The 57671-nt window shown below is 62.0% G+C and carries 51 protein-coding genes (2 of these 51 running past the window's edge); 26 read left to right on the top strand and 25 right to left on the bottom strand.

Features of this window, described 5'->3' with window-relative positions:
* The 11 genes from HA46_RS01100 to HA46_RS01050 form a co-directional block, all read left to right on the top strand.
* A protein-coding gene (locus HA46_RS01100) for an acetaldehyde dehydrogenase (acetylating) (RefSeq protein ID WP_084881929.1) crosses the window boundary here: on the top strand, positions 1–757 show its 3' portion. 848 nt of this gene lie to the left of the window's left edge; the window shows 757 of its 1605 coding nt (coding positions 849–1605); its start codon lies beyond the left edge, outside the window; the stop codon is at positions 755–757.
* 26 nt (positions 758–783) lie between these two features.
* Positions 784–1041, top strand: a complete 258-nt coding sequence (locus HA46_RS01095; protein WP_084881928.1) for a EutN/CcmL family microcompartment protein — start codon at positions 784–786, stop codon at positions 1039–1041.
* 15 nt (positions 1042–1056) lie between these two features.
* Positions 1057–2211, top strand: coding sequence for a 1-propanol dehydrogenase PduQ (locus HA46_RS01090; RefSeq protein ID WP_084881927.1), 1155 nt, complete (start codon positions 1057–1059; stop codon positions 2209–2211).
* A 25-nt stretch (positions 2212–2236) separates the two neighbouring features.
* Positions 2237–5611: a choline trimethylamine-lyase gene (gene cutC, locus HA46_RS01085; protein ID WP_084881926.1), complete on the top strand. Its 3375-nt coding sequence runs from the start codon at positions 2237–2239 to the stop codon at positions 5609–5611.
* A gap of 56 nt (positions 5612–5667) precedes the next feature.
* Positions 5668–6615 (top strand): choline TMA-lyase-activating enzyme, encoded by a 948-nt coding sequence (gene cutD, locus HA46_RS01080; RefSeq protein WP_084881925.1) that lies wholly within the window; start codon positions 5668–5670, stop codon positions 6613–6615.
* A 12-nt stretch (positions 6616–6627) separates the two neighbouring features.
* The gene (locus HA46_RS01075) at positions 6628–7056 is read left to right on the top strand and encodes a BMC domain-containing protein (protein WP_084881924.1); all 429 of its coding nucleotides are present in this window, start codon (positions 6628–6630) and stop codon (positions 7054–7056) included.
* Positions 7053–7673, top strand: a complete 621-nt coding sequence (locus tag HA46_RS01070; RefSeq protein ID WP_084881923.1) for a phosphate propanoyltransferase — start codon at positions 7053–7055, stop codon at positions 7671–7673. The genes HA46_RS01075 and HA46_RS01070 overlap by 4 nt, the downstream gene beginning before the upstream one ends.
* Before the next feature lie 12 nt (positions 7674–7685).
* Positions 7686–8387 carry a hypothetical protein gene (locus HA46_RS01065; RefSeq protein WP_084881922.1) on the top strand — a complete coding sequence of 234 codons (702 nt, stop codon included), beginning with the start codon at positions 7686–7688 and terminating at the stop codon, positions 8385–8387.
* Positions 8388–8390: 3 nt separating this feature from the next.
* Positions 8391–8804, top strand: coding sequence for a DMT family transporter (locus tag HA46_RS01060; protein WP_084881921.1), 414 nt, complete (start codon positions 8391–8393; stop codon positions 8802–8804).
* Positions 8805–8821: 17 nt separating this feature from the next.
* Entirely contained in the window at positions 8822–9151 is a 330-nt protein-coding gene (locus HA46_RS01055; RefSeq protein WP_004108688.1) for a DMT family transporter, read from the top strand.
* A gap of 285 nt (positions 9152–9436) precedes the next feature.
* On the top strand, positions 9437–9826 hold the full coding sequence (locus HA46_RS01050) for a DUF6515 family protein (RefSeq protein WP_084881920.1): 390 nt from the start codon (positions 9437–9439) through the stop codon (positions 9824–9826).
* A gap of 66 nt (positions 9827–9892) precedes the next feature.
* Here the strand turns inward: HA46_RS01050 and osmE are convergent, their stop codons facing one another.
* Positions 9893–10228, bottom strand: coding sequence for an osmotically-inducible lipoprotein OsmE (osmE, locus tag HA46_RS01045; protein WP_033789780.1), 336 nt, complete (start codon positions 10226–10228; stop codon positions 9893–9895).
* Positions 10229–10419: 191 nt separating this feature from the next.
* Between osmE and HA46_RS01040 the strand changes: the two genes are divergently transcribed.
* The 4 genes from HA46_RS01040 (at position 10420) to cho (ending at position 14136) form a co-directional block, all read left to right on the top strand.
* Positions 10420–11007: a TetR/AcrR family transcriptional regulator gene (locus HA46_RS01040; protein ID WP_084881919.1), complete on the top strand. Its 588-nt coding sequence runs from the start codon at positions 10420–10422 to the stop codon at positions 11005–11007.
* Positions 11004–12197, top strand: coding sequence for a multidrug effflux MFS transporter (locus HA46_RS01035; RefSeq protein WP_084881918.1), 1194 nt, complete (start codon positions 11004–11006; stop codon positions 12195–12197). Before HA46_RS01040 ends, HA46_RS01035 begins: the two co-directional genes overlap by 4 nt.
* A 126-nt stretch (positions 12198–12323) precedes the next feature.
* Entirely contained in the window at positions 12324–13148 is an 825-nt protein-coding gene (nadE, locus tag HA46_RS01030) for an ammonia-dependent NAD(+) synthetase (RefSeq protein WP_033789776.1), read from the top strand.
* A gap of 127 nt (positions 13149–13275) precedes the next feature.
* Positions 13276–14136 (top strand): excinuclease Cho, encoded by an 861-nt coding sequence (cho, locus tag HA46_RS01025; protein WP_033789775.1) that lies wholly within the window; start codon positions 13276–13278, stop codon positions 14134–14136.
* Between the two features lie 75 nt (positions 14137–14211).
* On the opposite strand, the gene spy is transcribed toward cho, so the two are convergent.
* The 6 genes from spy to HA46_RS00995 all read right to left on the bottom strand — a co-directional run bounded on the left by spy (position 14212) and on the right by HA46_RS00995 (position 21045).
* On the bottom strand, positions 14212–14697 hold the full coding sequence (gene spy, locus HA46_RS01020) for an ATP-independent periplasmic protein-refolding chaperone Spy (protein ID WP_048786027.1): 486 nt from the start codon (positions 14695–14697) through the stop codon (positions 14212–14214).
* A 277-nt stretch (positions 14698–14974) separates the two neighbouring features.
* Positions 14975–15973 carry a succinylglutamate desuccinylase gene (gene astE / locus HA46_RS01015; protein WP_084881917.1) on the bottom strand — a complete coding sequence of 333 codons (999 nt, stop codon included), beginning with the start codon at positions 15971–15973 and terminating at the stop codon, positions 14975–14977.
* Between the two features lie 35 nt (positions 15974–16008).
* On the bottom strand, positions 16009–17334 hold the full coding sequence (astB, locus tag HA46_RS01010) for an N-succinylarginine dihydrolase (RefSeq protein ID WP_084881916.1): 1326 nt from the start codon (positions 17332–17334) through the stop codon (positions 16009–16011).
* Complete coding sequence (gene astD / locus HA46_RS01005; protein ID WP_084881915.1) at positions 17331–18800, bottom strand: succinylglutamate-semialdehyde dehydrogenase; 1470 nt, start codon at positions 18798–18800, stop codon at positions 17331–17333. The genes astB and astD overlap by 4 nt, the downstream gene beginning before the upstream one ends.
* A complete protein-coding gene (astA, locus tag HA46_RS01000) occupies positions 18797–19828 on the bottom strand; it encodes an arginine N-succinyltransferase (RefSeq protein WP_033789767.1) in 1032 nt (343 codons plus the stop codon). The genes astD and astA overlap by 4 nt, the downstream gene beginning before the upstream one ends.
* On the bottom strand, positions 19825–21045 hold the full coding sequence (locus HA46_RS00995; RefSeq protein ID WP_084881914.1) for an aspartate aminotransferase family protein: 1221 nt from the start codon (positions 21043–21045) through the stop codon (positions 19825–19827). The genes astA and HA46_RS00995 overlap by 4 nt, the downstream gene beginning before the upstream one ends.
* A gap of 919 nt (positions 21046–21964) precedes the next feature.
* Here HA46_RS00995 and HA46_RS00990 point away from each other — a divergent pair.
* Positions 21965–23038, top strand: a complete 1074-nt coding sequence (locus HA46_RS00990) for a porin (RefSeq protein WP_084881913.1) — start codon at positions 21965–21967, stop codon at positions 23036–23038.
* Between the two features lie 99 nt (positions 23039–23137).
* On the opposite strand, the gene HA46_RS00985 is transcribed toward HA46_RS00990, so the two are convergent.
* The 8 genes from HA46_RS00985 to HA46_RS00950 all read right to left on the bottom strand — a co-directional run bounded on the left by HA46_RS00985 (position 23138) and on the right by HA46_RS00950 (position 31674).
* Positions 23138–24046, bottom strand: coding sequence for a bestrophin family protein (locus tag HA46_RS00985; protein WP_084881912.1), 909 nt, complete (start codon positions 24044–24046; stop codon positions 23138–23140).
* A 110-nt stretch (positions 24047–24156) separates the two neighbouring features.
* A complete protein-coding gene (locus HA46_RS00980) occupies positions 24157–25599 on the bottom strand; it encodes a YchO/YchP family invasin (protein WP_051563561.1) in 1443 nt (480 codons plus the stop codon).
* A 163-nt stretch (positions 25600–25762) separates the two neighbouring features.
* The gene (locus HA46_RS00975) at positions 25763–26560 is read right to left on the bottom strand and encodes a glucose 1-dehydrogenase (protein WP_084881911.1); all 798 of its coding nucleotides are present in this window, start codon (positions 26558–26560) and stop codon (positions 25763–25765) included.
* A 12-nt stretch (positions 26561–26572) separates the two neighbouring features.
* Positions 26573–27640: an ABC transporter permease gene (locus tag HA46_RS00970; RefSeq protein ID WP_033789757.1), complete on the bottom strand. Its 1068-nt coding sequence runs from the start codon at positions 27638–27640 to the stop codon at positions 26573–26575.
* 53 nt (positions 27641–27693) lie between these two features.
* A complete protein-coding gene (locus HA46_RS00965; protein WP_084881910.1) occupies positions 27694–29220 on the bottom strand; it encodes a sugar ABC transporter ATP-binding protein in 1527 nt (508 codons plus the stop codon).
* A 9-nt stretch (positions 29221–29229) separates the two neighbouring features.
* Complete coding sequence (locus HA46_RS00960) at positions 29230–29841, bottom strand: DUF2291 family protein (protein WP_084881909.1); 612 nt, start codon at positions 29839–29841, stop codon at positions 29230–29232.
* 46 nt (positions 29842–29887) lie between these two features.
* The gene (locus tag HA46_RS00955; protein ID WP_084881908.1) at positions 29888–30823 is read right to left on the bottom strand and encodes a D-ribose ABC transporter substrate-binding protein; all 936 of its coding nucleotides are present in this window, start codon (positions 30821–30823) and stop codon (positions 29888–29890) included.
* Between the two features lie 53 nt (positions 30824–30876).
* Positions 30877–31674: a GolD/DthD family dehydrogenase gene (locus tag HA46_RS00950; protein ID WP_033789749.1), complete on the bottom strand. Its 798-nt coding sequence runs from the start codon at positions 31672–31674 to the stop codon at positions 30877–30879.
* A gap of 379 nt (positions 31675–32053) precedes the next feature.
* On the opposite strand from HA46_RS00950, the gene HA46_RS00945 reads away from it, so the two are divergent.
* On the top strand, positions 32054–32872 hold the full coding sequence (locus HA46_RS00945) for a DeoR/GlpR family DNA-binding transcription regulator (protein WP_033747611.1): 819 nt from the start codon (positions 32054–32056) through the stop codon (positions 32870–32872).
* Here HA46_RS00945 and cobA read toward each other — a convergent pair.
* The 7 genes from cobA to HA46_RS00910 form a co-directional block, all read right to left on the bottom strand.
* Positions 32869–33666 (bottom strand): uroporphyrinogen-III C-methyltransferase, encoded by a 798-nt coding sequence (gene cobA, locus HA46_RS00940; protein WP_084881907.1) that lies wholly within the window; start codon positions 33664–33666, stop codon positions 32869–32871. The genes HA46_RS00945 and cobA overlap by 4 nt on opposite strands.
* Before the next feature lie 11 nt (positions 33667–33677).
* On the bottom strand, positions 33678–36278 hold the full coding sequence (locus tag HA46_RS00935) for a nitrate reductase (protein WP_084881906.1): 2601 nt from the start codon (positions 36276–36278) through the stop codon (positions 33678–33680).
* Entirely contained in the window at positions 36275–40351 is a 4077-nt protein-coding gene (gene nirB, locus HA46_RS00930) for a nitrite reductase large subunit NirB (protein ID WP_084881905.1), read from the bottom strand. The genes HA46_RS00935 and nirB overlap by 4 nt, the downstream gene beginning before the upstream one ends.
* A 10-nt stretch (positions 40352–40361) precedes the next feature.
* On the bottom strand, positions 40362–41147 hold the full coding sequence (locus tag HA46_RS00925; protein WP_033789745.1) for an ABC transporter ATP-binding protein: 786 nt from the start codon (positions 41145–41147) through the stop codon (positions 40362–40364).
* A 9-nt stretch (positions 41148–41156) separates the two neighbouring features.
* Positions 41157–42023, bottom strand: coding sequence for a nitrate ABC transporter permease (gene ntrB, locus HA46_RS00920; RefSeq protein WP_033789744.1), 867 nt, complete (start codon positions 42021–42023; stop codon positions 41157–41159).
* An 11-nt stretch (positions 42024–42034) separates the two neighbouring features.
* On the bottom strand, positions 42035–43285 hold the full coding sequence (locus HA46_RS00915; protein WP_084881904.1) for a CmpA/NrtA family ABC transporter substrate-binding protein: 1251 nt from the start codon (positions 43283–43285) through the stop codon (positions 42035–42037).
* A gap of 270 nt (positions 43286–43555) precedes the next feature.
* Positions 43556–44785, bottom strand: a complete 1230-nt coding sequence (locus tag HA46_RS00910; RefSeq protein ID WP_084881903.1) for a nitrate regulatory protein — start codon at positions 44783–44785, stop codon at positions 43556–43558.
* A 498-nt stretch (positions 44786–45283) separates the two neighbouring features.
* Between HA46_RS00910 and HA46_RS00905 the strand changes: the two genes are divergently transcribed.
* The 8 genes from HA46_RS00905 (at position 45284) to HA46_RS00870 (ending at position 54305) form a co-directional block, all read left to right on the top strand.
* Positions 45284–45778 carry an SH3 domain-containing protein gene (locus HA46_RS00905; RefSeq protein ID WP_179944743.1) on the top strand — a complete coding sequence of 165 codons (495 nt, stop codon included), beginning with the start codon at positions 45284–45286 and terminating at the stop codon, positions 45776–45778.
* An 85-nt stretch (positions 45779–45863) separates the two neighbouring features.
* Positions 45864–47081, top strand: a complete 1218-nt coding sequence (icmH, locus tag HA46_RS00900; protein WP_033789739.1) for a type IVB secretion system protein IcmH/DotU — start codon at positions 45864–45866, stop codon at positions 47079–47081.
* On the top strand, positions 47081–49195 hold the full coding sequence (gene tssM, locus HA46_RS00895) for a type VI secretion system membrane subunit TssM (protein ID WP_084881902.1): 2115 nt from the start codon (positions 47081–47083) through the stop codon (positions 49193–49195). Before icmH ends, tssM begins: the two co-directional genes overlap by 1 nt.
* 13 nt (positions 49196–49208) lie before the next feature.
* Positions 49209–49907, top strand: a complete 699-nt coding sequence (gene tagF, locus HA46_RS00890; protein WP_084881901.1) for a type VI secretion system-associated protein TagF — start codon at positions 49209–49211, stop codon at positions 49905–49907.
* Between the two features lie 36 nt (positions 49908–49943).
* The gene (gene tagH / locus HA46_RS00885; RefSeq protein ID WP_084881900.1) at positions 49944–51071 is read left to right on the top strand and encodes a type VI secretion system-associated FHA domain protein TagH; all 1128 of its coding nucleotides are present in this window, start codon (positions 49944–49946) and stop codon (positions 51069–51071) included.
* Positions 51068–51844 (top strand): PP2C family protein-serine/threonine phosphatase, encoded by a 777-nt coding sequence (locus HA46_RS00880; protein WP_084881899.1) that lies wholly within the window; start codon positions 51068–51070, stop codon positions 51842–51844. The genes tagH and HA46_RS00880 overlap by 4 nt, the downstream gene beginning before the upstream one ends.
* Before the next feature lie 14 nt (positions 51845–51858).
* A complete protein-coding gene (locus tag HA46_RS00875) occupies positions 51859–52812 on the top strand; it encodes a hypothetical protein (RefSeq protein ID WP_033789732.1) in 954 nt (317 codons plus the stop codon).
* Positions 52813–52856: 44 nt separating this feature from the next.
* The gene (locus HA46_RS00870; RefSeq protein ID WP_084881898.1) at positions 52857–54305 is read left to right on the top strand and encodes a serine/threonine protein kinase; all 1449 of its coding nucleotides are present in this window, start codon (positions 52857–52859) and stop codon (positions 54303–54305) included.
* A 43-nt stretch (positions 54306–54348) separates the two neighbouring features.
* On the opposite strand, the gene HA46_RS00865 is transcribed toward HA46_RS00870, so the two are convergent.
* Positions 54349–55026, bottom strand: a complete 678-nt coding sequence (locus tag HA46_RS00865) for a gamma-glutamylcyclotransferase (protein WP_033789730.1) — start codon at positions 55024–55026, stop codon at positions 54349–54351.
* Positions 55027–55212: 186 nt separating this feature from the next.
* Positions 55213–55443, bottom strand: a complete 231-nt coding sequence (gene chaB, locus HA46_RS00860; protein ID WP_033747642.1) for a putative cation transport regulator ChaB — start codon at positions 55441–55443, stop codon at positions 55213–55215.
* A 370-nt stretch (positions 55444–55813) separates the two neighbouring features.
* On the opposite strand from chaB, the gene chaA reads away from it, so the two are divergent.
* Positions 55814–56905, top strand: a complete 1092-nt coding sequence (gene chaA, locus HA46_RS00855) for a sodium-potassium/proton antiporter ChaA (protein WP_033789729.1) — start codon at positions 55814–55816, stop codon at positions 56903–56905.
* A gap of 178 nt (positions 56906–57083) precedes the next feature.
* Here chaA and kdsA read toward each other — a convergent pair whose 3' ends face one another.
* Positions 57084–57671, bottom strand: the 3' portion of a protein-coding gene (gene kdsA / locus HA46_RS00850) for a 3-deoxy-8-phosphooctulonate synthase (RefSeq protein WP_084881897.1). The gene runs 267 nt beyond the window's last position; the window shows 588 of its 855 coding nt (coding positions 268–855); its start codon lies beyond the right edge, outside the window; the stop codon is at positions 57084–57086.

Genomic DNA, 57671 nt, shown 5'->3' with positions numbered 1-57671 from the left:
AGCGGCAAAAATGGCGGCCCTGTTGCTGCGTCCCAACGGCACCATCAACCCTAAAGTGGTGGGTAAAACCGCGCTCTATCTGAGCCAAATGGCCGGCTTCTGCATTCCAGCCAGCACCCGGTTGCTGATTGCCGAGCAGACCACGGTATCGCATACCAACCCTTACTCGCGGGAAAAACTGTGCCCGGTACTCGGCCTGTACGTGGAAGAGGACTGGAAAGCCGCCTGCCACCGCGTCGTGGAGCTGCTGACCAACGAAGGTCTCGGTCACACGCTGGTGATCCACACCCGCAACCAGGACGTTATCCGCCAGTTCAGCCTGGAAAAACCGGTTAACCGTATTTTGATCAACACCCCGGCGGCGCTGGGCGGCATCGGTGCGACCACCAATATTACCCCGGCCCTGACGCTCGGCTGCGGCGCAGTCGGCGGCGGCTCCAGCTCAGATAACGTCGGACCGATGAACCTGCTCAACATCCGCAAAGTGGGCTACGGCGTTCGCTCCATCGATGAGCTGCGCGCATCGGACAGCTGCCCGGAACCGCAGCCGACCATCGTCAGCCCGGCGTCCGGCCCGAACCGCAGCATCTTCGACGATGAACGTTTTAACGCACCGGCGACCGCAGCCACCGCAGGCCATCCGGCCTGCACCGACGATCGCTTTGCGACTGCCGCCGCCGTCGGCGCGAAAAGCGAGATTAATGAGCAAAACGTGGAACGCGTCATCCGCCAGGTGATGGAAAGACTTGGCAACTAAAACATTGATATAAGGCGATAAAAACAATGATTCTCGCAAAGGTAGTCGGACACGTGGTTGCCACGCAGAAGTACGATGAGCTACGGGGAAGCAACCTGCTGCTGATCGTCAAACTGGATGATGACCTGCAGCCGATGAAAGACCAGACCTGGGTTGCCGTTGATAGCGTCGGCGCCGGTATGCGCGACATCGTGCTGGCCGAAGAGTATTTGGCGCTCAACAAAGAACGCTACAAGGCCATGTCGGTGGTCGCCATTGTCGAGAACGTGTTTCGGGACGCTTAAGGAGTCAATAACTCAATGAGTGAATTTTTGCTGAAACCCCGGATTCGCTTTGGTCCGGATGCGCTTGCCATCCTGAACGAGCTGCCCGCTCGCAACGTGATGCTGGTCACCGATCAGGCGATGGTTAAGTTTGGCCTCGCCGATCGCGTCACGCAAATCCTCCATGCGCGCGGCATCGCTTTCCAGGTCTGGGACGACGTGGTGGCCGACCCGAATATCGCCACTGTGGTGCGCGGTATGAAGCGGATGGATAGCAGCTCTCCGGATCTGGTTATCGCGCTGGGCGGCGGTTCGGTGATTGATGCGGCCAAAGCGGTCATTTTCGCCCTTGCACAAATCCGGCCGGACACACGTCGCGAACCGCCTTGCTTTGTAGCGATTCCGACCACCAGCGGCACCGGCTCTGAGGTCACCGCCTTTTCAGTGATAAAAGCCCACGCCGAGAAGCTGGTGCTGGTGGACCCGTTGCTGCTGCCGGATATCGCTATTCTTGATCCGGCGCTGGTGGCATCGGTGCCGCCGGCCATCACCGCCGATACCGGGATGGACGTGCTGTGTCACGCGCTGGAAGCCTATGTCTCCCTCGCCGCCAGCGACTTTTCCGATGCGCTGGCGGAGAAAGTGGTGCAGCAGGTATTTCGCTTTCTGCCGACCTGCTGGCGCAACGGTGGCGACCTGCTGGCGCGGGAAAAGATGCACAACGCCTCCTGCATGGCGGGCATGGCCTTTACCAACGTCTCGCTGGGCATCACCCACAGCCTTGCCCACGCGCTCGGCGGCGTGTTTCGCGTCCCCCACGGCCGCGCTAATGCCCTGCTAATGGCGGACGTGGTGGCCTGGAACGCCGATTATCACGGGCAGTGCGATACCAATGCCGCCCGCAAATATGCCCGATTAGCCCATCTGCTTGATCTGCCTGCGGCCACTACCCGCCAGGGCGTTGCCAGCCTGCTGGTCGCCATTCAGGCACTTAAAGACGAAATGGGCATGCCGGCCGGCATCCGCGATACCGGCGTCCTTGTAGACGAGTTTGAACAACGGCTGGCGGAGATGGTCGGTCAGGCGCTACGCGACAACTGTACCCCGACGAACCCACGCGCGCCGGATGCTCACGCACTGATCGAAATCTATCGCCGGGCATGGACCGGCAACGCCGTTCAGAACCACTGATAACAAGATTTGGAGAACCTTACCCATGGCACACTACAGCTTAACGCCGCGCGTCAAAGTGTTGGCAGAACGTTTACTCTCACAAAAAAGCACTTTGTGCACCGAGCATGCCACCACGCTCAACGCCCTTAATGGCGATATTGCCGGAGTTCCCGCCGCCGTCAAACCGGCGCGCCGCTTCTATGAACTGATATGCCAGCTGCCGTTAAGCATCAACGCCGACGAGCTGATCGTCGGCAACCAGAGCCGCAAACCGCACGGGGCGATTTTCCACGACGAGCACGCTGCCCGTCGCCCGTCCGTGTTCCGGTTTCTTAATCTAAACCGCGACTTCGACTCCCCGGACTATAAGCTGGTGATCGAAAAAGGCGTAATGGCGATAAAACATCAGCTGGAAGAGAAAACCCGCGCGCTGGGCAGCACAGTCAGCCGCAGCGGCATGGACGAAGTCAACGGCTGCCGCGCGGCCATCTACGCCTGCGATGCCCTGCTGGCGCTGGCGCAAAACTTTGCAAACAGCGCGGAACAGCTGGCCGCCGCGGAAACCAACGCTTACCGCCGGGCTGAACTACTGGACAGCGCCGCCATTCTGCACCAGGTTCCGGCGCATCCGGCACGCAGCTTCAAAGAGGCGTGCCAGGCCTTTTATCTGTTCCAGCTGGCGCTTCAGCTGGATAACGGCAGCTACGCCGTTAATCCGGAAGGCGTCGATAAAGCCCTGTTGCCTTACTACCAGCAGGATATCAATAACGGCGCACTGTCTCGTGAAGAGGCGTATGAGATTGTCGAATCGCTGTGGTTCAAACTGGCGGAACTGTGCGAAGTACGTGCAGCCTGCGCGATCGACGGTTATCCGATGTTTGACGCCATGCTGCACGGCGAAAGCCTTGTGAATGCGCGTATCAACGAACTCTCCGACATGTTCCTTAGCGCGCAGCAAAACCTGAGCGCCCTGCATCTGCCGGTGCGTCTGTTCAAGGGTGTGCAACACGTTTCCGTCGCCGACGGCGATACGCCGGCAGCGGAGGGGCTGACTCCGCGCATGCAGCGCCTGCGCAACCACTACCTGACCGTGCGCCCAAGCATCTCTATCTATCGCGCGCTGGCCTTTACCGAAGTGGTCAAAGCCAATCCCGGCATGCCGACAATTCTGCTGCGCGCCAAAGCCTTCCGCCACGCCTGCGAAACCGCGCCAATTCTGATTCAGGACGATGAGCTGATCGTCGGTCATCCATGCGGCAGGCCGCGCGCAGGAGCCTTCTCGCCGGATATCGCCTGGCGCTGGGTGCGCGATGAACTCGATACCATGAGCACCCGCCCGCAGGATCCGTTTGAGATCAGCGAAGCAGATAAGAAAATCATCCGCGAAAAAATCGTACCGTTCTGGGAAGGCCGCTCGCTTGACGAAATCTGCGAAGCCCAGTACCGCGAAGCGGGCGTATGGGCGTTCAGCGGCGAAACCTTCGTCAGCGACCTCTCCTACCACCAGATCAACGGCGGCGGCGACACCTGCCCGGGCTACGACGTGCTGCTATTTACTAAAGGGATGAACGGCATTAAAGCCGACGCCGAGGCGCATCTCGCCAGCCTGAGCATGGAAAACCCGGAAGATATCGACCGCATTTACTACTACCAGGCGGCCATTGAAACCTGCGAAGGAGTGATCAACTACGCGCACCGCATCGCCGCCCGCGCTCGCGAACTGGCCGCCGTTGAACAGAACGTCCAGCGTCGCGCCGAGCTGCTAACCATCGCCGAGGTGAACCAGAACGTGCCGGCGAATCCGCCGAAAACACTGCAGGAGGCGCTACAGAGCATCTGGACCGTGGAATCGCTGTTTGAAATTGAAGAAAACCAGACCGGGCTGTCTCTGGGGCGCGTAGACCAGTACTGCTACCCGATGTTTGAAGCCGATATCCGCGAAGGGCGCCTGACTCAGGATACCGCGCTGGAGCTGCTGCAGGCGTTTATCATCAAATGTGCCGAGCTGATGTGGATGTCCAGCGAGCTGGGGGCGAAATATTTCGCCGGCTATCAGCCGTTTATCAATCTGACCGTCGGCGGTCAGAAGCGCTCCGGCGGCGATGCCTGTAATGACCTGACTTATCTGATCATGGACGCCGTGCGCTTCGTGAAGGTTTACCAGCCGTCGCTGGCCTGCCGTATACACAACCAGTCGCCGCAGAAGTATATGGAAAAAATCGTCGACGTCGTAAAAGCGGGGATGGGCTTCCCAGCCTGCCACTTCGACGACTCCCATATCAAGATGATGCTGCGAAAAGGGTTCGATTTCGAAGACGCCCGCGATTACTGCCTGATGGGCTGCGTTGAGCCGCAAAAATCCGGCCGCATCTATCAGTGGACCTCCACCGGCTACACCCAGTGGCCTATCGCCATTGAGTTTGTCTTAAACCGAGGCCGGATGGTGCTGTTCGACAGCTATCAGGGGCTGGATACCGGCGACCTGCGTGACCTGCGCACCTTTGAAGCGTTCGACGCGGCGGTGAAAAAACAGATTGCCCATATCGTACGCCTCTCGGCGATCGGTACGGTCATCAGCCAGCGCGTGCACCGCGACGTGGCGCCGAAGCCGCTGATGTCGCTGCTGGTGGAAGGCTGTATGGAAAAAGGAAAAGACGTGGCCGCTGGCGGCGCGATGATCAACCACGGCCCGGGGCTGATCTTCTCCGGTCTGGCAACCTACGTCGATTTCATGGCCGCGATTCGTAAGCTGGTGTTTGAAGATAAGAAATACACCCTTGAGCAGATGCGCGACGCGCTGCTGGCGAACTTCGAAGGTTTTGAAGGCCTGCGTCGCGACTGTCTCAACGCGCCGAAATACGGCAACGATGATAACTACGTTGACCAGTATGCACTGGATATCACCGAGTGGACCGAGCGCGAGTGCCGTAAGTACAAGATGCTCTACTCCACCCTGAGCCACGGAACCCTGTCCATCTCCAATAACACGCCGATCGGCGAGCTGACCAACGCCACGCCGAACGGTCGCCTGGCGTGGATGCCGCTCTCCGACGGCATCAGCCCAACCCAGGGCGCGGATAAGCAGGGTCCGACGGCGATAATCAAGTCGGTGAGCAAGATGAATGTCGAAACCATGAATATCGGCATGGTGCACAACTTTAAGTTCCTTAAAGGGCTGCTGGATACCCCGGAAGGTCGTCACGGCCTGATCACCCTGCTGCGCACCGCGTCGATTCTCGGCAATGGCCAGATGCAGTTCAGCTATGTCGATAACGAAGTGCTGAAAAAAGCCCAGCAGGAGCCGGAAAAATACCGCGATCTGATCGTCCGCGTCGCGGGCTACAGCGCCTACTTCGTTGAGCTGTGCAAAGAGGTTCAGGACGAGATTATCAGCCGTACGGTAGTTGAGAAGTTCTGATAAAAACATGGAGGTTTTTGGACACGGATGTCCCGATCGCATTTCTGGAGGTAAATGTGAGCACAAAACAAGAATTAACCGGGCGAATATTCAATATTCAGAAATATTCGATCTATGACGGCGATGGGATCCGCACACTGGTTTTTTTCAAAGGCTGCAATATTCGCTGCCAGTGGTGCGCTAACCCTGAAGGGCTGAATAGCCAGTTTCAGGTGATGTTCTCACAGGATAAATGCATTAACTGCGGCGACTGCGTCAGCGTCTGCCCGGCGGGAATTCATTATCGGGCGGAAGAAAACGGCGAAATGAAGCACTTCGTCAACCGTAATAAAGACTGTATCGGCTGCCGCAAGTGCGAAGAGATCTGCACTCAGAACGCGCTGGATATTATAGGCAAAGATGTCACCGTCAGCGAGCTGATGGACATCATCATGCAGGACTACAACTTTTATATTTTCTCCGGCGGCGGCGTTACCATCGGCGGCGGTGAAATGAGCCTGCAGACCGATTTTGCTGTCGCGCTATTTAGCGAATGCAAAAAGATGATGCTCAATACCGCCGTGGAAACGCAGGGCACTACTCCGCTGGCTAATTATCAAAAGCTGGCGCCGGTGACCGATACCTTTTTATTCGATATTAAGCAAATTAATAGCGAACATCATAAAGCGCTATTTGGCATTGGCAACGAAGGCATTCGCCGCAACCTGGAGTGGCTGGTGGACTCCGGCGCTAACGTCATTATCCGCATGCCGCTGGTTCGCGGCTATAACGACTCGTTCGATGCCATTACCGGGGCGATTGATTATGTAAAAAAGCTGGCGAAGCGCGGAAATATCCGTCGCATTGATATGCTGCCGTACCACCAGCTCGGGCGCAAAAAATATGAGCGCCTCGATATGCCATACCCCATCGCCCGGGACCCGACTTATTCCGCCGAAGAGTTAGACCGGCTGGAAACGTTCTTCACGCAGTTTGATTTTGATATTCGCTTAATCCGCCATTAACAGGAGTCGACAATGAAAAGTTTAGGCGTAATTGAAACGCGAGGGTTAGTTGCCGCCGTTCAGGCCGTGGATGCCGCCTGTAAAAGCGCAGGAGTGACCTGCTTTGGCTACCGCAAAGTCGGATCGGGGCTGATTAGCGTCTGCTTTGAGGGGAAGATCAGCGCAATTCACACCGCCATCGAACGCGGCGTAGCCGTCGCTGAGCTTATCGACTCGCAGGTTAAATCCCTGACGATCGCTCGTCCGGAACGCAGCGTCGTGGAAGCCCTCAGCACCCTTAAAGGCCATCCGCCGCGTGCGGAAGTTTCCGCTGTAGTCCCGCTTGAGGCTGAAACCGTTGCGCCCGCCGCTGTGGAAACAAATAAACCTACCGGACCCGCCGCGGCGCTCGCAGTGGCGGAAGATAAAAACGCGGCGATGAGGAAAGGGAAGAAGGCATGATCGACACCCTGCTCCATGAAAAAATCGCCGCCGGCCTGAGCCACGTTGCTCCGGTTATTCCGGTCGGTATCTCTAACCGCCACGTCCATCTGGCGCAGCAGGACGTCGAAGCGTTGTTTGGCAAGGGCTATATCCTGACGCCGTTTAAGCCACTGCGTCAGCCGGGACAGTTCGCCGCCCAGGAGTGCGTCACCGTGGTCGGTCCAAAGGGGTGGCTCACCCACGTGCGCGTCCTCGGCCCAACCCGCCCGGTATCGCAGCTGGAAATCTCCCGCGCCGACAGCTTTACCCTCGGCATCAAAGCGCCGGTTCGCGAATCCGGCCAGCTTGAGAAAACGGGCAACGCGCTGCTAATCGGCCCGGCAGGCCACGTTGAACTGCGATCTCAGGTGATCTGCGCCTGGCGGCATATTCATATGTCGCCGCAGGACGCCCGCCAGCTGAACGTCACCCACGGTCAGAAGGTTAGGGTCCGCAGCAACGGCGAACGCCAGCTGACCTTCGATGAAGTGGTCGTGCGGGTACGCGAAGACTTCACGCTGGAGTTTCATATTGATACCGAAGAGGCCAACGCTGCCGGTTTGAAAAACGGCGCGCAGGTCGCGCTCATCGGCTAACGGAGGCTTGCCATGACCAACCAACAGATGGAAGACCTGGTTGAACGCGTTATCCAGCGTCTGCGGCCGCCGGTACTGGTGATGGTGACCGCAGCGGCGGGCTACCGGCACGCTATTCGCCAGCGGCTGGCCGGATGTGGAGAGAACCTGCACCTGGCGCTGGATGGTGGGATTGACGACGGCGAGCAGTGGCAGGGCATCGGCAAAACGCTACCGGCGGCTGACTGGCAATATGGGCTGCCTGCCGCTGCGTATAAAGCGCTGCTACTGCCGTTTCTCGACTACCCGCTGGCGGCGGGGCTGGTGCATGGTTCTCTGCACAGTCCACTTGCTCGCCGCGTGCACGATGCTCTGCTGAGCGGTCTGCCGGTGCTGGCGCTGCGCTATCACTGCGATCCCGCCAGCGAGCTTAACCAGCTGCAGGGCGCGCAGCCTGATACCGCTTACGCCGGACATGTGCAGGCCACGCTTGCTCGCCTGGCCAAATGCGGCGTCAGGCTGTGCACCATGAACGAGTTGCTGGATAAGCTGGCGTCGGGTCGCGAAGCAACGGTGGTGCCGGCAAGCGGTCCGCGTCGTTATCTCACCGTCGCAGACGTGGTGACTAATCCGTCGCTGGCGGGTGCGCCTGAAGCGCAGTTAACTGATGCCGCTATCGATTTTTTAAAAAACCGAAAAAAGAACCTTACCTTAAATAGTAAATCCGGAGTTTAGATCATGTCTTCAAAAACAAAATGTTGGCTATGGATGCTGCTGGTTATCATTTCCGAAACCTCAGCCACCTCTACCCTAAAAATGTTCGGCAACAGTGAAGGTGTGACCAAAATGCTGCTTCTCGGACTGCTGGTGGTGCTGTACTGCACTTGCTACTACTCGCTGTCCCGCGCGGTCAGGGATATTCCCGTCGGTCTGGCCTACGCCACCTGGTCCGGTACCGGCATCCTCGTGGTATCGACGCTGGGAATGGCGTTTTACGGCCAGCACCCGGACACCGCAGCCATTATCGGTATGGCGGTTATCGCCAGCGGAATTGTGATCATGAACCTCTTTTCCAACATGGGTAGCGAAGAGAGCGAGAAAGCCCCCGCGCAGCCGGCCGCTGCCTCTCTGGATAAAAAAGTCGCCAACTAACAGAAAAGGAATCGCATATGTTTAACCTCGGATTTTTATGGCTGGCGCTGTCTATCGGCTCCGAAATCACCGGCACGTCGATGATCAAAAAGACCAACGGCTTCAGCAAACTGGCGCCGTCGGTGCTGGTAGTCTGCGCCTACGGCCTGTGCTACTTCGCCCTCACCCGCGCGATGAGCACCATTCCGGTTGGCGTCGCCTACTCGCTGTGGTGCGGCTTTGGTATCGTCGGCGTCACGATTTGCTCAATGATCCTCTATAAGCAAAAGCCGGATATCCCGGCCATACTCGCCATGGTGCTGATCATCTCCGGCGGCATCATTATGAACGTCTTCTCCAGCATGTAATGAAATTTGGGCTGCTTTGAGCCAACAGGCAAAAAGCGGTCCGAAACGTATTTAACGCCGTCAAATATCAGTTAACGCTTCGGAAATCCTTCTTATGACAGATCGCTTCAGAGCGCGGCGACAACAGCCCCTCTACGCTGCCCGCGCTTCAAAATCCTGCCCCTTTATGGCGACGCCGTTAAGAAAGCGTTAAGCGTGGTAAAGAGAGGAAAAAGTCGCGCCTCTGCGCTTGTTTTCGCAACGGAAAGAGAGAATGCTTCAGGCAGTTATCGCAGGAGAAAACCCATGAAAAAAGTTATCGCCTCGCTGCTGGCGTTAACGCTGTTGTCGCCAGCGCTTGTCTCTGCTCACCCCGGCGGCTGGGGCCCCGGCCCGGGTCCGGGTCCGCACTGGGGCGGCCACGGTCGCGGCTGGGGCGGTCCAGGCCCGCTGCGCTTTTTGCCGGAAGCGGCGACCGCGGTGCTGATAGGCGGCCTGACCTACTACATGCTTAACGGCGCTTACTATCAGCGTCAGGGCGAAAATTACGTGGTGGTGCAGCCGCCAGCCGAGCCGGATGGCGCGCTGCGCGTGCTCGACTTTAACGGGCGTCGTTTTTACGTGCAGGAAGGCCACTATTATGAGCGCGATATCAGCGGCAACTATATCGAGGTGCCGCGTCCCGCAGGACTCTAAGCAGCCATAACGAAAAACGGCCCGTCACTGACGGGCCGTTTGCTTTCTGTTCTGTCGGTTCGCGGCTTACTGAGCAGCCTGCGGATCGGTATCGTAGTCTTTACAGCTCTGGAAACCGTAGTTCATGACGCGACCGGTGTCGCTGTAGCTCACGAAGTAAGTCTGCGGTTTGCCGTCACGCTCGCCCAGGACATAGGTCTGGCAGGTACCGCGCGCGTGAACCATGGTAATTTCAGTAGAGGCCGGGCCCGCAATCTGGCGAACCTGATCGCGCGTCATGCCTTTTTTCACATCCTTAACGACGGGCTTGCTCACGTAGCTCTCAGCACGATCGTAAGCCGTACAACCAGACAGTGCGACCAGCGCCAGCGCCGCAGCGATACATCCCATTGCTTTATTCATCGAGTTGTTCCTCATTGTATTGTCCATGTAAGCTTTAGCCTGGAACAGAAATGCAGATTAATCAACTTTATGGCGCATTTTTAAGTTCAGTCTGAACTGTCAGGTTAGCGTAAAAAAGCTGTTCTTAGCGCGATCGCCCCGTATAATCCGGCGCGAGAATAAGCACTCTCAAAACTATTTTCGGAGGCAGGATGAACCAACAGCGTGAGGCGCGCGACGCGCGGCATCGCACGCGCCAGGATGAGATTATCGCGGCGGCGCGGCGCTGTTTTCGTCAGTCAGGGTTCCACGGCGCCAGCATGGCGCAGCTTGCCAGCGCCGCCAGCCTCAGCGTCGGGCAGATCTATCGCTACTTTCCCAGCAAAGACGCGCTGATTGAAGAGATGGTGAAACGCATCGTCGACGGCCGCGTGGCGGCGATGAGCGCGCAGGGCGACGCCAGCCATATTGCCGATATGATTGCCCGCCGCGAAACCCTGCAGGACGAGGATGAGATGCTGATGCTGGAGGTTGCCGCCGAGGCGAGCCGCAATCCGCGCGTCAGCCATATCCTGCAGGCCGCCGAGACGCGCCTGTTTCACAATGCCTGTGAAAAAATGCGCGCGGACTATCCGCACCTTACCGAGCCGCAGCGCGCCGCCTGCGTCGAAGTGCTGGCGGTGCTGATAGAAGGCACCGCTTTTCGACGCCTGACGACGCAGAAAGCGTCGGCGGAACTGCTTTATACCCTCTACAAACAGATGATCCATAACTTAGTCAACCCCTCAGAGGACAAATGACACCTGCACGCAATAACCGACTGGTCTATGCCGTCACGCTGGGCCTGCTGGCGGCGCTCGGCCCGCTCTGCATCGATCTCTACCTGCCTGCGCTGCCTGAACTGGCGCGCGATCTGCAAACGTCGACCGCCACGGCGCAGCTTAGCCTTACCGCCGGCCTGCTCGGCCTCGGCGCCGGCCAGCTGCTGTTCGGGCCGATGAGCGATAAGTTCGGCCGCCTGCGTCCGCTAACGCTTTCGCTGGCGCTGCTGTTCATCGCCTCGATCGGCTGCGCGCTGGCGCAGGATATCCACCAGCTTCTGCTGGCGCGCCTGTTCGAAGGCCTGGCGGGCGCGGGCGGCGCGGTATTGTCGCGCGCGGTGGCGCGCGATATGTACAGCGGCCATGAGCTGACGCGCTTTTTCGCGCTGCTGATGCTGGTGAACGGGCTGGCGCCGATCGGCGCGCCGGTGCTGGGCGGCGTGCTGATGACGCTGCTTAACTGGCGCGGCATCTTCGTGGTGCTGGGCGCGACGGCGCTGCTCCTGATCCTGCTGGCGCGCTGGAAGCTGCACGAAACCCTGCCGCCCGAACGCCGCAGCCAGGGCTCCATCTTCTCCGCCTGGGCTGCCCTAGGCCAGGTGGTGGTTCATCGTCCCTTTATGGGCTTTTGTCTGACGCAGGCCTTTATGATGTCGGGCATGTTCGCCTATATCGGCGCGTCGCCCTTCGTGCTGCAGCAGATTTATGGCCTGTCGCCGCAGGCGTTCAGCTTCTGCTTCGCCGCGAACGGCATCGGGCTGGTAATCGCCTCGCAGACCAGCGCGCGTCTCTGCCCGCTGTGGGGCGAATATCGCGTGCTGAAGGGCGGCCTGACGCTGGCCTTTGCCGCCTCCAGCCTGCTACTGCTGACGGGGCTCACCGCCGCACCGCTGCCGCTGGTGCTGGTGGCGCTCTTTTTCACCATCGCGAGCAATGGGGTAATCGCCACCACCGCCTCGTCGCTGGCGATGCAGAGCCAGGGTCATCGCGCCGGCAGCGCGTCGGCGGTGATCGGCGTCTGTATGTTCTCCTTCGGCGCGATCTCGGTGCCGGTTACCGGGATGGGGGGCACCTCGCTCGTCAGCATGACCGCCACCATCTTCGGCTGCTTTATGCTGGCGATTCTGATGTTTATCTTCCTGGCGCAGAAGCCAGCGCCGCGGGGATAAACTGCCTGATATCGCAACAGTTAACCGGAAACAACTGGCGCTTTGGCTTGTTGTTTTCGCCGATGCGCGTTAGCTTTAAAGAATGGTTCGCACGGGCCAACAGGCCACTGTCTTGAGGAGAGATTCATGTCACTGCAGCAGGAAATCATTACCGCACTCGGCGTTAACCCGGTTATCGACCCGCAGCAGGAAATTCGCCGCAGCGTCGATTTCCTTAAAAGCTACCTGAAGCGCAATCCGTTTCTGAAGACCCTGGTGCTCGGCATCAGCGGCGGCCAGGACTCGACGCTGGCGGGCAAACTGTCGCAGCTGGCGATTAGCGAACTGCGCGAAGAGAGCGGCGACAGCGCCTACGCCTTTATCGCCGTGCGCCTGCCTTACGGCGTGCAGGCGGATGAGCAGGACTGTCAGGATGCGCTGGCGTTTATCCAGCCCGATCGCTCGCTGGCGGTGAATATCAAAGAGTCGGTGCTGGCCAGCGAACGCGCGCTGCGCGAGGCGGGCATCGAACTCTCTGATTTTGTGCGCGGCAACGAAAAAGCGCGCGAACGCATGAAGGCGCAGTACAGCATCGCCGGCATGACCAAAGGTCTGGTTGTGGGCACCGACCATGCGGCGGAAGCGATTACCGGCTTCTTCACCAAATATGGCGACGGCGGCACCGACATCAACCCGCTGTTTCGCCTTAATAAACGTCAGGGCAAGCTGCTGCTGAAAACCCTGGGCTGCCCGGAACACCTCTACCTGAAACGCCCGACGGCGGATCTGGAAGACGATCGTCCAGGCCTGGAGGATGAAGTGGCGCTCGGCGTCACCTACGAGATGATTGACGACTACCTGGAAGGCAAAAGCGTCGCGCCGGAAACGGCGAAGATCATCGAAAACTGGTATGTGAAGACCGAACACAAGCGTCGTCCGCCGATTACGGTGTTCGACGACTTCTGGAAATAACCCCCCTTTTTCCCCTGCTGCCCGGCAGGGGAAATGTTATCCCGCCTCGATGTTCACCGATTAACCCGCTGGCGAAAGCCTGAGCAGCCTGATATGCTGTATGAATACACAGTTACAGGAGTCTGTCTTGGTTCGACGTGCCGCCACGCACCGCCTCGAGTTCGACGCGGCTGCCATCTACGAATATCCCGAACACCTGCGCGAATGGCTGGAAGGTTTACCTAATCAGCCCGGCGTCTACACCTTTCACGGGGAGAGCGAAACGCTGCCGCTCTATATCGGGAAAAGCATCAATCTGCGCTCGCGCGTGATGTCGCACTTCCGCACGCCGGAAGAGGCGCGCATGCTGCGCCAGGCGCGCCGCGTCAGCTGGATCCCCACCGCGGGCGATCTCGGCGCGCTGCTGCTGGAAGCGCAGATGATCAAGACGCAGCAGCCGCTGTTCAACAAGCGCCTGCGCAAAAATCGCCAGCTCTGCTCGATTCAGATCGCCGGCGGCAAGCCCGAGGTGGTTTACGCGCGCGACGTCGATTTTTCCCACTCCCCCAACCTCTTCGGCCTTTATCGCAGCCGCCACAAGGCGCTGGAGACGCTTAAATATCTCGCCGACGAGCATCAGCTCTGCCACGGGCTGCTGGGTCTGGAGAAGCTGAGCGCCAACCGCGCCTGCTTTCGCGCTGCGCTGCGCCGCTGCGCCGGTGCCTGCTGCGGCCGCGAAACGCTGGACGATCATCAGGCGCGGCTGCTGGAAGCGCTGGAGAGCGTGCGGGTGATCTGCTGGCCGTGGCAGGGCCCGGTCGCGCTGATCGAGGAGGGTAAACTGATGACGCAGATCCACGTAATCGATCACTGGTTCTATCTGGGATCGGTCAGCGATATGGAAGAGGCGCGTCGGCTGAAGCGCGCGCCGAGCGGCTTTGACCATGACGGCTATAAAATTTTGTGTCGACCGCTGCTTTCCGGCCACTATCCGATCGAACCGCTATAAAAAAACCGCCGACGCTGCCCAGACCTTCTGCTTGTCTGGACAACGTCGGCGGTCTTACTGCCTTACCTCAGCCGGTTATTCAGCGGCTGGCGGCGCCATTTTCTCGTCGTGCGGGCCTTTCTCGGTCAGACGCTTTTCAAAGTTAGCGTTGTACTGCTTCTTCTGCTCCGGCGTCAGCACGTTGTAGAGCTTGTTCTGCGTCTCCATCATCGCTACCGCGCGCTCTTTCGCATCGGCGGTCATTTTCTCCGCCTGCGCTTCCGCTTTCGCGCGGTCGAAGGTGTCGGAGGCGATAATCGCGTGACCGGCGCGGCGCTCTTCCAGCGACGGACGTTTAAAATCTTTATGGCTCTCTTTCATGATGTCGCGAATCTGAGTTTTCTGCGCATCGGTCAGGTTCAGGCCTTTGAACATCATCATGCCGTGGTGCATCGGCGGCTTATGCATCGCTTTTTCGCTACCGGCCGGCGGCGGGGTCAGGTTGTCGGCCGCTGCATGGACCGCGCTTGCCGCACCGAATGCCAGGGTAGAAGCGAGAATCAGAGAAGTCAGTTTACGCATAATAGTTGTCCTTATCATTCAGTTAATGACGACAGCAGCCTGTCGCGTCTTCGAGAACAAGATTACGCTGCTGAATGTCAATCTCTCAGAGAGTGAGTAAAGCCGTGAAAGCATAAAAGACAAAAATCGGGCAATCATGAAGAGAATAAGAAGAATCAGGTGAAGAATTGCAAAAGAATATGAATTCAAAGCGGATTTGGCAGGAATTATGGAGGAGTGTAAGGGTTCCGGCAGCAAAGCGGAAGGAAAATTCTCCGCGTCGCCGCCGGACAAGATGTCAGCCTGGCAGCGTCTCGGCAGGCGCCTCCTCCTCCACCAGCATCAACCCGGCGCGCAGCCCCAGCGCGACGGCGGGATTGGGAAACAGCACATATTCGCGCGCCTGCTGCACGACGTAGCGCGTGGCGCCATCCTCAGCCAGCAGCGCACCCTGCGGGAAGGCGGTAAAATTGCGCGTCTCCGCATCCATATGCAGCCGGAACTGCTCGCTGAGGCGAGTAATCTGCTGCGCCACCCGGTAGCGGCGCGGCTGCTCTCGCGCCTCCGGCAGCGGCCCGCCGCTAAGCAGCGCTGCCAGCGCCTGCTGCGCAGCGGCGAACTGCGTCAGGTCGTTGGCGCCGAACGGCAGAGCCTTGCCCAGCTCCAGCGTGCAGCTGGCGGCGCGGAAGTTTGCGCAGCTGAAATGGGTAAAGGTGCCGCCCGGCGCCGTGTGGAAGACCAGCGCCTCCAGCCCCGCTGCCGCGAGCCAGTTGATAAACGGCGCCGGCCAGGGGTGCGGATTGAGCGGCAGCACGCCGAAGCGGGTATGCCATGAGCCGCGAATGGCGGTGTGCAGATCGAGATGCCAGCGCGGCTGCTCCGCTTTGCCGGCCTCCAGCCAGAAAGCCTCCGTCGCCTGCTCCAGACGCAGCGCGCGCCGCGCCTCGTCGCAGTCGTCGATCTGCTGCCAGCGGCCGCCGAACAGGCGATTCACGTCATGCCGCAGGTAGCGCTTTCCGGCGCGCAGCGCCGCCGGATTGCCGAGGATCGCCAGCACGCGATGACGCAGCGCCATCTCGCCGCGCAGCAGCGCGTTGATAAGCGCGTTCATCATCTCCACCGGCGCGGTCTCATTGCCATGAATGCCGGCCGACAGCACCAGCGCCTGCTGCGGCTCGCCGAGCGGGTCGAGCTGTAGAATGCCGTGGTCGATCCATCGCCAGCGCAGCCAGGGCGTTTCGCCGCACCGCTGATGCGGCGCCTCGCCTGACAGCGTCTGCTGAAGAAAATCGTGCATTAAACCTCCTTTCTGCGATGTGAGCGCCTTTCCCGCTACTGCTGAAACGCGTAGACGTTGCCTAAGTCCAGCAGCCGGGTCAGCTCGTCCAGCGCCTCGCGGCCCTCTGTCAACAGCTGCGGGTCTGCCAGATCCGCCTGCGTCAGGCGATCGCGGTAGTGGCGATCCACCCAGTCGTTAAGCGTGGCGAACAGGCGATCGTTCATTATCACCGCCGGATTGAGCGCCTGCCGCTCCTGCGGCGTCAGCACCACGCGCAGTCGCAGACAGGCGGGGCCGCCGCCGTTTTGCATGCTTTCGCGCAGGTCGAAGCTCGCCAGTTCGCGCACCGGGCCGCCCTGCTCCACCAGCTCGCTCAGGTAGCCCCAGACGCCGGGATGCTGGCGCGACTCTTCGGGCAGCACCAGCAGCATCGCGCCATCGTCGCGGCTCAGCAGCTGGCTGTTGAAGAGATAAGTGCTGACCGCGTCCGCCACCGAGACGCGGCTTTCGGGCACCTCAATGGCGGTAAAGCCAGGCACGCGACGCTGCAGCGTCGCCAGCAGCGCAGGCTGATCGACGAACGCCCGCTGATGGAGGAAGAGCGCTTCGCGGTTGCTGACCGCGATAACGTCGTTATGAAACACCCCCTGGTCGATAACGTGCGGGTTTTGCTGGGCAAAGATCGTGTGGCGCTCGTCAAGCTGATGCAGCCTGGCCACTGCCTGGCTCGCCTGCAGCGTCTGGCGCGCGGGATAACGTCCCGGCGCGACGCCGCCGTTGTCGTCGCGCCCGTAAACGAAGAGCTGCAGGCTACGTTCGCCATACTCGGCGCCGAGGCGGTTATGGTTGGCGGCGCCTTCGTCGCCGAACAGCGCCACCTGCGGCAGCGCGTCGTGCACGTCGAAATGCTGCGGATCGCGAAAGATAGCGCGCAGCAGCCGGGCGGTCTGCGGCGCCTCCATGGCGCGATGAAATTTATTGTTCAGGTTGGCGACGGTGAAATGCACGCGCCCGTCGGCGCTGTCGGCCGAGGGCGACACCGTCGCCGCGTTAGCAACCCACATCGCCGAGGCGGAGCTGACCGCCGACAGCAGCCCGGGCGACGCCTTCGCCGCCTGCGTCAGCACCTGTTCGTCGCTGCCGCGGAAGCCGAGCTGGCGCAGCAGCGGCAGGTTCGGCCGCTCGTGTGGCGGGATCACCCCCTGCACAAAGCCTTTGTCCGCCAGCGCCTTCATCTTCAGCAGCCCCTGCTTCGCCGCGAGGCGCGGGTTCGACGGCTGATGCTGGTGGCGCGTCGAGGCCTCGTTGCCGAACGACAGCCCGGCATAGTGGTGCGTCAGGCCTACCAGCCCGTCGAAATTCGCTTCTGTGGTTTTCATGCCTGCTCCTCGCGTGCGGAGAAATCGAGCCCCGGCGAAAGCGCGGCGGGCAGCGTCAGATCGGGCGTCTCCAGCGACGCCATCGGCCAGGCGCAGTAGTCCGCCGCATACCAGGCGCTGGCGCGATGGTTGCCGGACGCGCCGATGCCGCCGAACGGCGCGCTGCTCGCCGCGCCGGTGAGCGGCTTGTTCCAGTTGACGATACCGGCGCGCGCCTCCAGCAGCAGCTGGTCGAACTGCGCACGCGACGGAGAGATTAGGCCGCAAGAGAGGCCGTAGCGCGTCTCGTTGGCGAGGCGGATCGCCTCATCGAAGCTGTCGTAGCGAATGACGTTAAGCAGCGGGCCGAAGACCTCTTCGTCCGGCAGGCCGCTGACCCGGGTGACATCGATAATGCCGGGGGTCAGCAGCGCATTGCTGCGCTGTGGCCAGCGCATCTCCAGCAGCGGCGTGCCGCCGAGCGCGACGCGCTGCTGCCACGCCTGATAGATCTTTTCCGCCGCCTCGACGGAGATGGCGCTGCCCATAAAGGGCTGCGGCTCGGCGTTCCACGCGCCGGGCTGCAGCCGGGCGCTGACCTGCAGCAGCCGCTGCAGGAAGGCGTCGCCCGCCGCGCCGCGCTTCACCAGCAGACGGCGCGCGCAGGTGCAGCGCTGCCCGGCGGTAATGAACGCGGACTGAATAGCGATATGCACCGCCGCGTCGATATCCGCCGGATCCTCGACGATCAGCGCATTGTTGCCGCCCATTTCCAGCGCCAGCATTTTTTCCGGCTGGCCGGCGAACTGCCGATGCAGCTGATAGCCGGTGCCCGCGCTGCCGGTAAAAAGCACGCCGTCGATCTGCGTCTCCGCCGCCAGCGCCTGTCCGGTGGCGCGCGCGCCCTGCAGCAGCGCCAGCACGCCGCGCGGCAGCCCCGCTTCCAGCCAGAGTCGCACGGTTTTCTCCGCCGTCAGGGGCGTCAGCTCGCTCGGCTTGAACAGTACGCAGTTGCCCGCCAGCAGCGCCGGCACGATATGGCCGTTCGGCAGATGGCCGGGGAAGTTGTAGGGGCCGAATACCGCCAGCACGCCGTGCGGGCGATGGCGCAGCGAGCTTTCGCCCTCGTGCTGTTCGCCGGTGCGCGTGTGGAAAGCCTTCACAGAGATCGCGATCTTATTGATCATCGCCTGCACTTCGGTCAGCGCTTCCCAGCGCGGCTTGCCGGTTTCAGCGGCGATGGTTTCCGCCAGCTCGGTTTTGTGGCTCTCCAGCAGCGCGGCGAAACGCTCGGCCAGCGCCTGACGCTCGGCGAAAGGTCGGCGCGCCCAGGCGGGAAACGCCTCGCGGGCGGCCGCCGCGGCCTGCGCGATCTGCTCCGCGGTGGCGGCCTCGCCCTGCCACAGCGTTTCGCCGAACACCGGATCGATTTTACGCAAGGCGTCGCCGCGGCCCGGCTGCCATTCGCCGTTAATCATCTGCGTCATGCTTTTTTCTCCTCGCCGCCCAGCGTCACCACGCGCAGGCTATCGCCTGGCTCAACGTGCAACGCCCTGAGCTGATTCTCATTTAGTACCACGTCATGCTGCTCGATGCGCGCTGGCAGCAGCGCGACGCGGAAACGGTGATAGTCTAGATTCGCCACCAGACAGAGCGGCGCATGTGCGTCCGGTTCGCCGAGCGCAGCGCTGCGCACATGGCTTTTGCGGATGGCGCGAATGTCGTCGATTTCGCACTCCAGCGTCGGGCCGCCGTCGAAGATGTCGATATAATTGCGGTAGCGGAACCCCTCTGCCTCCAGCACCGCGCGCGCGGGCGCGGTCTTCTCATGCACCTGGCCGATCACCGCCCGCGCCTCGGGTGACAGGTAGTCGATGTAGAGCGGATGCTTCGGCATCAGCTCGGCGATAAAGGCTTTCTGGCCGGTGCCGCTGAGGAAGTCGGCCTTGCGAAACTCCATGGAGAAAAAGCGGCTGCCGACGCTCTCCCAAAAAGGCGAATGGCCCGCGTCGTCGCTGACGCCGCGCATCTCCGCCACCACGCGATCCATAAACTGATGGCGAAAGTTGGCCATAAAGAGAAAGCGCGACTTCGAGAGCAGATAGCCGTTTTTGCCGTCGCGGTAGTCGGGGTCGAGAAACAGCGTGCAGAGTTCGCTGCTGCCGGTATGGTCATTGCTCAGCGACAACGTCGGCAGCGCCGCGTAGACGTTGAGCTCTTTCGAGGCGTGCACCTGGGTGCCGACGCGAAAGTTATACCAGGGCTCCTGCAGTCCGACCGCCACCTCAATGGCGCAGATGCCCACGGCGCGATTCTCTTCGCTGTCCGCCAGCACGAAGACGTAGCCCTGTTCGGCGCGCGGCAGCGTACCCTGCCAGGTTTGCAGCGAGCGCTCGATGCGCGCCTGTAGCGTGGGGCTGTCGACCGGCAGCGAGGTCAGTCCGCCGCCGGTTTTGCCGGCCAGCGTCAAGAGCTGCGCCAGATCGTCATGTTCAACAGGGCGAATCACCATCATGATGTCGATCCTCGCGCCAGGTGTTCACAAGCCACGGCAAAGCGCGCCATGCCGGTTTTAACTTCCTCTTCGCTGATATTCAGCGCCGGCGCGAAGCGCACCACGTTAGCGCCGGCGATCAGCACCATCACGCCCTGCTCGGCGGCCGCCAGGTTGAACTGCTTCGCTTTACCGGCATAGTCCTCATTCAGCACCGCGCCAATCAGCAGGCCCAGGCCGCGCACTTCTTTAAACAGATGCAGCCGCTGGTTAATCTCCTCCAGCGCCTCGACGATCCACTGATGGCGCGCCGTGACGCCCGCCATGGTCGCAGGCTGGTTAATCAGCTCCAGTACCTTGCCTGCCACCGCGCCCGCCAGCGGATTGCCGCCGTAGGTGGTGCCGTGGGTGCCGACATTCATCACCTGCGCCAGATCTTCGCGGGTCAGCATCGCGCCGATAGGGAAACCGCCGCCCAGCGCCTTGGCGGTGGTGAGCACGTCCGGCGTCACGCCGTAGTGCATATAGGCGTAGAGCGAACCGGTGCGGCCCACGCCGCTCTGCACTTCGTCAAAAATCAGCAGCGCCTGGTGCTGGTCGCACAGCGCGCGCAGGCCGCGCAAAAAGGCGGGATCGGCAGGCAGCACGCCGCCTTCGCCCTGAATCGGCTCGACGATTACCGCGCAGGTGTTGTCGTCGATGAGCTGCGCCGCCGCTTCCAGATCGTTAAACGGCGTATGGCGGATATCGGGCGGCAGCGGCGCGAAATCTTTTGAATAGGCGGGCTGGCCGCCAGCGGAAACGGTAAACAGGGTGCGGCCGTGAAAGGCGTTATTAAAGGCGACAATGCCGCTCTTGTGCGCGCCGAAGCGATCGTGCGCCGTTTTACGCGCCAGCTTCAGCGCCGCCTCGTTGGCTTCGGCGCCGGAGTTGCAGAAGAAGACGCGGTCAGCGAAGGTGGCATCGATCAGCTGCTTCGCCAGCCGCAGGATCGGCTCGTTGGTATAGCCGTTGCCGGTATGCCACAGGCGCGACGCCTGTTCGGTCAGCGCCTGCTGCAGCGCTGGGTGCGCATGGCCCAATGCGTTAACCGCAATGCCGCCGGCAAAGTCGATATACTCTTTACCGTTCTGATCCCAGAGGGTCGAGCCCGATGCGCGTACCGGTACAAAGTTCGCTGGCGCATAGACCGGTACCATCCATTGATCGAAATCGTGACGCGAAACCTGCAGTGACATAACTGTTTCTCCTGCTTTCCCGCCCGGCGCGCCGGTGAGTAAAGCGAATGTTTTAAATTTGTGAAATTCGGGTAAACGCAGCCCTACTGTAAAGTGCAGCTTGCGTGCCAGCAAAGCGAATAAATGCATAAAAGAGGAGCTGTTACGAAATATCAATAACTTACAAATCTCTATTATTCACTTTAAGTGCATATATAGTGAATAATTTCGTGCTCGCCGCGCCTGCGCCGCATATTCCTCAGCAGATTTATGCAGTTGCCAGAGTAAATATTGCTTTTGTGATCGCTCCTGACTTTTATGTTCAAATTCAGGCAAAAAACGCCCTTTATAAGTGCAGCGTGCGCTGTTTCAGGGCAGATCGATCGCATAAAAAGAGGGGGCAGACTTTATGCCAAAGGCAATCCGTCTGGTCATACTGAGGAGGGTCGTCCCGTGGGAGAAACGCCAGGCGCTTTATTAACCCGGCTTCATTAAATAAACGTCGCGTGTTAAAACAATTATTTCTGAGGTTATTATCAACGCGGCAATAAGAATTAATGATGGATAATTGATTTGTAACCGAGCTAATCATTAGAGCTTTACTTTTATTCTGTCCATTGAACTTTTCCGGTAAAGCTTGATTTTTATTTGGGATTGTCTAGCCGATCAATCAGGCGCAGACCCCAGATAACCCCCTGCAGAAAAATAAAATATAATCATAAATATCAGTATTTTAAATAAAAATTATTTTATTGACCTTTTATCTGAAGATAATCTACGTCGCGCCAGAAAGATCAAAAAACAAACAAAGCAAACGGCCGGACAATCTTTTAAATATTTAGTTACACTTATTGCACTAGGTCAACTTACCCTTTTGTGTCATTTTTCTTTCACCCCAGATAGCGGGGAATAATAATTAACAAAGACAGGGTAAATATAAATGATGAAGCGCGCGTTAGCGGCGGCAGTGATGTCGTCTCTTATGGGAATGTCTGCCGGTCAGGCAGCGGAGATTTATAATAAAGATGGCAACAAACTCGACTTAGTGGGAAAAATTAACGTCTCGCACCTGTTTTCCAACGACAGCAGCAACGATGGCGATACCTCATCCTACACGCGTCTCGGCTTTAAGGGCGAAACCAAAATTACCGACCAGCTCACCGGCTATGGCTTCTGGCAGTATCAGTACAGCCTGCGCAACTCGGAAGGCAGCGACGCGCAGAACGGCAATCGCACCCGCCTCGGCTATGCCGGCCTGAAGTTTGGCGACGCCGGCTCGCTCGACTATGGCCGCAACTACGGGCTGGTCTACGACGCGTTCGCCTATACCGATATGCTGCCCTTCTTCGGCGGCGATTCCGGCTATACCGACGCCTTTCTGGCGGGGCGCTCCACCGGCCTGCTCACCTGGCGCAACAAAGATTTCTTCGGCCTGATAGAAGGCGTGAGCCTGGCCGCACAGTATCAAGGCAAAAACGATCGCGCCGGCAATACCGACGGCGTGCGCCGCTCCAACGGCGACGGCTACGCTCTTTCCGCCAGCTACGCCTTCGATTTCGGCCTGAGCTTCACCGGCGCCTACGCCACGCTCGACCGCACCGAGACGCAGAATGCGGCGGCGCGCGGCGACGGCGACAGAGCGCAGAACTGGGCCACGGCGGTGAAATATGATGCGAATCAGATCTATCTGGCGGCGATGTATGGCGAAACCCTGAACGCCACGCCGATCAGCGGCGGCTTCGCCAACAAAGCGCAGAACTTCGAAGCGGTGGCGCAGTATCAGTTCCTGAACGGCCTGCGCCCGTCGATAGGCTACGTCTCATCAAAGGGCAAAGAGATTGAGAATATCGGCGACGCAGACATCTTCAAATATGTTGCGGTAGGCACCACTTACTATTTCAATAAAAACATGTCGACCTATGTGGAGTACAAGATCAATCTGCTGGACGACAACAACCCGCTGGGCCTGAAGACCGACGATATCACTGCCGTCGGCCTGATCTACCAGTTCTGATAAGGTCTTACCCTCACTCTGCGCCCGGTCCGTGTCAACCGGGCGCGCAGGGCCGCGCAAGCGGCCTTTTTTTCGGCCCCAGAGAGTGCGCCGCCTGAGCTAGGTCAGGCGATAGTAGGCGTCCGGGCGCAGCGGCGTCGGCAGCGTCTCTTCTTCCCCCGCCATTTCCCGCAGGCTGATCTCGATATTGGTGCAGATCGCATCCATCGGCAGATGGTTGTTCTGATAGCCGAACGGCATCTCCAGCTCTTCCGCCAGCGTATCAAGCGACAAAAAGGTATAGGAGATAAACATCGACACCATCGGCGTCATGTAGTGCAGATCGGGCGCCAGCGCGAACGGCAGCAGCGTGCAGAAGAGATAGACGGTGCGGTGCAGCAGCAGGCCGTAGGCGAACGGCACCGGCATGCTCGCCAGGCGTTCGCAGCCGCCGAGCACAGCCGCCAGCTGATTCAGGCTCTCGTCGATATTGCTCCACACCAGATCGCTGATTTTGCCCTGCCGACGCTGATCCGCCAGCCAGTGCGAGAGTTGAAGGTGCAGCATATTGGTCGGCGAGCGGCGCGACAGCACCCAGTCGGCATCCTCCCCGAGCAGCCGCTGCAGATCGGCGCGCGCGTCGCTGCGCCGCAGCTGGTGCTTCAGGCTGTAGCAGAACGCCAGCAGCAGCGCCTGAATACGCGGCGCATCTTCAGGAAAGAGCGCCAGCACCTGACGCTGAAGCGTGCGGCAGGCGATCAGCAGCGCGCCGAAAAAATGGCGCGCCTCGCTGAAGCGCGCGAAGCAGACGCTGTTGCGAAAGCCGAGAAACACCGCGATGGAGACGCCGAGCAGGCTGAAAGGCGCCAGCGTCAGCTTTATGCCGAGCGTCTCGTACCAGTTGAGCAGCCAGAGCGCGAGCAGCGACATCAGCAAGTTGAGACACAGGCGAAATGAGATGGCAGGCAGCACGGAGCCGTGCCAGGCGAACAAACGAACGAACCAGTGGCGATGGGGACGAACGATCATGATGTGCAGATGACAAGGGATTTTGCGGCGATTCTGCGACTTTCCCGCACGCCTGACCAGCGATAAATTGTGACAATTGTCACACTTTACCGCCGGCCGCGCGTTGGCTGTCAGGGCGCCATAATATCGAAGCGATCTGATGCCGCGCCGGCATCAACCTGCATCGGCGGCTGCACCTTCAGAGTGATCCAGTTCGACGTGACGCGCTGCTGCTTGTCATCCTCCAGGGTCACCGACAGGCGGTACTCGTTGCTGGCGCCTGGCGAGTCGTCCCAGGCGGGCACGATCAGGCTCCAGCCCTGCGGCTGGCTGTTATTCGCGGGCGGCGTCAGGCTCAGCGCCTGGGTATCGCCCTGCCAGCTCACCGCCTTAATCGGATTGCTGTGGCGGATCTGCAGCTTCAGGGGCAGGCTTTCGCCCGGCGTCAGCTGCCACGGCGGCGTGGCGAGGAATACCGACAGGGTTTTGCGCTGGCGAAAATTGAGCACCGGCGTATCGGAACGGGTGACGCGATCGTAGCGGCTGCCGCGTAGCGAACGCGCCTCGGCGACGTTGCTCGCTTCCAGCTGCTTGCTCAGCGCCACGCCGAAGCGATAGTTGAGCTTCAACCCCAGCTGATCCTGGGTCTCGCCCGCGCTGCTGGTCTTGTGGCTGGCCGACAGCGTCACCAGCGGCACTGGCGTATAGGAGAGGCCCAGCGACAGCGCGGAGGGGTTGTGGTAGCGGTTGCCGCTGTGGAAAAGATCGACGTTGTCGCCGAGATACTGCTCCCAGCTCAGCGATACGCCGAGCTGACGATAGAACGGCAGATAGCTCTGCGTGGTGATGTCGTAGCCGCGCGCCATGCGCTGTTGCTCGGTGTCGCCGCTGTTCTTCCAGCTGCCCACCGGGTGATAGTAGTTGGCGGAGAAGCGCAGATTCTCGTTCCAGGCTTCAGTGCCGAACGAGGCGCGCTGCTGGCCGATATCGAAGCTGCGATCGAGAAAGGCGTTATAGCCTAACAACCAGTTCGGCGTCACCCAGCGCTGGCCCAAACCGACGTTGCCCACCAGCCCGTCGCTGGTGTCGCGCAGCCCCACCTGGCTAAAGGTGAGATGGCTGTGCTCGTCCGCCAGCGCGGTGAAGAGGTCGCCGCCGGTGCCGGTAAAGCTGCCCTGCATATCCACCATCAGATCGAGCTGGGCGTTGCCGTAGGGCGACAGCAGCGACTGCCCTTCGCTCTCGACGCGGCTCGCCACCTCGTCGCGAAAGTGGTTAAAGGCCCAGACGCCCGCCTGCTGGCCGAAACTGGTGCTGTTGTCGCCGTTCTGGCTCGCTTCGCCGATATCTTTGGCGATAGCGGCGAGCCGCTTATTCCACTCGTCGTCGCTCTGCACGTTGCCCAGCGACGGCAGCGCCGCCAGCTGCTGGTTGAAGCGCGCCGGATCCTCGAAAGGCGTCTCCGCCACGGAGGCGGTGCCGGTGAAAGCCTGCGCCGCAGGCACAGCGGAAAGCATCGCCGCGACAAGGGGCGAACAGGCAAAAAAAGGACGGGCAAAGCGGTGAAAAAACATAGCGTCTTATCGGATTTTTCAGCTGATTAACGAGACCTGTCTCACAAAATGACTTGAATTTACTTTAACACATCATGATGAATTTGCAGAGGATCACGGGGAATTGCGGAAAAAGCAGGGGAAAAGCTGGATAAACTCGGATTTATCCAGCCTCAAGAGGGCGTCAGGAGAAGATTAGCCCGCCATCGACGTTGATGGTCTGGCCGGTAATATAGCGCGCGTCGTCAGAGGCGAGAAACGCCACCAGCCCGGCGACATCCTCCGGCTGGCCGGCGCGCTTCAGCGGAATATTCTCTACCCACTCCGCCATTAGCTCGCCCTTGCCATATTTTTTCTCATCGGTGCTGAGGATCTCGCCCCAGACGCGGTCGTTGTAGTCCCACATCTCGCTCTCGATAATGCCGGGACAGAAGGCGTTCACGGTGATATGCCAGGGCGCCAGCTCCAGCGCCAGGCTCTGGGTAATGCCGATCACCCCCATCTTGCTCGCCGCGTAGTGCGGCGTATAGATAAATCCCTGGCGCCCCTGGCCCGAAGAGGTATTGATCAGGCTGCCGCCCTTCTGCTTCACCATATATTTCGCCGCTTCGCGGCAGCAGAGCCAAACGCCGGTGGTATTCACCGCCAGCACCTTGTCGAAATCCGCTTTCGGCATGGCGTCGAAGCGGTCGATGGTGATAACGCCCGCGTTTTGAATCGACACGTCGATGCGGCCGAAGCGCTCGAACGCCTGCTGATAGAGCTGCTGGACCGCCGCTTCGTCGGTGACGTCCGCCTGCAGCGCCAGAATATCGCTGCCGTACGTCTCCTTTAGCGCTTCGGCGGTGGCGAACACCCGCTCGGCGTTGGAGACCATCACCAGGTTTGCGCCGTCGCGCGCAAAGCGCGCCGCGATGCCGGCTCCGATGCCGCGACAGGCGCCGGTAATCACTACGGTTTGTCCTTGAAAATTACGCGTCATGTTGCCCTCCGCTTATCCATGACTGACTTCAGATACCGATGTCGACTGCTGCTTTTTTTCATGGCGACGCAGCAGCACCACTTTGCTTTGCAACCGCTGCTGGAACTGGTCGATCACCACGGCGGTAACAATCACCAGCCCCTTGATCACCATCTGCCAGAAGTCGCTGACGCCCATCATCACCATGCCGTCGGCGAGAAAGACGATGACGAACGCGCCGATAATCGAGCCGGAGACGCGGCCGCGGCCGCCCGCCAGCGCCGTGCCGCCCAATACCGTGGCGCCGATGGCGTCCATCTCGAACATATTGCCGGTCATCGGATGCGCGGTTTGCAGCTGTGACGCCACCACCAGCCCCACCAGCCCGGCGCAAAGGCCGGAGAAGGCGTAGACGAAAATCTTCACCTTCACGATCGGCACGCCCGCCAGCCGCGCGGCCGATTCGTTGCCGCCGGTGGCGTAGATATAGCGTCCCAGCGGCGTTTTGCGCGTCAGGTAGAGCCCGAGCAGCAGGAAGCCCAGCATCAGCCAGATCGGCAGATAGATGCCGAGCAGCGTGCCGGAGCCGAGAAAGGCGAAGCCGGTATTGCCGAGCGCCGGCAGGCCGACCAGATTGGCGTAGGTGCTGCCGTCGTTGAACAGCAGCGCCGCGCCGCGCGCCACATACATCATGCCCAGCGTGCAGATAAAGGGCGCGACGCCGAGCCGGGTGATCACCGCGCCGTTCACCAGCCCGATAATCACGCCGAACAGCGCCACCGCGAGGATCACCTCCGGCACGTTAAGAAACAGGGTATTGCCGTTCCACAACGGCACGCCGCTGGTGAGCAGCGCGCCCGCCACCATGCCGCAGATGCCCGCCACCGCACCCACCGAAAGATCGATGCCGCCGGTGAGGATCACCAGCGTCATGCCGATCGCCAGCAGGCCGGTAATGGCGACGTGCTGGGTCATAATCAGCAGGTTCGACGGGGTGAGAAAGTTCGGCACCATAACGCTGAAAAAGCCGATGACGATCAGCAGCGCGATAAAGGTGCGCGCTTTCAGCAGGTACATATAGAGCAGGTATTTTTGGTTCATCATCTCTCCTGCGGGCGACCGACGCCGCCCGTCATGCCTGGTAAACCGGCGGCTTAGTCATGCGGCGTCGAGGCCGTAATCAGTTTTTCGCGCGTGACGTCAGCGCGGGGTAAATCAGCGGTAATACGGCCGTCAGCCATCACCAGCACGCGGTCAGCCAGCGCCATTACCTCATCCAGTTCGGAAGAGGAGAACATCACCGCCAGCCCCTGCTGCGCCAGCGTGCCGATCAGGTGATAGACGTCGGTTTTCGCGCCGACGTCGATGCCGCGCGTCGGCTCGTCCAGCAGCACCACCTGCGGCCCGGTCATCAGCGCCTTGCCCAGCACCACCTTCTGCTGGTTGCCGCCGCTCAGCGAGGTAATCGGCAGTTCGGGATCGCTGACCTTGATCGCCAGATGCTGGATCATCTCGTCGACGCGCCGCTTCTCTTTGGCCGGATGCAGCAGCCGCAGCGCGCGGCGAAAACCGCGCAGGCTGAGATCGGTCAGCGTCATGTTGGCGGTGATCGACATCAGCTGCACCACGCCTTCGCCCTGGCGATCCTCCGGCACCAGCGTAATGCCGCGCTTCAGCCGCTGCTGAAAGCTGCACCGCTCGAGCGCGCCGCCCGCCAGCCGCACCTTGCCCGACTGGCAGTGCATCAGGCCGATCAGCCCTTTGAACAGCTCGGTGCGCCCGGCGCCCAGCAGGCCGTAAATGCCGATGACTTCCCCTTTGCGCAGCGAGAAGCTGACGTCGTTAAGCCGGTAGCCGCCGTTCTGATGCAGCGCGGTCAGGCCGTCCACTTCCAGCACCGTTTCGCCCTGCGCCGCCGCCTGATAGTCAAAGTGCTTTTTCTTGTCGCCGACCATCTGTTCGATAATCCAGGGCACGCTGGCGTCGCGCACCTCGCGCTCGCTGATAAAGCGGCCGTCGCGGAAGATGGTGATGTGGTCGCCGATCTCCATCAGCTCCTCCAGCCGGTGCGAGATATAGATAATGGTGACGCCGCGCCGCTTCAGCTGTTCAATGACGTTGAACAGCACCTTGACCTCCGACTGGCTGAGCGCGCTGGTCGGCTCGTCCATAATCAGCACGCGCGTATCTTTCGAGAGCGCCCGCGCGATCTCCACCAGCTGCTGATGCCCGATGCCCAGCTCGCCCAGCGGCGCATAGGGATCGACATCCAGCTCCAGCCGCTCCAGCAGCGACTTCGCCAGCGCATACTGATACTTCTCGTTGATCACACCGCGCTGGAAGAACTCGTTGGCGATAAAGATGTTGTCCATCACGTTCATGTTGGGAAACAGGTTCAGCTCCTGAAAGATAATGCTGATGCCCTGTTTTTCTGCCTGGTGCGTCGAGGAGAGCGATACGGGCTCGCCGTCGAGCAGGATTTCGCCGCTGGAAGGGGTCTCTACCCCGGCCAGCATCTTCATCATGGTAGATTTGCCCGCGCCGTTTTCGCCGATCAGCACGTTGACCTTGTTGCGATAGACGCGGTAGTTGACCTGATCGAGCGCGGTGACGCCGGGATAGATGCGCGACAGGCCGCGCGTCTCGATGATCACCTCGCCGTCCGCTTGTGGATGCTGCATAACCGCTCCTTACTGCCGCGCGATGGCGACAGGCGTCACGTTCGGGATCTGCTGCGGCACATCCCAGCTGCTGAATACGCCCGTCAGCTGCACCTTGTCGCCCACTTTCGGCTTGAAGGCGGTCATCATGCTGGAGGCCTGCTGATTGATGGCGCGGCCGTAGTCGCCGAACAGCACCTGATCGTTAAAGTCCTGATAGCTGGCCCCTTTAAAAGCGTCACGCAGCGCGGTACCGGGAATAATCGGTCCGGTCTGCACCGTGATGTCGTCGCCAGAGGCCTCTTTAACCGTCATGCGGCCGCTGCGCGACGTGGCATTGATCGCCGTCACTTCGCCGCTGACGCTGACGCTAAACACGCAGGGGTTTTCCGCCTGGCTGCGATAGCCCAGCGTGCTGCAGGCGGTGTCGAAATCCTTCGCCGCCTGCAGCGCCTTCAGCAGTTCGCCCGCGGGTTTCGCGTCGCGCCGCACCTGCGGCACCAGCTGTTCACGCCAGGTCTGGGCGATATTCGCCATTTTCGGATTCGGCGGGTTTTTCAGATCCGCCAGCTCCTGCTGCGACACAATGCGGCAACCGCCAAGCACGATCATCGGAAGCAGAAGCCAGAGTCGTCTGTCCATGGGGTTCTCCTGACGCCCGTCCAGGACGGGCGCCGCTGCAAGGGGGTTACGACTTGAAGTTGAAGTCCTGCACGCCGCTGGCGTTATCCGGCGTAATCAGGATGCCGCGGAACATCACGCGCTGCTTCGCCGGCTTGACCCCTTTCTGAATGAAGTTATCCAGATCGGCGACGCCCTGCGCGGCGATCGCCTGCGCCTGCAGCATCACCGTGGCTTTCAGCGTGCCCGCCTTCACCGCGTCGCGCTCGTCGTTGCTGCCGTCGATCCCCACCACGGTCACGTCGTCGCGGCCCGCCGCCTTCAGGGCGGCGATCGCGCCCAGCGCTACCGGCCCGTTGCCGCAGATCACCCCTTTCACGTCGGGATGCGCCTGCAGAATGCTGTCCATGATGCGCTTGCCGTCGATCAGGGTGCCTTTCGCATCCTGGCGCGCCACTCTCTGCATATCGGGATACTGGTCCAGCACCTGATGGAAGGATTTCGAACGGGTCACGCAGTTGTTATCCGCCAGGTTGCAGGTCAGCTCGGCATATTTGCCCTTCTCGCCCATCTTCTCGACGAACACGGTGGCGACGTCGGAACCGGCATGGAAGTTGTTATGGGTGATCTGCTCCAGCGCCACGTCGTCGACCGGGATTTCGCGGTTGATCAGCACCACCGGAATCCCCGCCTCTTTAGCCTTTTTGATCGCCGCGACGCTGGCGGTGGAGTCGGCATTGTCGAGAATAATGCCCTGTACTTTTTTGCCGATGGCGGCGTCGATCAGCTCGCTCTGCTTCTTCACGTCTTCCCCGTGCGACAGCACCGAGGTTTTGTAACCGAGCTCCTGCGCCTTGAGGTTGGCGCCCTTGGCTTCGGAGGCGTAATAGGGGTTATCCAGCGAGTTGACGAGGATCATGATGGTGCCTTTCTCCGCCGCGAAGCCGGCGCTGGAGAAGAGGCTGGCGGCGATCGCGGTGCACAGCAGGGAGCGGATTTTCATGGGGATATTCTCTCTTCTATTTGTAGGGGTGAGGCTTTAGGGCTGGTGCTGCATTACCAGATGGTGAAACCGCCATCGATCATCAGATCGGCGCCGGTAATCATGTCGCTGCCGTTGCTGGCGAAAAACAGCACGGCAGCGGCGATTTCATCGGTATAGGCGAAGCGGCCTAACGGGATCAGCTTTTTCATCTCTTCGCCCTTCTCGCCGCGCCAGGCTTTTTCGCCCATCGGCGTCAATACCACGGTGGGCGACAGGGTATTAACGTTGATGCGGTGCGGCGCGAACTCTTTCGCCATCACTTTGGTCATGCCGAGCAGGCCCGCCTTCGCAGAGGTGTAGGCGACGTGGTTATCAATGGCGACAGAGGCCGCCTGCGAAGCGATGTTGATGATTTTGCCCCCCTTGCCCGCCGCGACCATGCGCTTGCCCGCCGCCTGCGCGCAGAGAAAGGGTCCGGTCAGGTTGACGGCGATCTGCTTCTGCCATTCGGCGAAATCGGTCTCCAGCACCGGCTGCAGCATGACGTAGCCAGCGCAGTTGATCAGGATATCGATCTGGCCGTAGCGCTGCGCCACCTCGTCAAACGCCCTCTCCACCGACGCCGGATCGGTCACGTCGCAGGCGACGAACTGCACGCTGTCGGCGTCGAAGCTGTCGCGCAGGCTGGCGACCTTTTCCGCTTCGAAAGGGGGATAGAGCAGCGCCAGACGCGCCCCTTTCGCCAGCAGCATCTCGTTGCTCGCCATGGCGATGCCCCCGAGTCCGCCGGTCACCACCGCCACTTTGCCGCCAAGATCCATCGCGCTGTCGACGCCGTAGCGCAGGTTTACGTCATATTCGCTGCTCATCTGTTCCTCACTTATGTCGTTGCCGGCGGCCGCTCCAGTTAAAACGGATTTTTCCGGGCTTACGGGATATTTGATTTTCGAACAAAAATATAAGCTATCGAATGGCAATGGTATGTGGGTGAGATCAAATTTCATACACCTCGCGAAAATTATTTTTATCCCTTTGTTTTCGCATGATATAGCGTAAACAGCCTAAAACCGGCATGGATAAAGGCGCTATGCTAACCCTGCGCTTTCAAAGGGATGCGCGCCGTTCATTTTCGTTCGAAAATAAATAGCGCGCCGGGCTGCCTCGCATTCGCCAAAAGTGCGGGGTAAACTCAGCGTCAGGCATCCATTGGCCGGATATAACCGTGGTTGAGAAGAGGGAGCATTTCGATTGAAAAGCAAAAGTGAGCAGCTTGCCGATATGCAGCAGCGCCGCGAAAAGATTCTGGAGATGATCCGCGAAGACGGCACGGTGACGGTCAAGGCGCTGACGGAGGCGTTCGGCCTGACGGAGGCCACCATCCGCACCGACCTGAGAATGCTGCAAAAGCAGGGATTTGTGCAGCGCTATCACGGCGGCGCGACCCTGATGACCGGCAAGCAGAACACCGGCGCGCTGCTGCTGGAGCGGCAGACCCATCTGGAGGAAAAAGAGGCGATCGGTCGACTGGCGGCGCAGCATATCGAAAATGGCGACACGGTGATTTTCGATTCGGGCACAACCACTACCGCCATCGCCGAGGCGATCGGCCATATCCGCCGCCTCTCAGTGGTGACCACGGCGGTGAATATCGCGCTCAAGCTGGGCGGCGAGCCGGGTATCAACATTCTGCTCACCGGCGGCACGTTTAAATTCCCGACCCTCTCCACCTCCGGCGAAAAGGCGGCAAGCTTTTTTGAAAACGTGCTGGCGCAGAAGCTGTTTCTCGCCACCGCCTGCATTTCGCCGCGCCTCGGCCTCAGCTTCCCCAGCGAAACCGACATCAAGGTGAAAATGGCGATGATCAACTCTGCCAGCACGGTCTACGTGGTGGCGGACTCCAGCAAAATCGACAAGGTGTCGATGTTCGCGCTGCCCTGCGACTGGAGCCATATCCACTATCTGATCACCGACGACGGCATCAGCGCGGCGCAGATCGCCGCCTTTGAGGCGCTCGGCGTCAACGTGCTGGTGGCGTCGCTGCCGCAGGCGCAGCGGCGCGCGGTCTAGGCCTGCGCGGCGGCGGCCTGCTGCGCCGCTGCGGCGTAGCGCACCACCTCGCCGACAATCAGCAGCGACGGCGAGACCGGCCGCTGCTGCGCCACCGTCTGCGCCAGCCCGGCCAGCGAGGTGATCAGCACCCGCTGATCCGCACGCGTGCCGTTCTCGACGATCGCCACCGGCGTATCGCCCGCGCGCCCCTGCTTTTGAAGCTGGTCGGCGATCGAGGCGCTCCAGCGCAGCCCCATATAGAACACCAGGGTCTCGCACGGGTCGCCGCAGGCCCGGTCCGCCAGCTGCGGCTCGCCCAGCTTGCCGTGGCCGGTGATCAGCCGCAGCGACTGGGCGCAGTCGCGGTGCGTCAGCGGAATGTTGCTGGCGGCGGCGCAGCCCACGGCGGCGGTGATGCCCGGCACCACCTCGCATCGCACCTGCGCCTGCTGCAGGAACGCCAGCTCTTCGCCGCCGCGGCCGAAGATAAAGGGATCGCCGCCCTTTAGCCGCACCACTTCGCGGCCGCCGCGCGCCAGATCCGCCAGCAGCTGGTTGATCTCGCCCTGTTTCATCCCGTGACGGCCGGGCTGCTTGCCGACGTCGATGCAGAGCGCCGAGCCCGGCACCTCCGCCATGACCGCCTCGCTCACCAGCCGGTCATAGACCACCACGTCGGCCTGATGCAGCAGCCGCAGCGCTTTTACCGTCAGAAGATCGACGTCGCCCGGCCCCGCGCCGACCAGCCAGACGCGTCCCTGCCCGTCGCCGCTCGACAGCAGTTTATTCAGTGAATCGATAGCAAAGGTCATCGCGTTCTCCGTCACGCCCTGGCTGGCGTGAGTAGCAGTTGTTTGAGTTCAGGAAGGCAGGAGCCGCAGCCGGTGCCGCACTTCAGCGCGTTGCCGAGCGCCGCAGGCGAGTCGCAGCCCTGCGCCATCGCCTGGCGGATCGTCGTTTCGCCGACGCTGAAACAGCTGCAGATGATGCGCCCCGCGTCGTTGCCCCGCGCGCGGCTGCCCGCCAGCAGCGCAAAGCGTCCGGCGGCGTCGGCGGGCGGCGCGCGGAAGGCGGCGGTAATCTGTGCATGGTCGAGCGTCGGCAGGCGCGGCGCGGCGTAGAACGCCAGCTGCAGCGCGCCCTCGCGCCACGCCAGCAGTCGGTACTCCCCCGCCGCGCCCACGGCCTCCTGCAGCTGCATGTTCTGCGTCGCCAGCTGCGCCTGCGCCCAGTCGCGCGCGGCTCCGTCGCCCGCCAGCGTCAACCGCTGCGCGCCCGCCTGCGGCGCGCGCGCCCAGTAGCGCAGCCCGGACGGCGCCTCGATATTGCGCTGCCACAGCCAGCCCTGCCAGCCGGTAGGCAGCGGCTGGATACGCACCGCCGTCTGCTTCAGCGCCGGCTGGCCCGACGCGGGACAGCAGCGCGCCGTCACCAGCGCGTCAACATGGCTCTGCAGCGCGAACTGACGGTTCCAGTGCATTGGTGCAAACAGCTCGTTAAGGCGCATGCCGCCGTCAACTCGCACCCGCGCCGCCATCCAGCCGCGCGCCGACTGCACCCGCGCCAGATCGCCATCGGCGAGGCCCCAGCGCTGCGCCGTCGCGGGATGCAGCGCGATAAAGGGCTCATCGATATGCTGCATCAGGCGCGGCACCGCGCCGGTGCGCGTCATGGTGTGCCACTGGTCGCGAATACGCCCGCTGTTCATCAGCAGCGGATAGCCTTCGTCGCTCACCGTCTCCAGCGGCGCGGCGCAGGGCAGCAGCCGCGCTTTGCCGTCGGCATGGTAAAAGCGGCGGTCGCCGAAGAGTCGGGCGCAACCCGCAGGGAAGCGCGCGTTGACCGGCCACTGCACCGGTTTTAGCCGGTCCCAGGCGTCGTCGCTGAGCTGCGCCAGCCCGCTGATGTCGAAAGCGCGCTGGCCGTGGTTTTCAAAGCCGGAGAGCGCGGCGTGCTCGCGAAAAATTTCTGCCGGATGCTGCCAGCTGAAGGCGTCGCCAAAGCCGAGTCGCTGCGCCACCTGCGCCAGCAGCCACCAGTCGGGCTTTGCCTCGCCGGGCGGCGGCACAAAGGCGCGCTGGCGCGATATGCGTCGTTCGGAGTTGGTTACGGTACCGTTTTTTTCGCCCCAGCCGAGCGCGGGCAGCAGAATATCAGCGAACCTCGTGGTGTCGGTGTTCGCCATCACGTCGGAGACGATCACCAGCGGGCACGTGGCCAGCGCCTGCGCCACGCGGTTGCCTTCCGGCATCGACGCCGCCGGATTAGTGCCGAGGATCCACACCGCCTTCACCTCGCCGCGCGCCACCGCCTCGAACAGCGCGACGGCGGTGAGACCGGGCCGCCGCGCCACCGTCGGGCTGCGCCAGAAGCGCTGCAGCCGGTCGCATTCGGCGTCGCTGAAGCCCATATGCGCCGCCAGCTGATTCGCCAGCCCGCCCACTTCGCGTCCGCCCATAGCATTAGGCTGTCCGGTCAGCGAAAAAGGCCCGCAGCCCGCGCGACCCAGCTTGCCGCTCAGCAGATGGACGTTGACAATGGCGTTGTTATGGTCGCTGCCGGCGGCCGACTGGTTAATGCCCATGCACCAGAGCGTGAGCACGCGATCGCTGTCGGTAAACAGCCGGTAGAACTGCGCCAGCAGGCCGCTTTCCAGCTCGCAGGCCGCCGCGGCACGCGCTAGCGTCCAGGGCTGCGCCGCCGCCAGCGTCTCCTCGACGCCGCTGAGATGCGGCAGCATGCTGCTGTCGATGGCGCCATGCTGCGCCAGCCAGTGAAGCAAACCGCTGAACAGCGCGCCGTCGCTGCCCGGGCGCAGCGGCAGATGCAGATCCGCCAGATCGGCGCTCGCGGTGCGGCGCGGATCGATGGTCACCACGCGCATCGTCGGGCGCTGCTGCTTCGCCTGCGCCAGCCGCTGGTAGGCCACCGGATGGGTCCAGGCGGCGTTGGAGCCCACCAGCACCACCAGATCCGCCTCGGCGAAATCCTCATAGCAGCAGGGTACGGCGTCCGCGCCGAAGGCGCGCTTGTAGCCCACCACCGCCGAGGCCATGCAGAGGCGCGAGTTGGTGTCGATATTGGCCGCGCCGAGATAGCCCTTCATCAGCTTGTTGGCGACGTAGTAATCCTCGGTGAGCAGCTGGCCGGAGGCGTAGATCGCCACCGCCTCCGGACCGTGCCGCTCGATAATGGCGCGCAGCCGCGCGGCGGCGTTATCCAGCGCGCGCTCCAGCGCTACCGGCTCGCCGTCGACCCGCGCCCGCAGCAGCCGCCCGCTGGCGTGCAGGGTATCGCCTAGCGCCGCGCCTTTGACGCACAGGCGTCCGAGGTTAGCCGGATGGCTGACGTCGCCGGTAACGGCGCCGTCGGCGTCTACGCTCACGCCGCAGCCGACGCCGCAGTAGGGACAGGTGCTCTTCATGAGGCTTGCGCCATCAGGTTCAGCGGGCGACTGGCTACCCAGATGCGCCCCGCTTCCAGCTTCACCGGCCAGCAGCGCAGCTGGTGCTGCGGGTTGTCGAGACTTTGCCCGTCGCGCAGGCGCACGCGCTGCTTGTAGAGCGGCGAGATCACCACCGGCTCGCCCGCCACGTCGCCAAGGATGCCGCGCGACAGCACGCTGACCTCGCTGCCCGGCTCGCGATCCTCCAGCGCGTAGAGGTCGTCGCCGAAACGGAACAGCGCGATGCGCTCGCTGCCGAGACGCGCCCCGATGCCCGCCTGCGGCGGCACCGCCGTAAGATCGCACAGCGCGCTCCAGGGTTCGGCCGGCAGCTCGCGCAGCGCAATGCGCGCCGGCGTCGCGGGCTGACGCTGATCCCGCACCCGATCGTAACGCAGCGCCTCGTCCGCCCCCTCGCCGTTTACGGCGGGGGTAAAGAGCGCGCGCCGCGACGGATCCGCCAGCGTGGTTTGCCATTCGCACTGGTAGCTCTCAACCACGCGCTGCATCTCCGCCTCCAGCGTCGCCGCGATGCCGAGGCTGTCCTCTATCACCACCTGGCGCAGATAGTCGAGCCCGCCGTCGAGGTTATCCATCCAGACGCTGGTGCGCTGCAGCCGGTCGGCAGTGCGCACGTAGAACATCAGGATGCGATCGACGTAGCGGATCAGCGTCGCGTCGTCGAGATCGCTGGCGAAGAGATCGGCGTGGCGCGGCTTCATGCCGCCGTTGCCGCAGACGTAGAGATTCCAGCCCTTCTCGGTGGCGATCGCGCCGATATCTTTGCTCTGCGCTTCGGCGCACTCGCGGGCGCAGCCCGACACCGCCATCTTGATCTTGTGCGGCGCGCGCAGCCCTTTGTAGCGATGCTCCAGCGCGATGGCGAAGGCGGTCGAGTCCTGCACGCCGTAGCGGCACCAGCTGGAGCCGACGCAGGATTTCACCGTGCGCAGCGATTTGCCGTAGGCGTGGCCGGTCTCGAAGCCCGCCGCCAGCAGCGCTTCCCAGATGGCGGGCAGCTGATCCAGCCGCGCGCCAAAGAGATCGATTCGCTGGCCGCCGGTGATTTTGGTGTAGAGATCGTAGCGCGCCGCCACTTCGCCGATGGCGATCAGCCCCTGCGGCGTGATCTCGCCCCCCGGCACGCGCGGCACCACGGAGTAGCTGCCGTCTTTCTGGATATTGGCGAAGTAGCGATCGTTGGTTTCCTGCAGCGGCAGGTGCGCCGGCTTCAGCAGGTAGTCGTTCCAGCAGGAGGCGAGCAGCGACGCCGCCAGCGGCTTGCAGACCTCGCAGCCGTGGCCGCGTCCGTGCGCCGCCAGCAGCGCCTCCCAGCTTTTCAGCTCGCCGACGCGCATCAGGTGATAAAGCTCCTGGCGCGACCAGGCGAAATGTTCGCAGATATCCTTTTTCACCTCGACGCCGAGGGTCGCCAGCTGGTGCTCCATGACCTGCTTCACCAGCGCCGAACAGCCGCCGCAGCCGGTAGCGGCGCGGGTGCACTGCTTAATCGCCGCCATATCGCCGCAGCCCGCCTGCACCGCGGCGCAGATATCCCCCTTGCTGACGCTGTGGCATGAGCAGACCTGCGCGCTGTCCGGCAGCGCCGCTACGCCGGGCGCCCGGCTCGGCGTCCCTGTCGGCGCGGGCAGGATCAGGCTCTCTGGCGCGGCGGGCAGCGCCATCTGGTTGAGCATCATCTGCAGCAGCGTGCTGTAGTCGGCGCTGTCCCCTACCAGCACGCCGCCCAGCAGGGTTTTGCCCTCGCCGCACACCACGATTTTCTTGTATATCCCTTTAGGTTCGTCGGTCCAGTAGTAGCTCTGGCTGCCCGGCGTGCGGCCGTGGGCGTCGCCGAACGAGGCGACTTCAACCCCTAGCAGCTTGAGCCTGGTGCTCATATCCGCGCCGGTAAACAGGCTCGCCTCGCCGGCGAGGTGTCCGGCCAGCGCGCGCGCCATCTGGTAGCCGGGCGCCACCAGGCCGAAGATCTGCCCGTTCCACAGCGCGCATTCGCCGATGGCGAACACCGCCTCGTCGCTGGTCTGGCACAGGTCGTTGATGGCGATGCCGCCGCGCGGGCCGAGGGTTAATCCCGCCGCGCGCGCCAGTTCGTCGCGCGGGCGGATGCCCACCGAAAAGAGCACCATGTCGACGTTGAGCGTCTCGCCGTCGGCGAACCGCAGCGTCAGGCTGTCGTCCGCCTCGCGCACGAGGGTTTCCGTCTGCTTCGCGGTGTGCACCTGCACGCCGAGCGCGTCGATTTTACGCCGCAGCATCTGCGCGCCGCCCTCGTCCAGCTGTACCGCCATCAGGCGCGGCGCGAATTCGACCACATGGGTCTCCAGCCCAAGCTGGCGCAGCGCGTTGGCCGCCTCCAGCCCCAGCAGGCCGCCGCCGATAACTACGCCGCGCCGGCTGCGGCGCGCGCAGGCGGCGATGGCGTCGAGATCGTCCAGCGTGCGGTAGACGAAGCAGCGCGGGTCGTCGTGGCCGGGGATCGGCGGCACAAAGGGACGCGATCCGGTGGCGAGCACCAGCCGGTCCCACGCCAGCTCGTCGCCGCGGCTGTCGCGCAGGCTGCGCTGCTGGCGATCGATCGCCACCACCCGGCAGTCGCTGCGCAACTCGATGCCGTGCGCCGCAAAAAAGTCCTCGCCGACCAGCGACAGATCGGCGGCGCTTTTGCCGTCGAACCAGGATGAGAGATGGACGCGGTCATAGGCGGGCAGCCGCTCTTCGCCGTAGACCACGATGTGATAGCGCTGGTGCAGCGCGCGCGCCACCAGCTGTTCGAGGAAATGGTGGCTGACCATGCCGTGACCGACCACGGCTAATACCGGTTTACTCATCATCGGGCTTCCTGCAGCCTGCGGCTGCGTTTCGGGTGAAGTTTCGGGTGAAGTATCAAAAAGGGTGTGCAGCGCGGCGCGTTCGCCCGTCTGCAGTTTTGCCAGCAGCGGCGCGGCCTGGCGGCAGTCGCCGTAGAGCAGCACCCCGCTCAAGCGGCCGTCGCGCAGAAACAGACGGCGGTAGTCGCCGGCGATCGGATCGAAGCTGACGCAGCTCTCCGCCTCGCGGATATCGCCGGCGCTAAACAGCGAAATGCCGCTGACCTTGAGGCGGGTGCCGTCGACCTGATGGCGAAAATCGGCCACCGGCCGCCCCGCCAGCTGCGCCGCCAGCACCTCCGCCTGCGCCAGACAGGGCGCCGCCAGCCCGAAGGTCTCGCCGCCTGTTTCACAGCACTCGCCGAGGGCGTAAACGCCGGGTAGCCCGCTGCGTAGCTGGCGATCAACGATGATGCCGCGATGACAGGGCACGCCCGCGGCCGCCGCGACGGCGATCTCCGGCTCGACGCCGATGGCGATCACCACCTGCGCGGCAGGCAGCGCCCGGCCGTCGGCGAGCAGCACGCCGGTTTCCGTCACCGCCGCCAGCCCGCTGTTAAGTACGACGCGCAGGCCGCGCGACGCGAGCTGCGCGCAGAGCAGCGCGCCCGCCCGGGCGTCGAGCTGGCGATCCAGCAGCCAGCTTTTATGGTGCAGCAGCGTCACTTCGCGCCCCCGGGCGCGCAACGCGGCGGCGGCCTCGATGCCGAGAAAACCGCCGCCCAGCACCACCACCGGCCCCGTTCCGGCCAGCAGCGCGTCAACGTCCGCTTTGCTGCGAAAGCCAAAGACATGCGGCCGGTCGACGCCGGGTATCGCGGGCAGCCGCGGGCGCGATCCGGTAGCGAACACCAGCCGATCCCACGCCAGCACGCGCCGATCGGTCTCAAGCCGCCGCGCCGCAAGATCGATCTTCAGCGCCGTTTCGCCCGCCAGCAGCGTGACGCCGTGCTGCCGGTACCATTCCTGCGTATGGATCAGCGTCTCCTCGAAGGATTGCTCGCCCGCCAGCACCGGCGAGAGCAGCACCCGGTTGTAGTTGCCGTGCGGCTCGCGCCCGATCACGGTAATGGCGTAACGATCCGGCGCGAGGCGCAGCAGGCTTTCCACCATGCGCATCCCCGCCATGCCGTTGCCCACCACCAGCAGCCGTTGCGTCATAGGCGGCTCCTCAGGCTGCGGTCTGTTTTTCATAGAGAAAGTGCAGGATCTGCTGGCGCAGCTGGTGGTAGCGCGCCTCATCCGCCAGCGCGACCCGCGAGCGCGGCCGGGCGAGATCGATGGTCAGGATTTCGCCCACTTTCGCCGCCGGGCCGTTGGTCATCATCAGCACTCGATCGGAGAGCAGCACCGCCTCGTCGACGTCGTGGGTGATCAGCACGATGGTGGTGTTCAGCTCCTGCTGGATGCGCATCACGCTGTCCTGCAGGTGCGCGCGGGTCAGGGCGTCGAGCGCGCCGAACGGCTCGTCGAGCAGCAGCACGCGCGGCTTCATCGCCAGCGCGCGCGCAATGCCGACGCGCTGCTTCATGCCGCCGGAAATCTCGCCGGGACGCTTGTGCATCGCATGGCTCATCTGCACCCGGTTCAGGTTGTGCTCAATCCACTCCGCCCTTTCCGCCGCCGTCATGCTGCCTTTAAACACCTGACTGACCGCCAGCTCGACGTTCTGATACGCGGTCAGCCACGGCAGCAGCGAGTGATTCTGAAACACGACCGCGCGCTCCGGGCCTGGCCCGGCGATTTCGCGGTTGTCGCACAGCAGCACGCCGCTGCTCGGCGCGGTGAGCCCGGCGATCAGGTTGAGCAGCGTCGATTTGCCGCAGCCGGAGTGGCCGATCAGGCTTAAGGTCTCCCCTTCGTGAATATCGAACGAGACCTTATCCAGGGCGAGAAAGTCGCCGCCCGCGGTGGTGAAACGCTGGCTGACCTGCTGAACGCGAATAATGGGTGACATAGCGGCTCCTTATTTATCCCAGCTAAAACGGCGGGCCAGCAGCATCAGGCCCTGCTCCAGCAACAGCCCCACCACGCCGATAATCAGAATGGCGATGAGGATGTTCTCGACGTTGAGGTTGTTCCACTCGTTCCAGATCCAGAAGCCGATGCCGAGGCCGCCGGTGAGCATTTCGGCCGCGACGATCACCAGCCAGGCGATGCCGATCGAGAGACGCACGCCGGTGAGCACCGCCGGCAGCACGGCGGGAAACAGAATGCGGCGCATCACCGTCCACTCTGAAAGCTGCAGTACGCGCGCCACGTTGAGATAGTCCTGCGGGATGCGCTGCACCCCTTCGGCGGTGTTGATTACCATCGGCCAGATAGAGCAGATAAAAATGGTCCAGCTGGAGGCGGGTTCAGCGCGCTGGAACAGCAGCAGGCCGATCGGCAGCCAGGCGAGCGGGCTGACCGGACGCAGCAGCGCGATAATCGGGCCGAACATGCGCGACACGAAGGTGAAGCGCCCAAGCAGAAATCCGGCGGGGATGCCCACCAGCGCCGCCAGGCCAAAGCCGACGGCGACGCGCTGCAGCGAGGCGAGCACGTTCCAGCCGATGCCCTGGTCGTTCGGACCGGCGTTATAGAAGGGATCGGCGAACAGCGTCAGCGCCGCCTGCCAGGTGGCGTACGGCGTCGGGAAGCCGCTGCTCCACAGCGCGGCGATCTGCCACACCAGCAGCATCAGCAGCAGGCCGCACAGCGCCGGAATGAGCCGCTGCATCAGCGGACGCAGGCGCGGCGGACGGACCGCGCTTTTCGGTTTCAGATTAAGGGTGACGACGGTGCCAGGTTCGACGGCGGTTGGGGCGCTGATCTGCGCAACTTTTTTCATCTCTGCCTCTCTTAGCGTTTCAGGACGAAGCCGGCGGCGTAAGCGGCAGGATCGCTGCCGTCCCACACTTTGCCGTCCATCAGGGTGCTGCTGCGTAGTTCGCCCGGCGGCAGCGCGACGTTGCCGACGGCGCTCGCCGCCTGTTTGTAGATGTCGATGCGGTTGATCTGCCGCGCCACCGCCAGATAGTCGGGATCGGCGCTGAGCATGCCCCAGCGCTTCATCTGCGTCAGGAACCACATACCGTCGGAGAGCCAGGGAAAGCTCACCGCGCCGTCGCCAAAGAAGCGCATGGCGTGCGCGTCCTGCCAGCTTTTGCCGAGGCCGTTCTGGTACTGCCCGAGCATGCGGCCCTCCAGCGTCTCGACTTTGGTATTGATCCAGGCGCGCTGCGCCAGCACGGCGGCGGTTTCGCGGCGGTTGTCGTCGGAAGCGTCGATCCAGCGCGCCGCCTCGAGCACTGCCGCGGTCAGCGCGCGGGCGCTGTTGGGATTGCTTTTCACCCACTCGGCGCGGGTGGCGAGGATCTTTTCGGGATGATCCGGCCAGATCTGCTGCGAGGTGGCGGCGGTGAAGCCGATGTTGTCGCTGATGGCGCGCTGGTTCCACGGCTCGCCGACGCAGAAGCCGCTCATATTGCCGATCTTCATGTTCATCACCATCTGCGGCGGCGGCACCACCAGGGTACGGACGTCGTCGAAGGGATGAATGTCCGCGCTGGCGAGCCAGTAGTAGAGCCACATGGCGTGGGTGCTGGTGGGAAAGGTGTGGGCGAAGGTAAAAGCGCCTTTTGGCTGCGCCGCCACCGCCTGCTTCAGGCTGGCGGCGTCGCTCACGCCCTGCTCCTTAAGCTGGCTGGAGAGCGTAATCGCCTGGCCGTTGTTGTTGAGCGTCATCAGGTTGGCCATGTCGTGCTGCGGCCCCGCCACGCCCAGCTGCAGGCCGTAGATCATGCCGTAGAGCGCGTGGGCGGCGTCCAGCTCGCCGGAGGTGAGCTTGTCGCGCACCGCCGCCCAGCTCGCCTCTTTGCTCGGCTGCAGCGTCAGGCCATATTTTTTATCGAAGCCCTTCACCGCCGCCATCACCACCGGCGCGCAGTCGGTGAGCGGGATAAAGCCGACGCGCAGGCTCGCCTTCTCCGGCGCGTCGGAACCGGCGGCCCAGACGGCGTTGCGCAGCCCCGGCAGCAGAAAGCCGCCGCCAGCGACGGCGCCGGCGAGTAACAACTTGCGCCGTGAGGCGGAAAAAGAGGAGTGGCTCATCGCTCGCTTCCTGAAAAAAGAGAATAAAAAAAGGCGTCCGACCGACATGCCTGCGCATGCGGATGGACGCCTTTATCCAAAGCACTGTTTCGCCGCCGTTGGCGAAAGAAGTGCGAATACCCTGAAAGTACAGCAAGGAGCGTGCCAGGTCAGGGAGGTCGCTGCTGCGCGGCTTTCCGCGTGCCCCAGTCCCACGGATGCACTTTGCTAACGCAGCCTGCGCACAGCGGTTGTGCATCTACCTCCGGAGAGGTAGCCGCGCCGCACCTCTCACTGGGACGCGGGCGGCTGCGCCATCGCGGCCACCGCCAGCACCGCCTGAGCAATGTCGAAAATGCGCTTATTCTGGTTCATGGCGCTTTTGCGCAGCGCCTGCCACGCCGCCTGTTCGCCGTAGCCGTGCTGCTGCATCAGCCAGGCCTTCGCCTGATCGATCACCCGCCGCTCTTCTAAGGTGGCGCGCATGGTCGCCAGCTCATCCGCCTGACGCTGCAGACGCTGCGCCTGCTCGCGCACCAGCGACAGAACCGAGCGGCCAAGCTGGTGCGCCAGCCCGTCGCTGTGCAGCCGGGTCTGCTCTTCCGGCAGCCAGTCGGCGCCGGCGATATAGAGGCTGAAGCTCTGGTCCGCCGCCAGGGCAGGCTGCGCGGCTTCGCTCTGCGCCGCCTGGATCGCCTGCCGACAGCGCGTCATCAGCGTGGCGGTGAGGTGATCCTCCAGCTTTTTCATCTGATCGATGCGGGCGCTAAGCAGCGAGAACCAGCGCAGCGTGCCCGACTCTTCCGCCTGGCCGAGCGTGCAGGCGATGCGCCGCAGCCGCTCCACTTCCCGGCTGGCGGACGCCAGCGGACGCCAGCGGGCCAGCGCATCGGCGTCGGCAAACTGGCTGAAGGTGGCGAAACTCTGCTCCTGCGCTGCGATCAGCGCCACCATGCGCTGACGCTGCTCGTCGCTGAAGCGGCCGGCGGCGAAGCCTGCCGATCCGGTGGCGCGCTCCTGTCCCGCCAGCTCTTTGCCCTGCATAAAGCTGAACAGCGCAATCAGCGCGCGGGAAATATCGGGATGGCTGGCGGTATCCGCCGCTTCGAACACCAGGTTCAGCAGGGTGCGGATCACCTGGTTGAACGCCTGCATCGACTGCGCCTGATCGCGCTCGCCCGCCAGCATCTGCGCGCGCAGGCCAGGCAGCGCCGCCAGCGCCTGCAGCGCGGCGGCGATCAGGTTGCAGAAGCGGCTGTCGCCGGGATGGGCGGCGGCGGGCGGCAGCGCCCGGGTAAAGCGTTGGATCGCCGCGCTCACCTCGCCCTCGCGCGCCAGACGCTCCTGGGCAAACAGCCGACCCTGCGAGCAAATCCAGATATTGCTGGCGCCACGCTCGCGCTGAAGCTGATGGATCAATTCGCTCAGCGCTGCGATCAGCTGGCCGGTATGCACCAGCCGTTGCAGGCTGGCGATGTCGCTGTCGCGCGATGCCTGGAGATATGCCAGCGCGTCGGTCATGGGGATCACCTTTTGCTCAGAGTCGCCTTATTTGGGCAAAACGAAGCAAAAGCCGTGCCGGTTTATGGAAAAAGTGCGATCGCTCTCACCCGTATATTCTGAAAATAGCCGGCGCCAGAGAGGAAGCGCAAAAGGCACAGGCGGCTGAAGCAATTAAAAAAATTTAATAATTTCCCATTCCCGGTGGCCCATGACAAAATAGCGTGCTTCATAATTCATCACGTTACGTCATTCATTCGTAAATTTCGTTTAACTGAACTACCCAGCGACCTTTTTCGGCATCTTTGCGCGCCGCGCGCCAGGCTGGCTAGCATGGCTTTAGCGACAGCGCAATGGTTTGAAATCTCAAAAGTCTTAGGTAGACTGGATGCAGTACTATCCTGATGTAATTTTTCTGTTTTTTTAGCTGATGCTGTGAAGGCATGATGCAGGTTGCGGGTCGTCACCAGCATGACGATGGCGACGTATTATGCAGTTACTCTGATGAAATCGAGGAACATGGTGAAAAAGAGTCTTGCGTTAATGCTGCTGGCGACATTGACCCTGGCGGGCTGTAAAGCGCCGCCGCCGTCTGTCACCGATGACACGCTGGTCACCAGCGAAGTCAATGGCGTTAAGTTGGTGCATCGTCATGCGGTCGCCGCGCCTGCCGAGTTTACTCCGGTTAATGAGACCTGGCGCGCGCTCTATGCGGCGTCGGTAATGACCACGCCCGACTACGGCGGCAAAGTGGTGCGTTATCTTGAAACCGGCAAGCCGTTCGAAGTGCTGGGCAGCGTCGAAAATCACTGGCTGGCGATCGCCGACCAGGCAGACGGCCCGCTGATCGGCTATGTTCCGCTGAAAGCGGGCGTGGAGAGCAGCCGTTACGACGCCACGCTGCGCAGCGATCGTCCGCGGCCGCGCGGCAAGAATAAGCAGGTCTGCGTCGATGTCGGCGGCGCCAGCAAAGCGTGCCGCACCAACGATACCGCGACCTGGATCTTAGACTGATAATGAAATCCGGCGCATATTGCCAGTTTGTCATCCCTGAGCTCGCCACTCAGGGATCTGTTCTTGTCTGGAAGAATCCCCGTTAATGACTCAGGAATCGCAGGCCGCAGAGGCGAACGCCTCGGGCAACGATAATCTTTTACTGCAGGCTGCGGCGCCGCTGCTGAACGCCGTGGTACAGCTTCGCCAGGCGGTGACGCACGACGATCCCGCCGGCCTGCGTCAGTCGCTGATTGATGAAATCCGCCAGTTCGAGCAGCGCTGCAAGCAGGCGGGCCTGCCGTTCGAGATGATTATCGGCGCGCGCTACTGCCTGTGCAGCGCGCTGGACGAGGCCGCTGCGCAAACGCCATGGGGCACGCGCGGCGTCTGGTCCGGCAACGGCATGCTGGTGACCTTTCACAACGAAAGCTGGGGCGGCGAAAAATTTTTCCAGCTGCTGTCGCGCATTTCGCAGAGCCCGGCCCAGCACCTCTGGCTGCTGGAGGTGGTGCACTACTGCCTGCTGCTCGGCTACGAAGGCCGCTATCGCGGCAGCGACAGCGGACGCGTGCAGTGCGACGCCATTCGCAAGCGTCTCGCGAAGCTGATCGAGGAGACGCGCCAGCCGCAAAGCGGGAACGCCAGGCCGCTGGTCGAGGTGCATCCTCTGGTCAGCAGCATCTCGCGCCCGATGATCCCGCTCTGGGCCTGCGCTACCGTCGCCGCGCTGCTCGCCTGCCTGCTCTACAGCGCTCTGAACTGGCGGCTCGGCAACGACGCCGAACCGCTGCTGCGCGCCATTTATCAGACGCCGCTGCCGCAGATCACCGTTGGGCGCCGTCCCTCTTCGCCGCAGGCGCTGCTCGATTTGCGCCAGCGCCTTAACGACGTTATCGCCGCCGGCCAGCTTGAAGTCAGCGACGGCGCGTTCGGCAGCAAGGTGATTATTCCCGCCGACAAGCTGTTCGCCGAACAGGGCACCGCCATCAATCCGGTCGGCCGCGCCTTGCTGGCCCGCGTCGCCACGGCGATGAAGAACGTCAAAGGCACGGTGCTGGTGTCGGTCTTTACCGACAATCGTCCAGTGGACAATAGCCGCTTCGCCTCCAGCTATGAATTTTCGTTCGCCCGCGCCCGCGCCGTGACCCAGCTGCTGCAATCGCAGCTTGCCGACGGCCATGCGATCCGCTCTGAAGGACGCGGCGACAGCGACCCCCTGCTGCCCAACGACAGCAACGAAAACCGCACTCGCAACCGCCGCGTCGAAATTACGCTGTTCGCCGCGCCGGAAACGCTCAGTAATCATCAGGGAACCCAGTAATGCGCGCATCCTTACGCCCTGTTCTCACCCATCGCCTGTTGTGGAGTTTTATCGGCGTGACGGCGCTGAGCTGTCTCGTCTGGATCCTCGGCCCGTTCTGGAGCTGGGGAGAGACTCGCCCGCTGGAGCAGGCGCTACCGCGCCAGCTGACGGTGGGCCTGCTCTTTTTCATCTGGATTTTGTTTCAGTTTATCCCTTCGCTCTATCGCGCCTGGTTCAACAGCAAGCTGCTCAATAACCTGCAGCAGGCGGGCGCGGAAGATCTCTCCGATCGCCACGCGACCGAGGAGCTGCTCACCCAGCGCTTCAGCGAGGCGGTGATGCAGCTAAAACGCATGCCCCTTAGCCGCAAAAGCAACAGCCGCTGGCTGGCGCGCGTGCAGTCGAGCTATCTCTATCAGCTGCCGTGGTATCTGGTGATCGGCGCGCCCGGCGCGGGCAAAACCACCGCGCTGCTCAACGCCGGGCTCGACTTTCCCCTGACCGACAGCGTCGGCAAGACCGCGATCCGCGGCGTAGGCGGCACCCGCCACTGCGACTGGTGGTTTACCGACCAGGCCGTGCTGATCGACACCGCCGGACGCTATACCCTGCAGGAGAGCCAGCGCGTGCGCGACGCCAGCGAGTGGCACAGCTTTATCAATTTGCTGAAGCGCTATCGCACGCGGCAGCCGATCAACGGCGTGATCATGACCCTCAGCGTGGCGGATCTGCTAAGCGAATCGGCCGAGGCGCGCTATGCCCAGGCGAGCGCCATGCGCAATCGGCTGAGCGAGCTGCACCAGCAGACCGGCATTCACTTTCCGGTCTACGTCATGGTGACCAAAACCGATCTGCTGAAAGGCTTTATGGGCTATTTCGGCGCGCTGGAGAAGCGCCAGCGCGACGCCATCTGGGGCTTTACCTTCCCCTGGGAGCCGGGCAAGCCGCATAAAGATGACTGGCACCGCAGCTTTCATCAGCAGTTCCACCGGCTGGAGCAGCAGCTTCAGCAGCAGCTCAGCCATAAGATGGCGCAGGAGCGGGATCTTGGCCAGCGCGCCGACTGCTTCCTTTTTCCGCAGGAGTTCGCCTCGCTGCGCCCGCTGCTGAGCGAGTATCTCGACGTGGTTTTCTCCGACCAGCAGGAGTCGATCGCCTGGAGCGCCCGCGGCCTCTTCTTTACCAGCGGCACCCAGGAGGGCCTGCCCTTCGACCGTATTATGGGCGAGCTAAGCCGCAAGCTGCAGCTGCCGCAGGCAGGCGGTCAGACCATCGCCGCCTGGGACAGCGTCAACCGCAACAGCCCGATCCCCGGCAACAAGGGCCAGAGCTTTTTTATCCGCGATCTGCTCAGCGACCTGGTGTTCCGCGAAAGCGGCCTTGCCGGCAGCAACCGCCACTGGGAGCACCGCAACCAGCTGTTCCACTGGATTGGCTACGGCGTGCTGGCGGGCGCGTTGACCATCGCCTCCGGACTCTGGCTGATCAGCTTTTTCCAGAACCAGCGCTACCTCAGCCAGGTGGCGGAGCGCGTGCCGGTTATCGCCACCCAGAGCCAGCAGGTAATCCATCAGCCAGCGGATAATATTTTTGATCTGCTTCCCTTTTTGAACAACCTGGTGAAACTGCCGCTCTCTGACCGATTTTCACTGGATAATCCGCCGGTTACGATGCGCGCCGGGCTTTATCGCGGCACCCAGGTCAGCGACGCCGCCTGGGCGCTTTATCAAAATGCGCTAAAGTCTTTGCTATTGCCGCGCGTCGCGCAGCAGATCACTAACCTGCTGCGAAACGACAAGGGCGACGACAATGAGTACAGCCGCAACGCGCTGCGCGCCTATCAGATGCTCTATCAGCCGCGCAACTACGACGGCGAATTTTTACGCGCCTGGCTGATGCAGAATTTGCAGCGTTCGCTGCCTGAGAACGTCAGCGCGCGCGACCTGCAGCAGCTCGACTGGCACCTCAGCCAGCTGCTGGATCAGCAGATTCAGTCTTCGCCCTATGCGCGCGACAACGCGCTGATGATGCGCAAGCTTGCGGAAAATCTTAAAAATGCGGGTCGCGAAGGCAGCGCGCTGGCCGTGACGCCGGCGGCAGACGCGCAGCGATTGACCGCGCATAGCGAGTAATGATGAGGTGAGTATGGCTGCGATCGTTGCCCCCGGCTGGTACGGGAAGCTCCCCTCAACCGGCGATTTTCTTCGTCACCGGTTGAGCGAGAAACATATCGCGCCCTGGACCCATTGGTTTCAGCAGGGGCTGATGCACTGGCAAAGCCAGGAGCAGGCGGCCACCAGCTGGTTTTTGCAGGCGCCGGTATGGAACTTCGTTCTGCCGATCACGCCGGGCGTGCAGCAGGTGCAGATGGGCTGCCTGATGCCCTCGTGCGATCGCGTGGGCCGCGCCTGGCCGCTGCTGGCGCTGCGCACCTTTCCGCTCAGCCAGTGGCATCCGGCGCAGCTCGCTATTTCCGGCGACTGGTTTCAGGACTTAGGCGCCACGCTCTATCAGGCGGTGCAAGTGCAGATCGCCCCGGCCCAGCTGGAGCAGCAGATGCAGGCGCTGCCGCGGCTGCTGGTGCCGGAGAAGCAGCGTTCCGACATTATGGACGTTATCGGCTTTAGCGATCTGCCCTGTACGCTGAGCTGGCGCGAGGTGGCGGACCGCTTCGATCCCCAGCAGCATATCAGCTACTGGTGGACCAACCGCTGCGACGGCTTCGCCCATGCGACGCACAAGCACAGCGGCAACCTGACGGCGCAACTGTTTTTATTACTTTTTAACCCGGCGGCAGGTACTCAGCCGGGACGTAACGGCCTCTATCCGCCGATGTTCGAATAACGGCCTTGCGTTTGCCCATCAGACACGGGATGACTCATGCAATTTACCATTGTGCAGTGCAATACGGATGTTCCGGTAAAAACCGTGGCGTTTCAGCCGCCCGGCGGCACCATCGGCCGTAGCCAGGATAACGATCTGGTATTGCCGGACGAATCGCGCGCTATTTCGCGCTTGCAGGCGCTGGTGCACCTTTCCGCCGACGGCGAGTGCCGCCTGACCAACCAGGGCAGCGTGACCGCGGTGGTGCACAACGGCGTCGCGCTCGAGCGGGGAATGCAGGTTCAGCTGCGCCATGGGGATGCGCTGCAAATCGGCGAATATCAGCTTGCCGTGCAGGATCCGGCGCGCGCCGACGCGTCGAAGGACGATCCGCTGGCGCTGTTCGTCAGCGAACTGCAGTTAGAGGGCGATCCGCTGGGCATGTTTGAGGTCGAACCAACGGCGAGCGTTCTCTCTGCGGCGCCTGCTTCGTCGCGCCACAGCGATGCGCGGCTGGCGATCGATCCGCAAAAGAGCGAGGCGCCGCGCCCGACCGGCATCGCTTCACAGGATCAGGAGAAGCTAATCGCCGCGCTGCTGGAGGGGATGGGGCTGAACAACGGCCACGCCACGCCGATCGACGAAGAGCAGATGCGCGTTACGGGACGGATGCTGAGCCTCTTTTCGCAGGGCACGGTCGCGCTGCTGTCGTCGCGCCAGATCCTGAAGCGTGGCGTCAAGGCGGATATGACCATGATCCTGAACGAGGCGAACAATCCCTTTAAGATCCTGCCCTCCGGCAAAACCGTGCTGATGCAGATGTATCAGAGCCAGATGCCCGGCTTTATGCCGCCGGAGCAGGCGGTGCGCGACGCGCTGGTGGATCTGCAGGCGCATCAGCTCGGCATGATCGCCGGTATTCGCGCCATTATCGCCGCCATGCTGCAGTCGTTTAACCCGCAGCGTCTGGAAGAGCAGGCGCGCAGCGAGGGCGTGCTGCCCAAACTCCCCTTCTCCGCCGCCCGAAAAGCCGCGCTCTGGGACTACTTTACGCGTAATTATCAGCGCACCGCCGGCGAGATCGAAGATGACTTCCACACCCTGTTCGGCGAAGCCTTTCTGCACGCCTACGATGTGGAAGTAAACCAGTATAAAGATTCGCAGACCCGGACGGACGACGCATGAAGATTGTATTTGCCAGCCGCTGCCAGCAGGGGCTGCGCGACGAGAACCAGGACCGCACCGGCGCGGAGATCACTGATGAGAAAGCCTGCTTTGTGGTCTGCGACGGCGTGGCAGGCCTTGCAGGCGGCGATCGCGCCGCACAGCTGGTGCGCGATACCCTGCTCGCCGATCTGCGCGACCAGCCGCGGCTGACGCCGGAGAACACGCTTGCGGCGATTGAACGCTGCCGCGCGGCGCTGCGCGAGGCGCAGGCGCAGCAGCCGGGTTTCTCCCGCATGAGCACCACGCTGGCGGCCCTGTTTATCGACCGCCCACAGCGGCGCGCCTGGTGGGCGCACGCCGGCGACAGCCGGGTGTACCACTTTCGCCACGGCACGCTGTTCGACGTCACGCGCGATCACAGTCTGGCGCAGCAGTTAAAGGATGCGGGCTATGAAAATACCGGCATTAACAGTAATTTACTCTATAATGCGCTCGGCGCGGATCCGGCGCGTCCGGTGACCTTCTCCGCCGAGCTGGCGCTGGAGGATGGCGACGCCTTTCTGGTCTGCACCGACGGTTTCTGGCTTAATCTGACGGCCAGAGAAATGGAGCAGGCGCTGCGCATGGTGAACGCCTGCGAAGAGTGGCTGGCGCTGATGGAAAAAGCGGTCAGCCGCAGCGTGAAAAAGGACAATCTCAGCGCGCTCTCTGTGTGGATCGGCGAACCTCAGGACGCCACGTTGCTTTATTCTGCGGCGGATTCGGCACGTTTTCTGCCGCCCCGCGACTGATACCAAGGATCCTTATGAAATTGTGGTTGTCCGGCATTGCGACCTTGCTTATCGCTTTCAGCGCGCAGGCCGAAGATTATCGCGTGGTTTACTCTCCCAGCCTGGCGCTGGAAGTTTTTATCGACGGTGTAAAAAGCAAAGCGCCCGACGACTGGTGCAAAGAGTCGCTGCCGCTGCGCATCGTTTCGGGCAAAAGCACCGATTCCGCCGTGCTGACGACTTTTTTGCCGCGCGTCGGTACCCTGCTGGCGAACCAGTGCGGCACGCTGGATGAGCTGCCCTGGCAGATGACCAACAAAGAGGGCGGCGTGCTGGCCAGCGGCAGCGCCAGCAAGCTGCAAAACTGGCGGCCGATTGTCATGGCCGACGCGACCGCCAGCGCCAGCGCCGCCAACGCGGCGCCGCTCGACCTGTCGCGTCCGGCCAACAGCGCGCCGCTGCAGCATTTCGATCTGCCCGGCGGTTGCCGCTTCCGCACCTCGTGGGACGCCGACGGCCAGTCGCTGTTTATTCCAGACGTCGCGCAGGCGCAGTGCCCGCACGACGGCTGGCTGGAAGGCAAAAGCGCGTTAATCCTGGCAAGCAAGGGCAAAAACACGCCTCTGCCGGTCACCTTCTATCAGGGCTACCCTATCGCGAACCTGCAAATCTCCGGCAACTCGCTGCAGGTGGTGGCTGCGAATAAAGAGCGCATGATCGTGACGCGCGCCGATGCTGCGGACAGCTGGCTGGTGCTGCCTTTCGACGAGGCGAGCCACGTCTGGCGCTTTAACGGCGCGCTGCTGGTGAAAATGGACAAAAATACGGCGCAGCAGGATCCGGACGCCGTGAAATCGCGGGTGGAAACGTTGCGTGGTCTTTGGGGACCGCAGTTTATGCCACAGCAAAAAGTGAATGTGTTACTGATCGATACCTTGCACGCCGATCTGGTTGATCCGGCGATAGGTGCGTGGCGTAACATCAATTAATTACAGCGCAGCCTGGCTGCCAGGCGGTGTTCAGAGAGTTCACTATGTCGGCAAATGATAATCAGAAAGCGGTGCCCAACGCGCTCCCTGCGGGATACCGATTTAACGAGTTTGAAATCAAGGAAGTGATTGGCGGCGGCGGGTTTGGCATCGTTTATCGCGCCTGGGATCATCAGCTTGAACGCACCATCGCAATTAAAGAGTATATGCCGGTGTCGCTGGCGGTGCGCGCCGAGGATCTGTCGCTGGAGCTGCGCGGCGAACGCTATCAAAAGCTGTTTAACGCCGGCCTGACCAGCTTTATACAGGAGGCGCGTCTGCTGGCGCGCTTCAACCATCCCGGCCTGCTGCACGTGCTGCGCTTCTGGGAGCAGAACGGTACCGCCTATATGGGCACGCTCTACTACAGCGGCATGACGCTGAAAGAGTGGCAGCAGACCAGCCCGGATGCGGTGAGCGAGGCCTGGATTCGTCGCCTGCTGCCGCCGCTGTTCGGCGCCATCAGCACTATCCATCAGGCGGGCTATCTGCATCGCGATATTTCGCTGGATAATATTCAGATTCAGGAAAACCAGCTGCCGGTGCTGCTCGACTTCGGCTCGGCGCGCAAAGAGATCGGCAATCTGTCGGACGAAACGGAGATTATGCTCAAGCCCGGCTTCGCGCCGATTGAGCAGTACAGCGAAGAGGGTGAAAACGAACAGGGGCCGTGGACCGATATTTACGCGCTCGGCGCGGTGCTGCACAGTCTGATCACCGGCAATCCGCCGCCGGTGAGCGTGGTGCGCTGCATTGAGGATAACTATGAGCCGCTGGTCGAGCGTCAGCCGCCCGGCTATTCGCTGCCGCTGCTTCACGCGGTGGACTGCGCGCTGGCGATGAAGCCTGCCGATCGCCCGCAGTCGATTGACGCCTTTGCGGCGCTTATCGATCTGCCCGTCAGCGACGTGGAGGCGGTGGTCAATAGCCTGCAGCCTGCGCCGGAGCCGCCGCCGGTCGCTGCTGCGCCCGCGCCGACCCTCGTGGTGGAGGAAGAGGAAGTCGTCACGCCCGCGCCGGTAGTGATGGCGGTGAATCACGCCTCGCCCAGCGTCGAGCCGGTAACGCCGCGCAACGCGCGCCGCCTGTCGCCGGGGCTGGTGGCCCTGGCGGCCGCAGCGCTGCTGGCGGTAGTGGTGGTCACCTGGCTGACCAACAGGCGCGACGCGACGCCGGAAAACGCGACGCCTGCGGTGGCGCAAAACCCCGTAGTGAATAGCGCGCCGCCTGCGACGCCCGCTGCGCTGGCGACGGTCTACCTCAAGCTGGAGCGCGGCGCCAACGTGGTGCTCAACGGCCAGCCGGTGGAGGTAAAAACCGGCAGCAACGGTTTCGCCACGCTCAACCTGGCGGCGGGTCAGTATCGTATCGAGGTGCATTCAGGCACCAGCATGCGCGCGCAGTCGCTGGTGATCGACAAGCCAGGCACCTGGCTGCTTAACCCGGGCAACTAGCACGCTTTCGCGGCGTGGATGAACACGCCGCGAGCCTTACCCTTTAGCCCTGCGCGCAGCGAACGCCCGCCTGCAGCGCGCGCACCTGGTGCGCCAGCCGGCTTAAACTCTCCTCTTCCATGCCGCGCTTCGCGAGCTCTTGCTCAAGCGAAAAAAGATACTGCGCGTTGCTGCCCAGCGGGCCGCTTGCCGCTGCGATCAGCGGCGCGATCGCCTCAGGACAGGAGTCCGATTCATAGAGCGGATGGCGCGGATCCATAATAAAGGCCAGCGCGGTGACGCTGCGCCCATCCTCCAGCGTTAATTCGCACCAGGTCGGCAGATAGCAGCCGGTGATCATTTCGCGCTTCCACAGCAGCTCCAGCTCTTCCTGCAGGCGCGTCTCCGGCAGGCGAAACGCCAGGCCGCTGGTCGAACCGCCCTCTTTCAGCGCCAGCATGCGGCCGGGATGGGACGAGGTGCCGCGGCCGGCGATCAGGCGCAGGCAGAAAGCGCGGTGCCATCCCTCCAGCGTGCCGGATGCGACCTCGTCCGCTTCAAAAACAGGATTCCACATCAGCGAACCATAGCCGAAGATCCAGACCGGGCTCTGGTCGGGACGGCAGGCGAGCGTGGCCGCCAGCGATGCGGCGCGCTGCTCGCAGCTCCAGAGCAGCGATTCCTCAATATCGCCGAATGAGGTTTTGCAGTCTGCTTTTAATAAAAATTCTCGGGTTAACAATGCGACCTCCTGACCTTTTAACGTCCTGTCCGACGGGCTCCCTTATAAAATCGGCTAACGGGCGACATTCTTGAGCCGCAGCCTGCACTGACAGTATGCATTTTCTGCACCGCTTTCAAGGCCGCGGCCAGGCGAGAAATTAAAAAAGCGCCGCGTCAGGCCGGCTGCGCCGGCCCCTTCCCGCGCCTACTTCTTAGGGTGCCACTTATCATCGTCCCCTTTTTCATACTCCTTTTTCACCGCCGACCAGGCAACTTTGTGCGCCACTTCTTCCTGAGACTCGTCGCCGCGTCGCTCATCTTTGTCTTTATACTGATCCCAGGCGCTGTTGAACGCCTTCTGATAGATCTCCTGCGCATGCGGCGGCAGTACATGTTTCACGTTATCCGGCAGCGCTTCACGATTTTTGTAAGGCATTGCATTTCCTCCATTAAGGGCCCGCATTAAGCCTGGCGCATGAAGAAAAAATTACAACCTTGTCATTAAGCCCTCCCTTTCTAAAAAATCGGACGAAACGCCTGAAAATAAAGGTTATCAGCATTTTAATTTGCTTTTAAAAGCGTAATTAGTGCCTGACTCATAAAGTTAATACTATGAATAGAAAACAATAAACGATGTTGTTATCTCCTTTTGACGAGATGGTCGTTGATTGTCGAAAAAGTAAAAACCGGTAAATTTTACCCAGATTAAACGGCGAAAAGTTACACTTTCAGAGGTAATAAAAGATCTACTATTTTGTGAAGCCCCGTTGGGTTTCGCCGAAGCATTTCTTTTGAGAGGATGGTGAATGACCACACATGAAAAAACACGTCACAAAGAGTTCTCGCTGATACTTCCCCTCGCCGCCCTGGGCGTGCTGTTTTTCTTCGGCGGACAAACCTCCCTGCCCGCGGTTATCGGCATCAACCTGCTGGCGCTGGTCGCGATCCTCAGCAGCGCCTTTAGCGTGGTGCGCCATGCCGACGTGCTGGCGCACCGGCTGGGCGAGCCCTACGGCTCGCTGATCCTCAGCCTGTCAGTGGTTATCCTTGAGGTCAGCCTGATCTCCGCGCTGATGGCTACGGGCGATGCCGCGCCGGCGCTGATGCGCGACACGCTCTACTCTATCATTATGATCGTCACCGGCGGGCTGGTGGGTTTCTCGCTGCTGCTGGGCGGGCGCAAGTTCGCCACGCAGTATGTGAATCTTGCCGGGGTAAAGCAGTATCTGATCGCCATCTTTCCGCTGGCGATCCTGGTGCTGGTGTTCCCCAACGCGCTGCCGGGCGGCAACTTTACGACCACGCAGGCGCTGCTGATCGCAGCGATTTCGGCGGCGATGTACGGCGTTTTCCTGCTGATTCAGACGCGTACCCACCAGAGTTTATTTGTTTACGAGCATGAAGACGACAGCGATGATGGCGATCCGCACCACGGCAAGCCTTCGGCGCACAGCAGCGTCTGGCACACCGTCTGGCTGATTGTGCATCTGATTGCGGTCATCAGCGTCACCAAGATGAACGCCAATACGCTGGAGCATCTGCTGTCGGAGTTTAATGCGCCCGCGCAGTTCACCGGCTTCCTGGTGGCTTTGCTGATCCTGTCGCCGGAAGGCCTGGGCGCGCTGAAGGCGGTGCTGATGAATCAGGTGCAGCGCGCCATGAACCTCTTTTTCGGCTCGGTGCTGGCGACAATTTCGCTAACCGTGCCGGCGGTGACCATTATCGCCACCCTCACCGACCAGCAGCTGGTGTTCGGCCTTGAGCCGCCGCAGATGGTGATGATGTCAGCGGCGCTCATCCTGTGTCATATCTCGTTTTCAACCGGGCGCACCAACGTGCTGAACGGCGCCGCGCACCTGGCGATTTTTGCCGGCTACCTGCTGACGATCATGCTCTGACATGACGCCTTTCAGAGCACGCATAAGGTAAACGCGGGTGACGTAAAGCGTCCGCGCCAGGGACACAACGCCTGGCCACGGGCGCGCCTCAGGGAAAAGGTGCCTGTCCGCGCGGGACGAGCGGCAAAAAAAAGAGCGACTAACGTCGCTCTTTTTTATTTCGCCGCTGAAGGGCGAGTTACCTGCTGGTATCCAGCTCCGGGAAGCTCTTCACCAGGTCGTCAATCGCCTTCATCTGCATCAGGAACGGCTCCAGCTTATCCAGCGGCAGCGCGGACGGGCCGTCGCACTTCGCGTGATCCGGATCCGGATGCGCTTCGATAAACAGACCGGCAATACCGACCGCCATGCCGGCGCGCGCCAGCTCGCCTACCTGGGCGCGACGTCCGCCGGAAGCGGCGCCGAACGGATCGCGCGTCTGCAGCGCGTGGGTCACGTCGAAAATCACCGGGCTGTTGTTGGTGACTTTCTTCATCACGTTAAAGCCGAGCATATCGACGACCAGATTGTCATAGCCGAAATTGCTGCCGCGATCGCAGAGAATCACCTTATCGTTGCCGCCTTCCGCGAACTTATCCACGATATTGCCCATCTGGCCCGGGCTGACGAACTGCGGCTTCTTGACGTTAATCACCGCGCCGGTCTTCGCCATCGCCTCTACCAGGTCGGTCTGACGCGCCAGGAAGGCGGGCAGCTGGATCACGTCGACCACGTCGGCCACCGGCTGCGCCTGCGACGCCTCGTGCACGTCGGTAATGATCTTCAC

The sequence above is a fragment of the Pantoea septica genome, from assembly GCF_002095575.1.
GTDB classification, from domain to species: domain Bacteria; phylum Pseudomonadota; class Gammaproteobacteria; order Enterobacterales; family Enterobacteriaceae; genus Pantoea; species Pantoea septica.
Note: the sequence above shows the minus strand (reverse complement) of the source record. Positions and strands in the feature narration are given on the sequence as shown.

Excerpts from the sequence above, each read along its gene's own strand:
- HA46_RS01095 (WP_084881928.1), top strand. The coding sequence starts at position 784 with ATGATTCTCGCAAAGGTAGTCGGACACGTGGTTGCCACGCAGAAGTAC.
- HA46_RS01090 (WP_084881927.1), top strand. The coding sequence starts at position 1,057 with ATGAGTGAATTTTTGCTGAAACCCCGGATTCGCTTTGGTCCGGATGCG.
- cutC (WP_084881926.1), top strand. The coding sequence starts at position 2,237 with ATGGCACACTACAGCTTAACGCCGCGCGTCAAAGTGTTGGCAGAACGT.
- HA46_RS01075 (WP_084881924.1), top strand. The coding sequence starts at position 6,628 with ATGAAAAGTTTAGGCGTAATTGAAACGCGAGGGTTAGTTGCCGCCGTT.
- HA46_RS01070 (WP_084881923.1), top strand. The coding sequence starts at position 7,053 with ATGATCGACACCCTGCTCCATGAAAAAATCGCCGCCGGCCTGAGCCAC.
- HA46_RS01065 (WP_084881922.1), top strand. The coding sequence starts at position 7,686 with ATGACCAACCAACAGATGGAAGACCTGGTTGAACGCGTTATCCAGCGT.
- HA46_RS01060 (WP_084881921.1), top strand. The coding sequence starts at position 8,391 with ATGTCTTCAAAAACAAAATGTTGGCTATGGATGCTGCTGGTTATCATT.
- HA46_RS01055 (WP_004108688.1), top strand. The coding sequence starts at position 8,822 with ATGTTTAACCTCGGATTTTTATGGCTGGCGCTGTCTATCGGCTCCGAA.
- HA46_RS01050 (WP_084881920.1), top strand. The coding sequence starts at position 9,437 with ATGAAAAAAGTTATCGCCTCGCTGCTGGCGTTAACGCTGTTGTCGCCA.
- osmE (WP_033789780.1), bottom strand. The coding sequence starts at position 10,228 with ATGAATAAAGCAATGGGATGTATCGCTGCGGCGCTGGCGCTGGTCGCA.
- HA46_RS01040 (WP_084881919.1), top strand. The coding sequence starts at position 10,420 with ATGAACCAACAGCGTGAGGCGCGCGACGCGCGGCATCGCACGCGCCAG.
- HA46_RS01035 (WP_084881918.1), top strand. The coding sequence starts at position 11,004 with ATGACACCTGCACGCAATAACCGACTGGTCTATGCCGTCACGCTGGGC.
- nadE (WP_033789776.1), top strand. The coding sequence starts at position 12,324 with ATGTCACTGCAGCAGGAAATCATTACCGCACTCGGCGTTAACCCGGTT.
- spy (WP_048786027.1), bottom strand. The coding sequence starts at position 14,697 with ATGCGTAAACTGACTTCTCTGATTCTCGCTTCTACCCTGGCATTCGGT.
- astE (WP_084881917.1), bottom strand. The coding sequence starts at position 15,973 with ATGCACGATTTTCTTCAGCAGACGCTGTCAGGCGAGGCGCCGCATCAG.
- astB (WP_084881916.1), bottom strand. The coding sequence starts at position 17,334 with ATGAAAACCACAGAAGCGAATTTCGACGGGCTGGTAGGCCTGACGCAC.
- astD (WP_084881915.1), bottom strand. The coding sequence starts at position 18,800 with ATGACGCAGATGATTAACGGCGAATGGCAGCCGGGCCGCGGCGACGCC.
- astA (WP_033789767.1), bottom strand. The coding sequence starts at position 19,828 with ATGATGGTGATTCGCCCTGTTGAACATGACGATCTGGCGCAGCTCTTG.
- HA46_RS00995 (WP_084881914.1), bottom strand. The coding sequence starts at position 21,045 with ATGTCACTGCAGGTTTCGCGTCACGATTTCGATCAATGGATGGTACCG.
- HA46_RS00990 (WP_084881913.1), top strand. The coding sequence starts at position 21,965 with ATGATGAAGCGCGCGTTAGCGGCGGCAGTGATGTCGTCTCTTATGGGA.
- HA46_RS00985 (WP_084881912.1), bottom strand. The coding sequence starts at position 24,046 with ATGATCGTTCGTCCCCATCGCCACTGGTTCGTTCGTTTGTTCGCCTGG.
- HA46_RS00980 (WP_051563561.1), bottom strand. The coding sequence starts at position 25,599 with ATGTTTTTTCACCGCTTTGCCCGTCCTTTTTTTGCCTGTTCGCCCCTT.
- HA46_RS00975 (WP_084881911.1), bottom strand. The coding sequence starts at position 26,560 with ATGACGCGTAATTTTCAAGGACAAACCGTAGTGATTACCGGCGCCTGT.
- HA46_RS00970 (WP_033789757.1), bottom strand. The coding sequence starts at position 27,640 with ATGAACCAAAAATACCTGCTCTATATGTACCTGCTGAAAGCGCGCACC.
- HA46_RS00965 (WP_084881910.1), bottom strand. The coding sequence starts at position 29,220 with ATGCAGCATCCACAAGCGGACGGCGAGGTGATCATCGAGACGCGCGGC.
- HA46_RS00960 (WP_084881909.1), bottom strand. The coding sequence starts at position 29,841 with ATGGACAGACGACTCTGGCTTCTGCTTCCGATGATCGTGCTTGGCGGT.
- HA46_RS00955 (WP_084881908.1), bottom strand. The coding sequence starts at position 30,823 with ATGAAAATCCGCTCCCTGCTGTGCACCGCGATCGCCGCCAGCCTCTTC.
- HA46_RS00950 (WP_033789749.1), bottom strand. The coding sequence starts at position 31,674 with ATGAGCAGCGAATATGACGTAAACCTGCGCTACGGCGTCGACAGCGCG.
- cobA (WP_084881907.1), bottom strand. The coding sequence starts at position 33,666 with ATGACCTTTGCTATCGATTCACTGAATAAACTGCTGTCGAGCGGCGAC.
- HA46_RS00935 (WP_084881906.1), bottom strand. The coding sequence starts at position 36,278 with ATGAAGAGCACCTGTCCCTACTGCGGCGTCGGCTGCGGCGTGAGCGTA.
- nirB (WP_084881905.1), bottom strand. The coding sequence starts at position 40,351 with ATGACGCAACGGCTGCTGGTGGTGGGCAACGGCATGGCGGGGATGCGC.
- HA46_RS00925 (WP_033789745.1), bottom strand. The coding sequence starts at position 41,147 with ATGTCACCCATTATTCGCGTTCAGCAGGTCAGCCAGCGTTTCACCACC.
- ntrB (WP_033789744.1), bottom strand. The coding sequence starts at position 42,023 with ATGAAAAAAGTTGCGCAGATCAGCGCCCCAACCGCCGTCGAACCTGGC.
- HA46_RS00915 (WP_084881904.1), bottom strand. The coding sequence starts at position 43,285 with ATGAGCCACTCCTCTTTTTCCGCCTCACGGCGCAAGTTGTTACTCGCC.
- HA46_RS00910 (WP_084881903.1), bottom strand. The coding sequence starts at position 44,785 with ATGACCGACGCGCTGGCATATCTCCAGGCATCGCGCGACAGCGACATC.
- HA46_RS00905 (WP_179944743.1), top strand. The coding sequence starts at position 45,284 with ATGGTGAAAAAGAGTCTTGCGTTAATGCTGCTGGCGACATTGACCCTG.
- icmH (WP_033789739.1), top strand. The coding sequence starts at position 45,864 with ATGACTCAGGAATCGCAGGCCGCAGAGGCGAACGCCTCGGGCAACGAT.
- tssM (WP_084881902.1), top strand. The coding sequence starts at position 47,081 with ATGCGCGCATCCTTACGCCCTGTTCTCACCCATCGCCTGTTGTGGAGT.
- tagF (WP_084881901.1), top strand. The coding sequence starts at position 49,209 with ATGGCTGCGATCGTTGCCCCCGGCTGGTACGGGAAGCTCCCCTCAACC.
- tagH (WP_084881900.1), top strand. The coding sequence starts at position 49,944 with ATGCAATTTACCATTGTGCAGTGCAATACGGATGTTCCGGTAAAAACC.
- HA46_RS00880 (WP_084881899.1), top strand. The coding sequence starts at position 51,068 with ATGAAGATTGTATTTGCCAGCCGCTGCCAGCAGGGGCTGCGCGACGAG.
- HA46_RS00875 (WP_033789732.1), top strand. The coding sequence starts at position 51,859 with ATGAAATTGTGGTTGTCCGGCATTGCGACCTTGCTTATCGCTTTCAGC.
- HA46_RS00870 (WP_084881898.1), top strand. The coding sequence starts at position 52,857 with ATGTCGGCAAATGATAATCAGAAAGCGGTGCCCAACGCGCTCCCTGCG.
- chaB (WP_033747642.1), bottom strand. The coding sequence starts at position 55,443 with ATGCCTTACAAAAATCGTGAAGCGCTGCCGGATAACGTGAAACATGTA.
- chaA (WP_033789729.1), top strand. The coding sequence starts at position 55,814 with ATGACCACACATGAAAAAACACGTCACAAAGAGTTCTCGCTGATACTT.